The sequence below is a fragment of the Mesorhizobium sp. M0239 genome, from assembly GCF_040321815.1.
Taxonomy (GTDB): domain Bacteria; phylum Pseudomonadota; class Alphaproteobacteria; order Rhizobiales; family Rhizobiaceae; genus Mesorhizobium.
The window spans coordinates 1-54,565 of record NZ_JAMYSG010000024.1; the positions used below are offsets into that span (position 1 = coordinate 1).

Annotated in this window: 57 protein-coding genes, 1 tRNA gene and 2 pseudogenes (1 of these 60 cut by a window edge); 33 read left to right on the forward strand and 27 right to left on the reverse strand. The window is 62.0% G+C overall.

Annotated elements, in window-relative coordinates:
* A partial coding sequence (locus tag NKI99_RS23490) for a hypothetical protein (RefSeq protein WP_352612207.1) occupies positions 1–200 on the reverse strand: 200 nt, incomplete at its 3' end.
* 573 nt (positions 201–773) lie between these two features.
* Between NKI99_RS23490 and ku the strand changes: the two genes are divergently transcribed.
* Complete coding sequence (gene ku / locus NKI99_RS23495) at positions 774–1,598, forward strand: non-homologous end joining protein Ku (RefSeq protein WP_352612209.1); 825 nt, start codon at positions 774–776, stop codon at positions 1,596–1,598.
* Between the two features lie 707 nt (positions 1,599–2,305).
* Here the strand turns inward: ku and NKI99_RS23500 are convergent.
* A pseudogene (locus NKI99_RS23500) lies at positions 2,306–2,704 on the reverse strand (isochorismatase family protein); the annotation flags it as partial.
* A gap of 33 nt (positions 2,705–2,737) precedes the next feature.
* Between NKI99_RS23500 and NKI99_RS23505 the strand changes: the two are divergent.
* The 6 genes from NKI99_RS23505 (at position 2,738) to NKI99_RS23530 (ending at position 7,863) form a co-directional block, all read left to right on the forward strand.
* Positions 2,738–3,151, forward strand: coding sequence for a sterol desaturase family protein (locus NKI99_RS23505; RefSeq protein WP_502905559.1), 414 nt, complete (start codon positions 2,738–2,740; stop codon positions 3,149–3,151).
* A gap of 52 nt (positions 3,152–3,203) precedes the next feature.
* Positions 3,204–3,902 (forward strand): DUF2161 domain-containing phosphodiesterase, encoded by a 699-nt coding sequence (locus tag NKI99_RS23510; protein ID WP_128305837.1) that lies wholly within the window; start codon positions 3,204–3,206, stop codon positions 3,900–3,902.
* 55 nt (positions 3,903–3,957) lie between these two features.
* Entirely contained in the window at positions 3,958–4,365 is a 408-nt protein-coding gene (locus NKI99_RS23515) for a DUF930 domain-containing protein (RefSeq protein WP_032909322.1), read from the forward strand.
* Positions 4,366–4,544: 179 nt separating this feature from the next.
* Positions 4,545–5,207: a TerC family protein gene (locus NKI99_RS23520; protein WP_023811892.1), complete on the forward strand. Its 663-nt coding sequence runs from the start codon at positions 4,545–4,547 to the stop codon at positions 5,205–5,207.
* Positions 5,208–5,343: 136 nt separating this feature from the next.
* Positions 5,344–6,657: a 30S ribosomal protein S12 methylthiotransferase RimO gene (gene rimO, locus NKI99_RS23525; RefSeq protein WP_352612211.1), complete on the forward strand. Its 1,314-nt coding sequence runs from the start codon at positions 5,344–5,346 to the stop codon at positions 6,655–6,657.
* Positions 6,658–6,756: 99 nt separating this feature from the next.
* Positions 6,757–7,863: an acyltransferase family protein gene (locus tag NKI99_RS23530; RefSeq protein WP_352612213.1), complete on the forward strand. Its 1,107-nt coding sequence runs from the start codon at positions 6,757–6,759 to the stop codon at positions 7,861–7,863.
* 45 nt (positions 7,864–7,908) lie between these two features.
* Here the strand turns inward: NKI99_RS23530 and NKI99_RS23535 are convergent, their stop codons facing one another.
* From NKI99_RS23535 to NKI99_RS23570, 8 genes are all read right to left on the reverse strand, one after another.
* Entirely contained in the window at positions 7,909–8,976 is a 1,068-nt protein-coding gene (locus tag NKI99_RS23535) for a BMP family ABC transporter substrate-binding protein (RefSeq protein WP_023811889.1), read from the reverse strand.
* Positions 8,977–9,026: 50 nt separating this feature from the next.
* Entirely contained in the window at positions 9,027–9,947 is a 921-nt protein-coding gene (locus NKI99_RS23540) for an ABC transporter permease (protein ID WP_031213469.1), read from the reverse strand.
* Entirely contained in the window at positions 9,947–11,077 is a 1,131-nt protein-coding gene (locus NKI99_RS23545; RefSeq protein ID WP_352443144.1) for an ABC transporter permease, read from the reverse strand. Before NKI99_RS23545 ends, NKI99_RS23540 begins: the two co-directional genes overlap by 1 nt.
* Complete coding sequence (locus NKI99_RS23550; RefSeq protein WP_352612214.1) at positions 11,074–12,651, reverse strand: ABC transporter ATP-binding protein; 1,578 nt, start codon at positions 12,649–12,651, stop codon at positions 11,074–11,076. Before NKI99_RS23550 ends, NKI99_RS23545 begins: the two co-directional genes overlap by 4 nt.
* A 133-nt stretch (positions 12,652–12,784) precedes the next feature.
* Positions 12,785–13,762, reverse strand: a complete 978-nt coding sequence (locus NKI99_RS23555; protein WP_352612216.1) for a quinone oxidoreductase family protein — start codon at positions 13,760–13,762, stop codon at positions 12,785–12,787.
* A 44-nt stretch (positions 13,763–13,806) separates the two neighbouring features.
* A complete protein-coding gene (gene pcsA / locus NKI99_RS23560; RefSeq protein WP_023811884.1) occupies positions 13,807–14,625 on the reverse strand; it encodes a phosphatidylcholine synthase in 819 nt (272 codons plus the stop codon).
* The gene (locus NKI99_RS23565) at positions 14,622–15,236 is read right to left on the reverse strand and encodes a DUF1326 domain-containing protein (protein ID WP_023811883.1); all 615 of its coding nucleotides are present in this window, start codon (positions 15,234–15,236) and stop codon (positions 14,622–14,624) included. The genes pcsA and NKI99_RS23565 overlap by 4 nt, the downstream gene beginning before the upstream one ends.
* 14 nt (positions 15,237–15,250) lie before the next feature.
* Positions 15,251–16,189 carry a DUF2182 domain-containing protein gene (locus NKI99_RS23570; protein ID WP_352612218.1) on the reverse strand — a complete coding sequence of 313 codons (939 nt, stop codon included), beginning with the start codon at positions 16,187–16,189 and terminating at the stop codon, positions 15,251–15,253.
* Between the two features lie 71 nt (positions 16,190–16,260).
* Between NKI99_RS23570 and NKI99_RS23575 the strand changes: the two genes are divergently transcribed.
* Positions 16,261–17,472: a UbiH/UbiF family hydroxylase gene (locus NKI99_RS23575; protein WP_352612220.1), complete on the forward strand. Its 1,212-nt coding sequence runs from the start codon at positions 16,261–16,263 to the stop codon at positions 17,470–17,472.
* On the opposite strand, the gene NKI99_RS23580 is transcribed toward NKI99_RS23575, so the two are convergent.
* Positions 17,449–18,411 carry an AEC family transporter gene (locus NKI99_RS23580; RefSeq protein WP_352612222.1) on the reverse strand — a complete coding sequence of 321 codons (963 nt, stop codon included), beginning with the start codon at positions 18,409–18,411 and terminating at the stop codon, positions 17,449–17,451. The genes NKI99_RS23575 and NKI99_RS23580 overlap by 24 nt on opposite strands.
* Positions 18,412–18,536: 125 nt before the next feature.
* Here NKI99_RS23580 and hspQ point away from each other — a divergent pair, with 125 nt between their 5' ends.
* Positions 18,537–18,860: a heat shock protein HspQ gene (hspQ, locus tag NKI99_RS23585; protein WP_023811879.1), complete on the forward strand. Its 324-nt coding sequence runs from the start codon at positions 18,537–18,539 to the stop codon at positions 18,858–18,860.
* Between the two features lie 72 nt (positions 18,861–18,932).
* Here the strand turns inward: hspQ and NKI99_RS23590 are convergent, their stop codons facing one another.
* Positions 18,933–19,562, reverse strand: a complete 630-nt coding sequence (locus NKI99_RS23590) for an invasion associated locus B family protein (RefSeq protein ID WP_027036590.1) — start codon at positions 19,560–19,562, stop codon at positions 18,933–18,935.
* A 232-nt stretch (positions 19,563–19,794) separates the two neighbouring features.
* Here NKI99_RS23590 and NKI99_RS23595 point away from each other — a divergent pair, with 232 nt between their 5' ends.
* Positions 19,795–21,615, forward strand: a complete 1,821-nt coding sequence (locus NKI99_RS23595; RefSeq protein WP_352612223.1) for an extracellular solute-binding protein — start codon at positions 19,795–19,797, stop codon at positions 21,613–21,615.
* Between the two features lie 18 nt (positions 21,616–21,633).
* Positions 21,634–22,314: a DsbA family oxidoreductase gene (locus NKI99_RS23600; RefSeq protein ID WP_352612224.1), complete on the forward strand. Its 681-nt coding sequence runs from the start codon at positions 21,634–21,636 to the stop codon at positions 22,312–22,314.
* A 37-nt stretch (positions 22,315–22,351) separates the two neighbouring features.
* Here NKI99_RS23600 and NKI99_RS23605 read toward each other — a convergent pair whose 3' ends face one another.
* Complete coding sequence (locus NKI99_RS23605) at positions 22,352–22,789, reverse strand: hypothetical protein (protein ID WP_352612226.1); 438 nt, start codon at positions 22,787–22,789, stop codon at positions 22,352–22,354.
* A gap of 599 nt (positions 22,790–23,388) precedes the next feature.
* On the opposite strand from NKI99_RS23605, the gene NKI99_RS23610 reads away from it, so the two are divergent.
* Both NKI99_RS23610 and mgtE read left to right on the forward strand, forming a co-directional pair.
* Positions 23,389–25,287 carry an ABC transporter ATP-binding protein/permease gene (locus NKI99_RS23610; RefSeq protein ID WP_352612227.1) on the forward strand — a complete coding sequence of 633 codons (1,899 nt, stop codon included), beginning with the start codon at positions 23,389–23,391 and terminating at the stop codon, positions 25,285–25,287.
* A gap of 273 nt (positions 25,288–25,560) precedes the next feature.
* Positions 25,561–26,925 carry a magnesium transporter gene (gene mgtE, locus NKI99_RS23615; RefSeq protein WP_352612229.1) on the forward strand — a complete coding sequence of 455 codons (1,365 nt, stop codon included), beginning with the start codon at positions 25,561–25,563 and terminating at the stop codon, positions 26,923–26,925.
* Positions 26,926–26,991: 66 nt separating this feature from the next.
* On the opposite strand, the gene gor is transcribed toward mgtE, so the two are convergent.
* From gor to rpiA, 3 genes are all read right to left on the reverse strand, one after another.
* Entirely contained in the window at positions 26,992–28,383 is a 1,392-nt protein-coding gene (gor, locus tag NKI99_RS23620; RefSeq protein ID WP_352612231.1) for a glutathione-disulfide reductase, read from the reverse strand.
* 116 nt (positions 28,384–28,499) lie between these two features.
* Positions 28,500–29,102 carry a DUF2059 domain-containing protein gene (locus tag NKI99_RS23625; protein WP_352442439.1) on the reverse strand — a complete coding sequence of 201 codons (603 nt, stop codon included), beginning with the start codon at positions 29,100–29,102 and terminating at the stop codon, positions 28,500–28,502.
* Positions 29,089–29,820, reverse strand: coding sequence for a ribose-5-phosphate isomerase RpiA (gene rpiA, locus NKI99_RS23630; RefSeq protein WP_023813970.1), 732 nt, complete (start codon positions 29,818–29,820; stop codon positions 29,089–29,091). The genes NKI99_RS23625 and rpiA overlap by 14 nt, the downstream gene beginning before the upstream one ends.
* Positions 29,821–30,140: 320 nt before the next feature.
* Here rpiA and NKI99_RS23635 point away from each other — a divergent pair, with 320 nt between their 5' ends.
* Together NKI99_RS23635 and NKI99_RS23640 are read left to right on the forward strand one after the other, a co-directional pair.
* Positions 30,141–30,824, forward strand: coding sequence for a phosphoglycolate phosphatase (locus NKI99_RS23635; protein WP_352612233.1), 684 nt, complete (start codon positions 30,141–30,143; stop codon positions 30,822–30,824).
* A 358-nt stretch (positions 30,825–31,182) separates the two neighbouring features.
* Positions 31,183–31,257 (forward strand) — tRNA-Val (locus NKI99_RS23640).
* 49 nt (positions 31,258–31,306) lie between these two features.
* Here NKI99_RS23640 and NKI99_RS23645 read toward each other — a convergent pair.
* On the reverse strand, positions 31,307–31,660 hold the full coding sequence (locus NKI99_RS23645) for a hypothetical protein (RefSeq protein ID WP_031213807.1): 354 nt from the start codon (positions 31,658–31,660) through the stop codon (positions 31,307–31,309).
* A gap of 673 nt (positions 31,661–32,333) precedes the next feature.
* Between NKI99_RS23645 and NKI99_RS23655 the strand changes: the two genes are divergently transcribed.
* Together NKI99_RS23655 and NKI99_RS23660 are read left to right on the forward strand one after the other, a co-directional pair.
* A complete protein-coding gene (locus NKI99_RS23655) occupies positions 32,334–32,591 on the forward strand; it encodes a PepSY domain-containing protein (protein ID WP_023813967.1) in 258 nt (85 codons plus the stop codon).
* Positions 32,592–32,810: 219 nt separating this feature from the next.
* On the forward strand, positions 32,811–33,296 hold the full coding sequence (locus tag NKI99_RS23660; RefSeq protein ID WP_032909546.1) for a hypothetical protein: 486 nt from the start codon (positions 32,811–32,813) through the stop codon (positions 33,294–33,296).
* Between the two features lie 153 nt (positions 33,297–33,449).
* On the opposite strand, the pseudogene NKI99_RS23665 reads toward NKI99_RS23660, so the two are convergent.
* The 3 genes and pseudogenes from NKI99_RS23665 to NKI99_RS23675 all read right to left on the reverse strand — a co-directional run bounded on the left by NKI99_RS23665 (position 33,450) and on the right by NKI99_RS23675 (position 37,568).
* Positions 33,450–34,339 (reverse strand): annotated as a pseudogene (locus NKI99_RS23665) (arginase family protein).
* Between the two features lie 383 nt (positions 34,340–34,722).
* Positions 34,723–36,612, reverse strand: coding sequence for a L,D-transpeptidase family protein (locus tag NKI99_RS23670; RefSeq protein WP_352612235.1), 1,890 nt, complete (start codon positions 36,610–36,612; stop codon positions 34,723–34,725).
* Between the two features lie 209 nt (positions 36,613–36,821).
* Positions 36,822–37,568 (reverse strand): 3-oxoacyl-ACP reductase family protein, encoded by a 747-nt coding sequence (locus tag NKI99_RS23675; RefSeq protein WP_352612237.1) that lies wholly within the window; start codon positions 37,566–37,568, stop codon positions 36,822–36,824.
* Between the two features lie 98 nt (positions 37,569–37,666).
* On the opposite strand from NKI99_RS23675, the gene NKI99_RS23680 reads away from it, so the two are divergent.
* Both NKI99_RS23680 and NKI99_RS23685 read left to right on the forward strand, forming a co-directional pair.
* Positions 37,667–38,281, forward strand: a complete 615-nt coding sequence (locus NKI99_RS23680) for a TetR/AcrR family transcriptional regulator (RefSeq protein ID WP_352612239.1) — start codon at positions 37,667–37,669, stop codon at positions 38,279–38,281.
* 55 nt (positions 38,282–38,336) lie between these two features.
* On the forward strand, positions 38,337–38,732 hold the full coding sequence (locus tag NKI99_RS23685) for a rhodanese-like domain-containing protein (protein ID WP_056587731.1): 396 nt from the start codon (positions 38,337–38,339) through the stop codon (positions 38,730–38,732).
* 13 nt (positions 38,733–38,745) lie between these two features.
* On the opposite strand, the gene NKI99_RS23690 is transcribed toward NKI99_RS23685, so the two are convergent.
* Positions 38,746–39,654 (reverse strand): alpha/beta hydrolase, encoded by a 909-nt coding sequence (locus tag NKI99_RS23690; RefSeq protein WP_352612241.1) that lies wholly within the window; start codon positions 39,652–39,654, stop codon positions 38,746–38,748.
* 47 nt (positions 39,655–39,701) lie between these two features.
* On the opposite strand from NKI99_RS23690, the gene NKI99_RS23695 reads away from it, so the two are divergent.
* Positions 39,702–40,154, forward strand: a complete 453-nt coding sequence (locus NKI99_RS23695; RefSeq protein ID WP_352612243.1) for a MarR family winged helix-turn-helix transcriptional regulator — start codon at positions 39,702–39,704, stop codon at positions 40,152–40,154.
* 19 nt (positions 40,155–40,173) lie between these two features.
* On the opposite strand, the gene NKI99_RS23700 is transcribed toward NKI99_RS23695, so the two are convergent.
* Positions 40,174–40,785, reverse strand: coding sequence for a pyridoxamine 5'-phosphate oxidase family protein (locus NKI99_RS23700; protein WP_352612245.1), 612 nt, complete (start codon positions 40,783–40,785; stop codon positions 40,174–40,176).
* Between the two features lie 73 nt (positions 40,786–40,858).
* Positions 40,859–41,212, reverse strand: coding sequence for a gamma-butyrobetaine hydroxylase family protein (locus tag NKI99_RS23705; RefSeq protein WP_127327406.1), 354 nt, complete (start codon positions 41,210–41,212; stop codon positions 40,859–40,861).
* Positions 41,213–41,408: 196 nt separating this feature from the next.
* Here NKI99_RS23705 and moaA point away from each other — a divergent pair, with 196 nt between their 5' ends.
* The 12 genes from moaA to NKI99_RS23765 all read left to right on the forward strand — a co-directional run bounded on the left by moaA (position 41,409) and on the right by NKI99_RS23765 (position 50,701).
* The gene (gene moaA, locus NKI99_RS23710; protein WP_031213805.1) at positions 41,409–42,404 is read left to right on the forward strand and encodes a GTP 3',8-cyclase MoaA; all 996 of its coding nucleotides are present in this window, start codon (positions 41,409–41,411) and stop codon (positions 42,402–42,404) included.
* A gap of 56 nt (positions 42,405–42,460) precedes the next feature.
* The gene (locus NKI99_RS23715; protein ID WP_352612247.1) at positions 42,461–42,934 is read left to right on the forward strand and encodes a hypothetical protein; all 474 of its coding nucleotides are present in this window, start codon (positions 42,461–42,463) and stop codon (positions 42,932–42,934) included.
* Positions 42,935–43,054: 120 nt separating this feature from the next.
* A complete protein-coding gene (locus NKI99_RS23720) occupies positions 43,055–43,414 on the forward strand; it encodes a hypothetical protein (RefSeq protein ID WP_023813955.1) in 360 nt (119 codons plus the stop codon).
* Positions 43,415–43,639: 225 nt separating this feature from the next.
* Positions 43,640–44,560: a DMT family transporter gene (locus NKI99_RS23725; RefSeq protein ID WP_128303655.1), complete on the forward strand. Its 921-nt coding sequence runs from the start codon at positions 43,640–43,642 to the stop codon at positions 44,558–44,560.
* Positions 44,561–44,615: 55 nt separating this feature from the next.
* The gene (gene mobA / locus NKI99_RS23730) at positions 44,616–45,242 is read left to right on the forward strand and encodes a molybdenum cofactor guanylyltransferase MobA (RefSeq protein WP_352612249.1); all 627 of its coding nucleotides are present in this window, start codon (positions 44,616–44,618) and stop codon (positions 45,240–45,242) included.
* Positions 45,239–45,748, forward strand: coding sequence for a molybdopterin-guanine dinucleotide biosynthesis protein B (gene mobB, locus NKI99_RS23735; RefSeq protein WP_352612251.1), 510 nt, complete (start codon positions 45,239–45,241; stop codon positions 45,746–45,748). The genes mobA and mobB overlap by 4 nt, the downstream gene beginning before the upstream one ends.
* Before the next feature lie 157 nt (positions 45,749–45,905).
* On the forward strand, positions 45,906–46,691 hold the full coding sequence (locus NKI99_RS23740) for an ABC transporter substrate-binding protein (protein ID WP_027036615.1): 786 nt from the start codon (positions 45,906–45,908) through the stop codon (positions 46,689–46,691).
* A 79-nt stretch (positions 46,692–46,770) separates the two neighbouring features.
* The gene (locus tag NKI99_RS23745) at positions 46,771–47,490 is read left to right on the forward strand and encodes an ABC transporter permease (protein WP_128303653.1); all 720 of its coding nucleotides are present in this window, start codon (positions 46,771–46,773) and stop codon (positions 47,488–47,490) included.
* Positions 47,487–48,308 carry an ABC transporter permease gene (locus tag NKI99_RS23750; RefSeq protein WP_128303652.1) on the forward strand — a complete coding sequence of 274 codons (822 nt, stop codon included), beginning with the start codon at positions 47,487–47,489 and terminating at the stop codon, positions 48,306–48,308. The genes NKI99_RS23745 and NKI99_RS23750 overlap by 4 nt, the downstream gene beginning before the upstream one ends.
* A 106-nt stretch (positions 48,309–48,414) precedes the next feature.
* Entirely contained in the window at positions 48,415–49,284 is an 870-nt protein-coding gene (locus NKI99_RS23755) for an NAD(P)-dependent oxidoreductase (RefSeq protein ID WP_352552222.1), read from the forward strand.
* 9 nt (positions 49,285–49,293) lie between these two features.
* Positions 49,294–49,998 carry a DNA alkylation repair protein gene (locus NKI99_RS23760; protein WP_352442422.1) on the forward strand — a complete coding sequence of 235 codons (705 nt, stop codon included), beginning with the start codon at positions 49,294–49,296 and terminating at the stop codon, positions 49,996–49,998.
* Positions 49,999–50,131: 133 nt separating this feature from the next.
* The gene (locus tag NKI99_RS23765; RefSeq protein ID WP_023813946.1) at positions 50,132–50,701 is read left to right on the forward strand and encodes a DUF3299 domain-containing protein; all 570 of its coding nucleotides are present in this window, start codon (positions 50,132–50,134) and stop codon (positions 50,699–50,701) included.
* Positions 50,702–50,721: 20 nt separating this feature from the next.
* Here NKI99_RS23765 and NKI99_RS23770 read toward each other — a convergent pair whose 3' ends face one another.
* The 4 genes from NKI99_RS23770 to NKI99_RS23785 form a co-directional block, all read right to left on the reverse strand.
* Positions 50,722–51,213, reverse strand: a complete 492-nt coding sequence (locus NKI99_RS23770; protein WP_006205209.1) for an Lrp/AsnC family transcriptional regulator — start codon at positions 51,211–51,213, stop codon at positions 50,722–50,724.
* Positions 51,214–51,322: 109 nt separating this feature from the next.
* Positions 51,323–52,003, reverse strand: coding sequence for a uracil-DNA glycosylase family protein (locus NKI99_RS23775; protein WP_352612298.1), 681 nt, complete (start codon positions 52,001–52,003; stop codon positions 51,323–51,325).
* Positions 51,943–52,554, reverse strand: coding sequence for a glutathione S-transferase (locus tag NKI99_RS23780; protein WP_352442421.1), 612 nt, complete (start codon positions 52,552–52,554; stop codon positions 51,943–51,945). Before NKI99_RS23780 ends, NKI99_RS23775 begins: the two co-directional genes overlap by 61 nt.
* 43 nt (positions 52,555–52,597) lie before the next feature.
* On the reverse strand, positions 52,598–53,218 hold the full coding sequence (locus tag NKI99_RS23785) for a thermonuclease family protein (protein WP_127297290.1): 621 nt from the start codon (positions 53,216–53,218) through the stop codon (positions 52,598–52,600).
* A gap of 75 nt (positions 53,219–53,293) precedes the next feature.
* Between NKI99_RS23785 and NKI99_RS23790 the strand changes: the two genes are divergently transcribed.
* Positions 53,294–54,565: the 5' portion of a sensor histidine kinase gene (locus tag NKI99_RS23790; protein WP_352442420.1), read on the forward strand. Its footprint extends 249 nt past the window's final position; only the first 1,272 of its 1,521 coding nucleotides appear in the window; its start codon is at positions 53,294–53,296; its stop codon lies beyond the right edge, outside the window.

Sequence of the window (54,565 nt, forward strand, 5' to 3'; positions counted from 1 at the left end):
CGAAGTCCCTTCCCCACAAAAACTATCGCGCGCCTACGCACTGACAAGAGCCGGTAAGGCGGCCACTTGCCCGACATGGATTGCGAAATGACAAAAACAGCGCATTGCTCCGCCGGCGCGCGAAACGATATCTCATCCCAAATCAGACCGAAGCCGTTCAGAACGAACAGCTCGCCACCCGCCCACAACAAGAATTTCAATTAGTAATGCCTTATGGAACTTTGGGCTGGCGTTTCATTTCATAGGCATGGAGGCCACTGTAATCCAGTGAATTGGATCTCGAGACAGTTCCGGCACAAGGCCGACAAGGCGTCCCTTTCACGTAGCTTGAGCCAACCAAAAGAAAGACCTGCTTCGCGGTTCGGCGCGTCCGCCATTTCTGACAAAATCGATGTCCGCTTCCAGGCCGGCAAACACACAACCCAAACGACAGGAATGAGGGCGCTTTGCGGACATTCGCATAAGCCCAAAACTGGACCTACATCGAGCCGGCCTATCAACCTGCTGCTGGGCATATTCAACAGCCTTTCGGAGCGCGTGCAGGGCAAGATCGGCGTCCCGTGCCGAAGGGCTTAAAGAAAGACAAGGCCGAGAGAATCAAGCCAGGCTTGGTCGGCCGGGTCAAGTTTTTCTGAAGGGCGAAGAAAAACTGCGCCATGCAAAGCTGCTGGACTACCGTGAAGAATAACTAACATTGGCGAGGGTACTGCCAACGTTGAGGAACAGAACCGTGTGCCTGACGTTGTGCCGGATCGACGTCTAGGAGAAACGGCATGGTGGCGCCACGCGCGGTCTGGAAGGGCTTTCTGAGGGTTGGTTCCGTGTCATGCGGGGTGAAGATAGTTGGTGCCACAAGCGAGGCATCCAAGATCCACTTCAAGATTTTGAACCGCAAAGACGGTTTACCCGTCAAGAGCGCTTATGTCGATGAAGAGACCGGCGATGTTGTCGAAGCCGAGGATCAGATTAAAGGCTATGAGGCGGACAAGGACGATTTCATCCACGTCGAGCCGGACGAGATCAAGAAACTGAAGCTTACGTCGCAGCATACACTTGACGTCGATTCCTTCGTTCCGGTTGCCGAGATCGACACACGTTATCTGGAGAAACCATACTACTTGATCCCGGCAGACGGTGCCTCCCTGGAGGCCTTTGCCGTCCTGCGCGATGCGATGGCCAAGAAGCGCGTTGCGGCACGCTCCTGCGTCGTACTCTATCAGCGCGGGCGCGAAGTGTTGATACAGCCGCTTGAAAAAGGGATGTTGCTGACCGAGCTACGGACCCACAATGAGATGACATCGGAAGACACCGTCTTCGACGATGTGAAGAGCGCAAAATATGATTCGGATTTGCTCGAAATCGCGGGGCTCCTCATCGACAAGAAGGTGACGAAGTTCGATCCTTCGAAATTCGAGGACACCTACGAGGACGCGTTGATTGCCATGATTGACGCCAAGCGCAAGGGCAAAAAACCCCCGAAACCGGTACCGAAACCCAAGGAGAACGTGGTCGACTTGGCCTCAGTTCTTCGAAAGAGCCTCGCCAAGGAAGGGCTCGGCCAAGATCGGCCAAAGGCCAATAGCCGCAAATCAGCTTAGGTGCTGGAACCGGCACTCGTTCGTTGCTCATCCATATCGCTTGCCGAGAAGCGGAGCCTTGAGCGCGTCTAGCTGATCCTGAAGGCGGCCTTTCTCCACGATCATTCCCTCAGGGCCTTCGCAAACGGCACCGTGCACTGCTCCGTTGCCTCGCTAGACAGATTCACCACTAGCATTTTCGGGAAGAGCCGCGCTCGTGTCCGCACCGTCTGACTGGCGCGTAACATGCTGTGTAACAATCGATTCTTAGATTTCTTGATTTGCTTGGATCGGAGGCAAGAATCGAATCCCACTTTCTCCGCCAGACGTCGAATTGTCCAGCCCGGAGACATGGGTAGCAGTTTGTACCTAAGACACGATGACAACCTCGTGCTCGGTTGCAAAGTCCTCTGTTCCAAGTCGATATATCCGAACTGCGAGTCATCGCCTCGATCACGAGCGCCCGGTTGCGTCAGGCTGACTTTGAAGTTCGGATGGATGACGGTCATTTCCTCTCGGGAGCGCTCCGCCGAACATCTCCATGGTCCTTTCAATGAGGCGATAGATAGCCAGGCTGCGCCGACTGTAGTCGCGGCCAATGGATGGAGGAAGTGATCGTTGATGACGGCCGGCCGCCCTGCATTCAGGCGGCTCGTCTTGTGGGCGGGGGTGACCCGGCTCAGCATGTTGGCGCTGGATCGCTCAACGCTTTCGTCACCCCGCCCAGTTCAGCCGGCGGTGCTCGGCACAGGCGTGTTAAGAAGTTGCTGCTCCCAGAGGTACGCGATGCCGCTGCCAGCGGCGTGCTGCTTGAGCACTTCCGTCTCGCCGACGTGCTCGGTACGCGCCCAGTCGCGTTGCCACTCCGATGCCAGCGCCAGCCAGGTCATCATGTTTGCGCCGGCCGCGATCATGCGTTGGATGGCGACCTCGTGCGCTTCGACCGACGTGCCGCCCGAGGCGTCGGCGATGACCGTGACGTCCCAGCCTTCGCCCAACGCCTGGATAACCGGCATGGCGACGCAGATCTCGGTCCACAGGCCGGCGATGATGAGCTGCTTGCGGCCGGTCGCCTTGACCGCGTTCACGACCTTCCTGTCTTCCCAGGTGTTGATGAACGTCCGGTCGCCATCGTCACAAAGGCGATATCGCTGACGCCGATCTTTTTCCTCGGCTTCTCGGAAGCGTCGATCGCCGTCTTTTCGACTATCTACCTTGGACATACGCTGCTTGTGCATTCAAACGTGCGGATTCCGTTCGGCCCCTTGAAGTGGCTGATCGCCAGCCCGCAGTTCCATCGCTGGCACCATCCCAACCAGCGCGAAGCCTATGACAAGAACTTCGCCGGGCAGTTGCCTTTCCTCGACATGCTGTTCGGCACCTACAATCCCACCGGTGACAAGGTGCCGGACAAGTACGGCGTCGACGATCCGATCCCTTCCACCTATTTCGGTCAGATCGGCTATCCGCCCCTGCGCCGTAGGAAGCTGCCGAACCGGGCAGGTGCCGAACACCGAAGCCTGACAGCTGGCCCGACGGTGCGGTATCCACCCCGATCCGCTTTCGGGCCGTAGAACGCCGAACCACAGGAAGGCTTTTCGCGTCGAATCGGCTAAACCCTGCGGCATGAACGAGACGTCTCTCTATGCGCCGGTGAAGCGGTTCCTCGAAAGCCTCGACTTCGTCGTCAAAGGCGAGATCGACGGCTGCGATGTTGTTGCATTGCGCGAGGGGGAGCCGCCGGTTGTCGTCATCTGCGAGTTGAAGCTGCAGTTCAATCTTGAACTGGTGCTGCAAGGTGTCGATCGCGCGGCGGCCTGCGACGAGGTGTGGCTGGCCGCGCGCATGTCGGCCCGCGGCAAGGGCCGCGAAAGCGACGCCAGATTCCGCAATCTCTGCCGCCGGCTTGGCTTCGGCCTGCTTGGCGTGACCGCGACGGACCGGGTCGAGGTGCTTCTCAGCCCGATCGCGCTGGCGCCGCGCAAGAATGCCCGCCGGCGCTCTCGCCTGGTCGACGAGCACCAGCGCCGTCGCGGCGATCCCGTTGTGGGAGGAGGATCGCGCAATCCGATCATGACGGCCTATCGCCAAAGCGCCCTCGCCTGCGCTGCGGCCATGGTGGACGGACCCAGGCGGCCGCGAGATCTGAAGGCGGTGACGCCGATGGCGCCGAAAATCCTGCAGCACAATGTTTATGGCTGGTTCGCGCGCGTCGACCGCGGCCTTTACGATCTCACCGATGCCGGCCGTGCCTCTTTGGTCCGTTGGCCGCAGGCGTCGCACGACGAATCCCGACACGCAATTTTGAACGCACCGGCCATATGATTGAAGATTCCGGCGGCGCTCGCGGCGGCCTCTCGGTTGATTTCTCCGACAAAATATGTTGCTTGTCCCGCCCATGAAGAAGCTCTGCATGACCGCCTTGGCGTCAGTGACACTGAGTTTTCCAGCCAGCGCAATGGACAATGCATTGCGCGCCGGTCTGATGAAACTCGATCCCCAAACCCGTCTTGAACAGCGTTGCGATGCCGAAGTGCTCGACCGCATCACCCATGACGACCGCAAGTTCAAAGCCGATCGCGTCGTCGCCTACGCCTTCGCGACGCCCGAGATGGGTGCCGATGCCATCAAGAGCCCGGGTGCTGCGTTTCGCAGCAAGGGGCAGTGGTACCGGCTGAAATTCAAGTGCCAGACCGCACCGGACCATATGGAAGTTTTGCAGCTCCGCTACCGGATCGGGGACGAGATTCCAGAAGCCGACTGGGCAAAGTACAATCTCTACGATTGATTTGTGATCTGCCATGGTTTGCCTGGCTGTCGCGAGTGCCGCGAAGCCGTGATCCGGCTTGACGCAATGCTGCTTCGGTGATGCAGCCACGCGTGATCCCTTGACGCCAGGGGACCACCAAGTTAGGGCCTCTGGATAATCGACGAACACTCGGCAAAATCAGCAAGGGCTTCCTGTCGATGGACATTTTTTTCAGCGCTGCCAGTCTGACCGCCCTGCTGCAGGTCATCGCCATCGACCTCGTGCTGGCCGGCGACAATGCGATCGTCATCGGCCTCGCCGCGGCCGGCTTGCCCGCCGAACAACGCAAGAAGGCGATTCTTCTCGGCGTGGTGGCGGCAACGGTGCTGCGCATCGGGTTTGCCGCAATTACCGTCAAGCTGCTGGCGATCGTCGGCCTGCTGCTCGCCGGCGGCATCCTGCTGCTGTGGGTCTGCTGGAAGATGTACCGCGAGTTGCGTACGTCGCATGCCGATGAATTGGAAGCGACCGAGGCACTGTCGAATTCGGACCTCAACAGCGACCAGGCGGTCGCCGGCAAGACCAAGCGCAAGACCCTTGGCCAGGCTGCCTTGCAGATTGTCGTCGCCGACGTGTCGATGTCGCTCGACAACGTGCTGGCGGTGGCTGGAGCGGCGCGCGATCATTTTCCGGTGCTGGTCATCGGCCTTGTGTTGTCGATCGCCCTGATGGGGCTGGCCGCGACTTTCATTGCCAAGCTGCTGCATCGCCACCGCTGGATTGCCTATGTCGGCCTGCTGATCATTTTCTATGTGGCTGTGGACATGGTCTATCGTGGCGCGGTGGAGGTCTGGCCGCATGTAAACGGTGCGGTCGGCTGAGGCTGGCGGACATCGGCATCTTCACTCAGTGGAAGCAAGACCGCCGTGCGTTTTGCCGCATCGCGGGTCTGCCCATACCAATGCCGCAATAAGTGTGGTACTGCGCCGGCAATCCTGAAAAGCCCGGAAACGCTCTATGTCCGCTCCACGCGTGAGTTTTGTCAGTCTTGGATGCCCGAAGGCCCTTGTGGATTCGGAGCGCATCATCACGCGCCTGCGCGCCGAAGGTTACGAAATCGCCCGCAAGCATGACGGCGCCGACCTTGTCGTCGTCAACACTTGCGGCTTTCTCGATTCCGCTCGCGACGAGTCGCTCAACGCCATCGGCTCCGCGCTTTCGGAAAACGGCCGGGTGATCGTCACCGGTTGCCTGGGTGCCGAGCCGGACGTCATTCGCGAAAAGCACCCCAATGTGCTGGCGATCACCGGGCCGCAGGCCTATGAGAGCGTGATGGCTGCCGTGCATGAGGCTGCGCCGCCTTCGCACGACCCTTATGTCGATCTTTTGCCGCCGCAGGGTGTCAAGCTGACGCCGCGCCACTACGCCTATCTGAAAATTTCCGAAGGCTGCAACAACCGCTGTACCTTCTGCATCATTCCGGCACTGCGTGGCGACCTCGTCTCGCGGCCGGCGGCCGATGTGCTGCGCGAGGCCGAGAAACTGGCCAAGGCCGGGGTCAAGGAACTTCTGGTCATCTCGCAGGACACCAGCGCCTACGGCATCGACATCAAGTACCAGACGTCGATGTTCGGCGACCGTGAGGTGCGCGCAAAATTCCTCGATCTGTCCGAGGAACTGGGCAAGCTCGGCATCTGGGTGCGCATGCACTATGTCTACCCCTACCCGCATGTCGCCGACGTCATCCCGCTGATGGCAGAGGGCAAGATCCTCCCTTACCTGGATATCCCCTTCCAGCACGCTTCGCCGCAGGTGTTGAAGAACATGCGCCGGCCGGCACACGGCGAAAAGACGCTCGAGCGCATTCGCGGCTGGCGTGAGGTCTGCCCGGATCTGGCCATCCGCTCGTCCTTGATCGTCGGCTTCCCCGGCGAGACGGACGACGATTTCGAGATGCTGCTCGACTGGCTCGACGAGGCCAAGATCGATCGCGCCGGCTGCTTCAAATACGAGCCGGTCCGGGGCGCCCGCTCCAACGATCTCGGTCTCGAACAGGTTCCCCAAGAGATCAAGGAGGCGCGCTGGCACCGCTTCATGCAGCGCCAGCAGAAGATTTCGGCAACGCAGCTGGCCAGGAAGGTCGGCAAGCGCCTGCCGGTGCTGATCGACGAGGCGCACGGCACGTCGGCAAAGGGCCGCACCAAATACGACGCGCCCGAGATCGACGGCTCGGTGCACATCCAGTCGCGCCGCCCGCTGCGCCAAGGCGACATCGTCACCGTCAAGATCGACCGTGCCGATGCGTATGACCTCTATGGTTCGGCGGTCTGACGGTCCGTATTTACTACATCTGGCGATAATTCAGCCGTCTTAACCCGCGCAGCCGCGATCCGCTCTATGGTTTGTGGACCGTAGATGCGGGAAATGCGGATGAACACCAGACCTGCGGAACAAAATTACATCGCGACGCTGGACCTGCTCAGGCTGGCGGCAGCACTTGCCGTCGTGTTCTTCCACTATTTCTTTCGCGGCGCTGCCGCCGAAGGCTACCTTGCGCAAGGCTATCCGCTTGCCGCACCATTCGCCCTCTACGGCTATCTCGGCGTCAACCTGTTCTTCCTGATCAGCGGTTTCGTCATTGCCTGGTCGGCGGAAAACCGGAGCTGGGATCAGTTTGCGATCGCGCGGTTCGTTCGCCTCTATCCGGGTTTTCTGTTCTGCATGACGACCACCTTCGCGATTGTCTTCCTTGTCGGGTCGCCGCTGCTTTCGGCCTCTTTCGTTCAGTATGCCGCCAATCTGTCGATGTTCGCGCCGGCCTTCGGCCAGCCCTTCATGGACGGCGTCTACTGGTCGATCGTGCTTGAACTGGTGTTCTACGGATGGATCACGCTGGCCCTGTTCACCGGGCTCTTCCAGAAACGCAAGCTGGAGCTGATCTTCATCTGGCTGGCGATCTCGGCCTTGAACGAGTTCTTCATCGGCAGCGGCGGAGCCAGGCTGCTGTTCCTCACCGAGTTCGGCCCGTTCTTCGCCGCCGGCGTGCTGGTCCACCAAATCCATTCGCATGGCCGTTCTGTGCCGGCCCTGCTGCTGCTTGCCGCCGCGTTCCTGATCTCCTGCGGAACGCTATCGGTGACGCAGCACTGGATGCTTGGCCACTACGGCATTGCCGTTGCCTCGGCCAATCTCGTCGTCGCCAACGTCGTCATGCACGCGGCCTTGATCGGCGCGGTGCTGCTGCGCGACCGTGTCAGGGCATCGGGGCTCACTCTGGCGCTGGGCGGGCTGACCTATCCGCTCTATTTGCTGCACCAGGAGATCGGCTATCTCGCCATCAATGCGGCAACGCCCCTTGTCGGCAAATGGATTGCCGCTCTTGGTTGCGTCGTGCTCATGCTTTTCATTTCGTGGGCGATCTGGCGCACCTGCGAACAACCGGTACAGCGGTTGCTCAGGTTTTGGCTCGGCCGCGCGGTCGATGCCGGACGAACGCGGTTTCGTCGCCCCTCTGCCGGCGCACAGCCCGCCGAATGAAGAAGGGCGCCTCGCGGCGCCCCTCCGTCTCATGTCTCGCGCTGCTTATTTCGGCAGCTTGTCGTCGACGCCTTTCACATAAAAATTCATGCCGAGCAGCGTGCCGTCGTCGGCGACTTCACCATCCTTCAGCCACGGCGTGCCGTCCTGCTTGGCAACCGGTCCGGTGAAGGGATTCCAGCCGCCGGCGATCTTCTTTTCGGTGGCTTCGGCCATCGCCTTCACGTCGTCGGGCATGTTGGTGTAGGCCGACATCTTGACGGCGCCGTCCTTGATGCCGAGCCAGACATTGTCCGGCTTCCAGGTGCCGTCGAGCGCGGCCTGGACGCGGCTGATGTAATAGGGACCCCATTCGTCGGTGAGCGAGGTCAACTGCGCGTTCGGCGCGAACTTGATCATGTCGGAGGACTGGCCGAAGCCTTTCAGCTTGCGCTCCTCGGCCACCTGCAGGGCAGCGGTGGAATCGGTGTGCTGGACGATGATGTCGGCGCCCTGGTCGAACAGCGCCTTGGCAGCGTCGGCTTCCTTGCCCGGATCGAACCAGGAGTTCACCCAGACGATCTTGGCCTTGAAATTCGGGTTGATCGACTGCGCGCCGAGCATGAAGGAGTTGATGCCCATCACCACTTCGGGGATCGGGAAGGAAACGATATAGCCGGCGACCCCTGCCTTCGATTCCTTGGCGGCGATCTGGCCAAGAATGTAGCGGCCTTCGTAGAAGCGCGCATTGTAGATGCCGAGATTGTCAGCGGTCTTGTAACCGGTGGCGTGCTCGAACATCACTTTCGGGAATTTCTTGGCGACCTTCACTTCCGGGTCCATGAAGCCGAAGGAGGTGCCGAAGATGATCTTGCAGCCTTCGCGTGCCAGGCGCTCGAAAGCACGGTCGGCATCGGGGCCTTCCGAGACGTTTTCGAGATAGGCGGTCTCGACCTTGTCACCGAGCGCCTTCTCCACCTCGAGACGGCCCTGGTCGTGCTGGTAGGAGTAGCCGAAGTCGCCGATCGGGCCGGTGTAGACCCAGCAGGCCTTCAGCTTGTCCGCGGCCTCGGCCGTCGCTGCCAGCGACATGGCGGCGGTCGTGGTCATCAGGGCAATAAGCAGTTTTTTCATCGTGTTACCTCTCTGAGTTAAGCCTTGGAGCTTCCCGTTTGTTTTTATTGTCAACGATCCGGAACGAATGGCTGCCCCAAGGAAGCCGGCGTGTTCATCATCGTCAGACGCTTGTTGCGCGAGATTAGAACGAGAACCACGACGGTTGCCAGATAGGGCAGCGAAGAAAGGAACTGCGAGGGCACTGGAATGCCAAAAGCCTGTGCATGAAGCTGGCCGATCCACACCGCGCCGAAGATGTAGGCGCCGGCCAGCACCCGCCATGGCCGCCAGGAGGCGAACACGACCAGCGCCAGCGCGATCCAGCCGCGGCCGGCACTCATGTTCTCCACCCATTGCGGCGTGTAGACCAGTGAGAGATGGCCGCCGGCGAGACCGGCACAGGCGCCGCCGAAGATGACCGCGAGGTAGCGATAGCGGATCACCTTGATGCCAAGCGCATGCGCCGAGGTGTGGCTGTCGCCGATCGAACGCAGCGTCAGTCCGGTCCGGGTCTTGAACAGGAACCACATGACGGCCGCGGTGAGCGCAATCGAGATGTAGAAGATCGGATCCTGCCCGAACAGCAGCCTGCCGACCACAGGGATTTCCGTCAGGCCGGGAATGTAGAGGTTGGGCAGCCTTTCGCCGGGCTGGCCGACGAAGCTGGTGCCCATCATGCCGGACAGGCCGAGGCCGAGCAGCGTCAGCGACAGGCCGGTCGCCACCTGGTTGGTGGCCAGCGACAGCGTCATGACGGCAAACAGCAGCGAGAATACCGCGCCCATGGCGATTGCCGCCAAAAGGCCGATCCAGGGCGAACCGGTGAGATAGGTCGCGCCGAAGCCGCCGACGGCGCCCATGATCATCATGCCTTCGACGCCGAGATTGAGCACGCCGGAGCGCTCGACCACCAGTTCGCCGATTGCCGCGATCAGCAGCGGCGTTGCCGCGGTGGCGATGGTCAGAAGGATGTTTACGGTGATGTCCATCAACGGGCTTCCTTCAGCTTCGGTGCGGCTTCGAGTTTGGCCACGCCTTCCGGTTTGGTCAGCGCCAGGCCGATCACGCGGATGCGGTAGTGGATGAGCGTGTCGCAGCCGAGCACGAAGAACAGCAGCATGCCCTGGAACACCCGCGCCACCTTGTCGGAGATGCCGAGCGCGCTTTGCACCGCTTCGCCGCCGAGATAGGTCAGCGCCAGCACCAGTCCGGCGGCAACGATGCCGAGCGGGTTGAGACGGCCGAGGAACGCCACGATGATGGCGGTGAAGCCGTAGCCGGGCGAGATGACGGGCTGCAACTGGCCGATGGCGCCCGAGACCTCGGAGATGCCGGCGAGTCCCGCCAGCGCGCCTGACAGCAGGAAAGCAAAAAAGACCATGCGGTTGAGGCCGAAGCCGGCGAAGCGCCCTGCCCGCGGGCTTGAGCCCAGCACGCGCACCTCAAAACCTTTCAGCATGCGGCTCATCAGGATCCAGACCAGCACCGCGGCGATCAGCGCGAAGACAAAACCCCAGTTTGCCCGCCCGGCATCCGGCATCAGCTCCGGCAACACGGCCGAATCGTTGAACTGGATGGTCTGCGGGAAACCATGACCCTGCGGATCGCGCCAGGGTCCGCGCACCAGCCAGTCGAGGAAGAGCTGCGCGACATAGACCAGCATCAGGCTGGTCAGTATCTCGTTGGTGCCGAAGCGAGTCTTGAGCAGAGCAGGGATCGCCGCATAGGCCGCGCCGCCGACCATGCCGAGCAAAAGCATCAGCGGTAGCACCAGCGGACCTTCGAACTGCGGAAACAGCACCGGAATCATCGAACCGGCAATGCCGCCGAGGATGAACTGGCCTTCGGCGCCGATGTTCCAAATGTTGGCCTTGTAGCAGACCGACAGGCCGACAGCGATCAGGATGAGCGGCGCTGCCTTGATCGCCAGCTCATGCAACTGCCAGACCTGGCTGATTGGCTCGATGAAATAGATATTGAACGCGGTCAGCGGATTGACGCCGAGCAGCGCGAACATGACGGCGCCGGCAATGATGGTCAGCGCGAAGGCGATGAACGGCGACAGGGCCGAAAACAGCATGGAACGCTGCGGGCGTTTGACGAGTTCGAGGCGCATCATGCCGTCTCCAGCGAGTGTTCGGCGTGGCCTGGTTCGGCGCCGCCCATCAGCAAACCTACCTTTTCGAAGGTTGCCTCGGCGATCGGCATCGGCTTCGACAGCTCGCCATTGTGCATGACCGCGATCGCATCCGATATCTCGAACAGCTCGTCGAGATCCTGGCTGATCACCAGCACCGCCGATCCGCTGCGCGACAGCTCGATCAAGGCCTGGCGGATGTGGACGGCAGCGCCCGCGTCGACGCCCCAGGTCGGCTGGTTCACCACCATGACGCTTGGCCGGCGGTCGAGTTCACGGGCGACGATGAATTTCTGCAGATTGCCACCCGAAAGGGCCGCAGCCTCCGGATCCGGCGCACTCTTGCGCACATCCATCGCCTCGATGATGCGCTGGGAGGCGGCTTGGATGGCACCGCTCTTCACCATCCCGCCGGAACCGACGAACGCCTTGCCGTCGGTGGCATGGCGCGACAGCAGCAGGTTTTCAGAAAGCTTCATGCGCGGTGCCGCACCGTGGCCGAGGCGCTCCTCCGGCACGAAGGCGGCGCCCAGCAGTCGGCGTCCGGTGATGCTAAGGCCTCCCGCATCCTTGCCACGAATGCGCACCGAGGCGGCATTCTGCTGCAGCACTTCGCCTGAAACGGATTCGAAGAACTCGCCCTGGCCGTTGCCGGCGACGCCGGCGATGCCGATCACCTCGCCAGCGCGGACGTTCAGGTTGATGCCCTTGAGCGGTATCGAGAACGGTGTTGCCGGTTTGCGATTGAGATTGCGGATTTCGAGCAGCGGTGGCGCCTTGTCGATGCCCTCGACCGGCGCGCGCACCACGGCCTGCACCTCGTTGCCGACCATCATGCGAGCCAGCGAAGACGCGGTTTCCTCGCGCGGATTGCAGTGGCCGACGACCTTGCCGTGGCGCAGCACGGTGGCGCGGTCGCAGATGCGTTTGACCTCTTCGAGCCGGTGCGAGATGTAGAGGATGGATTTGCCTTCCGAACGCAGGCGCTCCAGCGTCTCGAACAGCTTGTCGGCTTCCTGCGGCGTCAGCACCGAGGTCGGCTCGTCCAGGATGATGAGCTGCGGGGTCTGCAGCAGGCAGCGGATGATCTCGATGCGCTGGCGTTCCCCCACCGACAGGTCGCCGACCAGCGATTCAGGATCGAGCGGCAGGCCGTAGCTGAAGGAAAGCGCCCTCGCCTTCGCAGCGATGCTGTTGATCGGCGAGCCGTCGTCCAGCGACAGGGCAATGTTTTCGGCCGCGGTCAGCGCCTCGAACAGCGAGAAGTGCTGGAATACCATACCGATACCGAGTTTTTTGGCGACGCCGGGGCTGGAAATCCTGACGGCCTGTCCGTTCCAGAAGATCTCGCCGGCATTGGGCTCCAGCGAACCGAACAGCATCTTGACCAGCGTCGACTTGCCGGCGCCGTTTTCGCCGAGCAAAGCGTGGATTTCACCTCTGGCGATGTCGAGATCGATGTGATCGCACGCCGTCAGCGTGCCGAATATCTTGGTGAGGCCACGCACCTCGAGCAGGTTCGTGCCGTCCTGATTTGCACTCACAGTGCCTCCCATCTGGTTAGCCAGACATGTTCTGTGTTCCCGCAGGCATGGTAGGCGCGGCCGGCTCTCATCGGAAAGCGGCACGCGTCTTGAAAGAGCTTCAAGAATTTCAGCGGAAATTCAAGGGATAGCAAGGCAGAACGAACTAAGGGATGAGAATGGTCGTCCCTGTGGTCCTGCGGCCCTCGAGATCGGAATGCGCCTTGCCGGCGTCTTTGAGCGCATAGCGCTGGTTGATCTTGATCTTGACGGCGCCACTGAGCACGACTTCGAACAGGGCAGCGGCGGAGGCCTCGAGGTCTTCGCGCTTTGCGTTGTAGACGAACAGCGTCGGCCTTGTAGCGAACAACGAGCCCTTCTGAGCCAGCAATGACATGCTGAACGGCGGTATAGGTCCGGAGGACTGGCCGAAGCAGACGAACATGCCGAGCGGCCTCAGGCAGTCGAGCGAAGCCGGAAACGTGTCGTTGCCAACCGAATCGTAGACGACATCGCACTTCCTGCCGCCGGTGATGGCAGCAACCCCGGCGACGAAATCCTGTTCCTTGTAGTTGATGACATGGTCGAAACCATGCGCCCTCGCGAGCTCGATCTTGTCGGACGAGCTGGCGGTGCCGATGACGGTCGCGCCGAGGTGTTTTGCCCATTGGCCGAGGATCAGCCCGACGCCGCCGGCCGCGGCGTGGAACAGGATCGTGTCGCCTGCCTTCACCTTGAACGTCCGGCGCAGCAGATATTCCGCCGTCATGCCCTTCAGCATCATCGCGGCGGCCTGTTCGTCGCTGATGCCATCCGGAACCTTGACGACCCGGCTGGCATCGATGACGCGCTCTTGCGCATAAGCCCCCGTCGTCACCGCATAGGCGATGCGATCGCCCGGATTCAGCCAGTCGACGCCCTGGCCGACCTCCAGCACCACGCCGGCGGCTTCGCTGCCTGGCACGAGCGGGAAGCCGCCGGGCGGCGGATAGAGGCCAGAGCGATGATAGACATCGATGAAATTGAGGCCGATCGCGGTGTGCCGGACCAGGATCTGCCCGGATCCCGGCTGACCGAGGTCGGCGTCCTCGTAGGTCAGGACTTCCGGGCCGCCGTTGGCGTGAATGCGGATCGCTTTGGACATTGCTAGGCTTCCTGTGGGGCTAGGCTCTCTGTGGGAGTGGCTGATCAGGCCTTTTTGGCACCGAGATTGGGAAAGAACTGCATGATGCCACCGATGCAGGCAAGGTAAAGCCCGGTGATGGTGATGCCGATCTTGGTGAAGGTGCTGACCTGCTCGCCCAGCACGCCGATCTGATCGTAGAAGGCAGCGAGTGCCGCCTGGGCCAGGGCAAGCGCGCCGAAAGCGCACCACAAGAGAGTCATCCCAAGGTTGATGCGCCGCAGCCGCACCACCCGCACCGGGTGGATGAAGTTGATCGGTACGAAAGTCAGGACGCCGGCCACCACTACCACCGCAAACGAAACCCATTGTCCGGGCTCGATGACGAACAGGGTGAACACCACCATGTTCCAGACCACGGGGAACCCTTTGAAGAAATTCTCCTTCGTCTTCATGCCGGTGTCGGCATAGTAGATGGCGCTGGAGACGACGATGATCGCCGCAGACAGGAATGACAGGCCCTCGCCCATGAAGCCGCGCTGATAGAGCGCGAAGGCCGGGATCAGCACGTAGGTCACGTAGTCGATGATGTTGTCGAGCAGTTCGCCCGACCAAGTCGGCAGGATTTCCTTGACCTCGAGCTTCCGCGCGATCGGCCCATCGATGCCGTCGACGAACAATGCCAGCCCGAGCCACCAGAACATCGCCGTCCAGCGCTCTTCGCTTGCCGCTACCAGCGACAGGAAGGCCAGGAACGACCCCGAGGCGGTCAAGAGGTGGACGGAGAACGCCCTCGCCTGTGGCCAGGTGACCTTCTTTTTCGGGCGCGGAATCCGGTCCGTGATCTTTTTGGCGGCTTTTCGGGCCGTTGTGTTCTTGCTCACGGGCCCCGCCAATCCAGCTTGCAGATTTCGGCCGAACGGCCGGCGAAATTCCAGTTGCGGCCGAAAGCCCGCATCTTGCTCTTGTCGGACCTTGCCACGATGATCTCAGGCGCGATCCAGTATTCCGAATTGCTGATCACCGTATCCTTGTCGCGATCCTTGCCGGGGATGGGTGTCACCGCCCCGTCGATGATCCTCGGTATCTGGAAGATACGCGTCTTGTCACGCGTCTCATAGGTGATCGGCACTTGTTCGACGCCGAGGAATTTGCCGACGAGGATGGAGAGCAGCGATGTGGTTCCGCCTGCCTTGCCGGTGAAGATCTTGGTCAGCGCCTTGACCGCGTAGACAGAGGCGCGGCTGTCGATGAACAGGCCCGCGGTCCAGTTGCCGCGGCTCATGTAGCCGGGAATTTCCATGACCAGCCCGAGATTGAGGCCGGACAGATCTACTTCACCGAAATGGCCGGCATCGATGCGAAATCCCGCCCAGGTCTGGCAGTAGCCTTCGGTCGGCGGATGATTGCCAAGCGACAGCACGCAGGGGCAAAAAACCGTGCAATTGCAGGAGAGTACGAGCTCTCCCTTCATCGCCCAGCTCTGGTCTGCCATCGATTTTCCCCCACTCACAGCGAGACTACTAGCAGCGCGGCTGCCCAGACAAGCAGTATCGCACCGGCCAGCCGGGTTGGAACCCTGCTGGCGGTTTGTTTTTCGATCAGGGTGAACAGCCCGATCAACGCCATCCAGAAAATGTTCATGACGCCAACGGCGAACATCACCAGCATCAAGGCCCAGCAGCAGCCGAGACACCACAGACCTTGCGCGACACCGAGCCGAAAGATGTTAAGGGGCCTCGCGCTCCAGTTCGAAAACAGGACCGAGAACGGGTTCTTGCATTTCTTCAGGCAAGCCTCCTTCAGGCCGCTGAACTGGTAGAGGCCGGCAATCAGGAGAGCGATCGCACCGGCAACGCCGACGACCGGATCGAGCATCCCGGCTGACGAGGCGAATGCATGGACGGCCAGGGTCAGCGCCGCGAACATAATTGAAGCGGCGAGCCAGACGCTGAGGTAGCCGGCGACCAGCACCAGCGGGTGAACGACCGGTTCGCCCTTGATGCGAGCCGTGTCAGTGATTTCGCAATAGGTGCGGATCATCGGCGCCGCCGAAGGCAGCATCGTCGCGATCGCCATCAGGAACCACATGAAAACGAGCGCGCCGGCCTGCAAGCCGAGACTTGCGTCCAAAGGCACCGGTGAGAGGCACAGCACAAAGAACCGTTCCAGGAAATCGGGCAGCGGCAGTTGCGGCAGGCTGCGCAGGATCGTGTCGCCGGGGGCGCTGAAGCCTGCAATCCCGCCTTCGGCGCCGCGGATTGCCATCGCGGCAAGGGTCAGCCAGGCAAGCAGGATGCAAGCGCCGACAACGACGTTTACCGTGACGCGAGGATTGCGCGCGATGCCGGCCATGGCGCGGCCGGCGCGGTCGAGATGCCTGAAATCGTCCTGCTGGCCGGTCATGACATCCGAATGGGCCGAATCGCCGCGTTGATCAAGCGGCATGATCTGACCTATATGCTCATCGAACGGCAGGTCGGGTGGACCCGCCTCGCCTTGCAAGCCGGAAGCCGATCTTGGAGCATCAGCAAACTGCGCGGATACTGGTTGCCGGCACGGGGCCGGCAGGACTGATCGCGGCGCTCGGTTTTGCCGCCGAGGGTTTCCCGGTGACACTGGTCGGGCCGGAGGGCACCGCCCCCGATGGCCGCACGACGGCCCTGATGAATCCTGCCTTGAAAGTGCTCGACCGGCTTGGCGTGCTCGAAGCCGTCAAATCCAAGGCGGCGCCTTTGAAAGTGATGCGCATCGTCGACGCCACCAGCCGGCTGATCCGCAGCCCGGTCGTCACCTTCCGTGCCAGCGAGATCGACGAGGACCAGTTCGGGCTGAACCTTCCCAACAGCGTCCTCAACCCGGCACTCGCCAGCGCCGTTGCCGCGCATGCCGGCATCGACTGGCTGATGTCGATGGTGGCGAACTGGCATCTCGATGCCGAGCACGTCCATGCCGTCCTGGCCGACGGCAGCACGGTCGACGCATCACTGGCGGTCGCAGCCGACGGACGGCTGTCGCCGGCGCGCCAGGCCGCCGGCATCTCGACCTCGGCCCGGTCCTACCCGCAGGCAGCTCTCGTCCTCAATTTCGGCCATAGCGCCGACCATGCCTTCACCTCGACCGAATTCCACACCGAGACCGGTCCATTCACGCAGGTCCCGCTACCCGGCAATCGCTCCAGCCTGGTCTGGGTGGTCAAGCCCGAGACCGCGACCGACCTCGCCGCACTGGACGATGCGACGCTTTCTGAGCGGGTCGAACAGCAGATGCAGTCGATGCTGGGCCGGGTGACGGTCGAGCCGGGCAGGCAGATCTATCCGCTTTCGGCGGTGACGCCACTGCGTTTCGCCCGAGATCGGGTGGCGCTGGTCGGCGAAGCCGCCCATGTGTTTCCCCCGATTGGTGCGCAAGGCCTCAATCTCGGCATCAGGGACGTCGACGATCTAATTGGAATCGCTCGTGAAAATAGAGCCGATCCAGGTGCAGCCAAGGCGCTTGCAGCCTACGATTTCGAGCGCCGCCCCGATATTCTGGCGCGCAGCAGCGCGGTCAACCTGCTCAACATGTCGCTGCTTTCCGACATGCTGCCGGCGCAGATGGCCCGCGTTGCCGGGCTCGGTGTGCTCGGAGGCTTCGCGCCGCTTCGGGCTTTTTTCATGCGCGAGGGACTTCGTCCCGGCAGCGGTTTTGCCGCGCTTGCTGGCGGGTTAGGGAAACAGGTCCGGCGCTAGGATATTGTGCCGGATCAGGTAGAGCAGCCCGGTGACGGTCACGACCGACAGGCAGGTTGTGATCAGCACACTGGCCGACGCGCGCTGTACCCAGACGCCATACTGCTGGGCGATGACGAAGACGTTGGTGGCGGTCGGCAATGCCGCCAGAAGCACCGCCGAGAAGACCCATGTCTCAGAAAAATGGCCGATCCAGCTCAGCACGACATAGCAGAGCAACGGGTGCAGGATCAGTTTCAGCGCCGCAATCGGAACCATCTCATGCGGGACGCGATTGAGCGGCCTGAGCGCCAGGGTGACGCCCATGGCAAACAGCGCGCAAGGTGCGGCCGCCCGGGAAAGATATTCCAGAAGTCGCTCCACCGGCACGGGCGGTCGAAAGCCGATATAGGCGGCGCCGACACCCAGGGCGGTTGCGATGATGAACGGGTGCAGCACGATCTTGCGCACGACACCCAGCGCAAGCCGGAGAGGAGTGGTCTTCTCGTCGCCCGACAGCGCCATCATCATGGGCGCGATGGCGAAATGCATGATGTTCTCGAAACAGAAGATCAGGGCGACCGGCACAGCCGCCTCCTCGCCGAAGGCCAGCAATGCCAGCCCCGGTCCCATATAGCCGATATTGCCATAGGCGGCCGCGAGCGCCTTGATGGTCGATTGCGCTATCTCGCCGCGCGAGGTCAGCACCGACCCCATGAACATCAAGGAAAATATCATGAAGGTGGAGACGACCGAACCGAAGATGAAGCGCCATTCCGTCAGGTCTTCGAACGGCGTCCTGGCAAGCAGTTGGAAGAAAAGGGCCGGCAGCGCGACATAGACGATGAACGTGTTCATCCAGCCGAGCGCCTCCAGCGGCTGCCTGGTGATGCGCGCCACCAGAAACCCGACAAAAATCAAGCCGAAGAACGGAAGAACAAGACCGATGACGTCAGACATTTTTATGCTGGTCCGAAACCCTGGCGCCGGGCTAGCCCGTTGCTTGATAGGGCGTCAAGCGCCTCGGGATTGAATTGATGCGCGGTCTGCGCCAAATAAGCCCAAGGAATTCAGTGGTGAGTACGATGAAAACAGCCAAATTCGCAATCGGACAGGTGGTTCGCCACCGGCTGTTTCCATTCAGGGGCATTATTTTCGACGTCGACCCGCAATTCGCCAACACCGACGAATGGTACGAAGCCATCCCCGCCGACGTTCGACCGCGCAAGGATCAGCCTTTCTATCATCTGCTCGCCGAGAATTCGGAGACCGAATACATCGCCTACGTCTCCGAGCAGAATCTGCTTGAGGATCAGTCGGGTGAGCCGGTCCGGCATCCGCAGATCAAGGAGATGTTCGACAAGAGGCCGGACGGCGGCTACCAGCCGAAACGGCAGTCAAGGCACTAACCCGCGGAGAGACGGGCACAAAAAAAGCGGGGCATGACCCCGCTTCTTTGTTGGCCGGACGATATCGGCCGATCAGTTGGCGGTCTTCGCCTTGTCCTGCTCTTCCTTGAGCTTCTTGGCGAAATCCTGGTTGTTCTTGGCGACGAAGTCCTGAAGCTTCTTCTGCCGGTCCTCGATGTCCGACTGCTGCAACGCCGGGCCGTCATAGGCGCCGCTGAAGCCCTGCAGGGCGATCTTGATCGGATTGGGCTGGTTCTGGAAATTGACGGAAGTCAGCGTGATCGCCTGACCCTTCTTGAATGCCGCGACGAGCTGGTCGGTCAGCGGCACTTCGGCCACGCAACGATCCGGGAAGCAGATCACATAATCGAGCTTCTGCGCTTTGCCGGTGTCGATCTGCAGGCCGATGCCGGGAGGCACCAGACGGCCGGTCGGAACCGTCACCTGGAACACCTTGCGGTTCACCTTGCCCTTGAGCTCGATCAGGCTGACGCCGGTGACCAGCTGGCCGTTGCCGGCGGTGGTGATGTTCTGGACGTTGCAGATGTCGACGTCTTCCTGCTTGGTGCAGGCCTTGAACCAGCCTTGCGGAATCTGCTGTTGCTGCTGTGCGGAAGCGGCGGGGAGTCCTGCGCCCAGAAAGCCGATCACGCCAGCGGCCATGACCGACAGGCGGTACGCGTTGCTGTTCAGGCTCGTCATGTCGTGCACTTCCTCTCAAATGATCCCGGGACCGGCTTCTTCGTGCCGTGTGGTCCAGCTACCTGTTGCCGAAATGAGGCAACAGAATGACTTCGGAGGGCGTGTTACACTGCAAGCGAGGCCGAATCCAGCCCGGCGTCAGCAATTGTTGAGCGCGCGGTTGGCCGGCGCGCAGCCGCCTCATGCTAGGGTGCGCACCGAATCATCAAGCCGACCTGTTAAGGAGACGGTCATGGGCCGCGTTGTTGTTTGGCTGATCACCGCGATGTCGTTTCTCGCACTTTCGCATCAGCCGGCCGCATCGGAGCCGAAGCACGCGATCGCCATGCAGGGCGAACCCGCGCTGCCGCCCGGCTATACGCATTTCGACTACGTCAATCCCGATGCGCCGAAGGGTGGCTCGATCACCTATTGCGTCGGCGGCAGCTTCGACAACCTCAACCCTTTCATCCTCAAGAGCCTGCGCACGACGGCGCGCGGCATGATGGATACGATCTTCGGCAATCTGGTCTTCGAGCCGTTGATGCAGCGCAATGCCGACGAGGCTTTCACGCTTTACGGTTTGTTGGCCGACAGCGCCGACATGGACCCGGAGCGCAAGAGCATCGAATTCCATCTCAACCCGAAGGCCAAATGGTCGGACGGCCAGCCAGTGACGCCGGAAGATGTGCTGTTCAGCTACGATGTCTACACCGAGAAAGGGCGACCGCCCTACAGCGACCGCATGGCCAGGGTCGCCAAGCTCGAAAAGACCGGCGATCACAGCGTGCGCTTCACCTTCAACGACAAGGCCGATCGCGAATTCCCGCTGATCATCGCGCTGACCCCGATCATCCCGAAGCATGCCTTCGACAAGGAGACTTTCGACAGGACGACGCTCAAGCCGGTGATCGGCAGTGGCCCCTATACGATCGCGCAGGTGCAGCCCGGCCAGCGCATCGTGTTCAAGCGCAACCCGGATTACTGGGGCAAGGACGTCCCGGCCAAGCGCGGTTTCGACAATTACGACCAGATCACCATCGAGTATTTCCTCAACGCCAACGCCAAGCTCGAAGCGTTCAAGAAAGGCCTTTGCGCCATCGACGACGACAGTGATCCGGTGAAGCGCGAGCGCGATCTCGATTTTCCGGCCTTCCACAAGGGCGATGTGGTCGCGCAGACCTTCGACACCGGCATTCCGCCCGTGGTGACTGGTTTCCTGTTCAACACGCGGTTGCCGAAATTAGCCAACCCGGTCGTGCGGCGCGCGCTCGGTATGCTTTATGACTTCGAATGGGCCAACAAGAACCTGTTCGGCGGCAAGTACGCGCGGACAATGAGCTATTGGCAAAACTCCGAGCTTTCCGCGCTCGGCCATCCAGCGGACGACAAGGAGAAAGCGCTTCTGGCGCCCTACCCCGGCCGCGTGCCGGCCGATGTCATGGACGGTACATGGCGGCCGCCGGTGACCGACGGATCGGGCCAGGACCGCCGCGTGCTGAAGGCAGCCTTCGATCTTTTGAAAAGTGTCGGCTACCACGTGCAGAATGGAACGATGCTCGATCCCGAAGGCAAACCCTTCAGCTTCGAAATCCTGACCGCGTCGCAGGACGAGGAGCGCCTTGCCGGCATCTACCAGCGCACGCTGGAGAAGATCGGCATCGATCTCGCCATTCGCAGCCTCGACGGCGATCAGATCCAGTCGCGCAAGCAGCGCTTCGACTTCGAGGTCCTGGTCGGATCGAGCGGCTTCAACAATTCGTTGTCGCCCGGCATCGAGCAGAGCGGGCGCTGGAGTTCCGCCGCGGCCAGGACGGAAGGCTCGTTCAATCTCGCCGGCGTCGCCGATCCGGCTGTGGACGCGGCGATCGAGGCGATGCTGCGCGCCCGCTCCAAGGAGGATTATGTTGCCGCCGTTCGCGTTCTCGACCGGCTGCTGATCTCCGGCAACTACATGGTGCCGATGCAGCACAACACGCAGCAATGGATCGCCTACTGGAACTACCTGGAACATCCGCAAAAGACGCCCATATTCGGGTATCAACTGCCAACATGGTGGCGCAAGCCCAACTGAGGGATCAGGGAGATCGAGATGAGCGAATTGAACGCCATCACCGTCGATGTGGTATCCGATGTCGTCTGCCCCTGGTGCTTCATCGGCCAGAAGCGGCTCGACAGGGCAATCGCCGCCGTCAGCGATGTCGACGTGCATGTCCGCTGGCGGCCGTTCCAGCTCGATCCGACCATTCCGCCCGAAGGCAAGGACCGCCGCGAATACATGCTGGCAAAATTCGGCAGCGACGAGCGCATCCGCGAGATTCACGCCCGCATCGAGCCGCTGGGCGAAGTCGAAGGCATCTCGTTCGCCTTCGACGCCATCAAGGTGGCGCCGAACACGCTGGATGCGCACCGGCTGATCCGCTGGGCAGGTGCCGCCGGCGAAGCCATTCAGAACAGGCTTGTACGCCGGCTGTTCCAACTGAATTTCGGGGAAGGCGCCAACATTGGCGATCATGCCGTCCTGGTCGAGGCGGCACGCGAGGCCGGCATGGATGCATCCGTGGTCGCCACGCTTTTGCCAACCGAGGCCGATGTCGAGGCGGTGCGCACCGAGATCGCCACCGCGTCGCGCATGGGCATTTCTGGCGTACCGTGCTTCCTGCTCGAGGAAAAATACGCGGTCATGGGCGCACAGGATGCCGATACGCTGGCCGATGCCATTCGCCAGGTGGCGGCCGCCAAGGCGCGTGGCGAACTGGAAAAGGCCGGCTGAGGCCGACGCCCTCTCCTCTCCACGACAACAGCAAGCGTTACTTCACCGTCGCCTTGGCCTTGCTGATGAAAAATCCATGGCCGTTCGTGGCCGTGCAGGTCAGTCCCTTGCTTGACGACTGGCACGAGAACGGCCCGGCGCTCCAGCTGTTGCCGTAGCCAAGCTTGTCGACATCGCTGCAGCAGCCCTGCTCGCCTGGGTTCTTGATCAGCGTGGCTGGCCCCTTCGGACCCAGGATAATCGTGACGTAGCTTGGCTCGACGCGCGAGCAGCTCAGCTCCGGGCCACCATCCCTTGGTTCATAGGTGCCGGTGCCGCCTTTGGGCGTGTAGATGCAGCCGATGTTGCCGGACGGCGTGTTGAACTCGATCTGGCCTTCGGCGCTGGCCGGGATGCTCTGCTCGCCGGCATGCGCCAAAGGTACGAGGGGCAGCCAGGCGAAGAGGGACAGGATTGCGGCCGCGCGTGCAAGCATTGGGAGCTTCCTTGTTGGAGAACCGAACATGCATGAGTGTCGACGATGCCAGGCAAGGTTCAATCCCAAGCGGATGAATTGTCAAACACAGTCCCTCAGCCGATCCGACAAGGAAGCGCCGCTCGGCCGATTCTCCGGTCACCTCCTGCCTCCGGTAAGGACGACAACGGCACGCCCGGCGAGGTCGCGAACGGCAAATTTTCGGGTGTTCGGGTCAACCTGCTTTGAGAAAAGCGCTCGGTCCGGACGATTTTGAGTTCACAAAACCGTGTGAAAACCTTCCCTAAGGGAAGCCGCGCTAACGTCACGCCCCTATGTATCAGGCATTTGAAATCAAAAGCAATATTCGGATTTTTGCCTATCGTTGTCGCTATATTTCAGCATGTAATCTGTTGCCTCACGGCCACGGCTGCCGGCGCAATCCGGTCGGCCCGGTTTTAAATTAATGGAAAATGATCAATTGGTGTTACCATCCGTAACAAAAGAAAAAAGGTTTGGGCGGGATCGTGATTCGGGTCGGTAGACCATCGCAAGAGTCAGTACCGGAAAAAACACCTCGCGATGCCGCAGGGCGATCGCTTCTGACGCCGGTGTCGTCGATGCGCAGCTTCTGGGGCCTGATGCGGGCCTACTGGGTTTCCGACCGCTGGAAGGAAGCCTGGACGCTGACGCTGGTGATCGCACTGCTCACGGCGCTGTCCAGCAAGGCCGGTGTTTGGTTCGCCGAAGCCTCCGGCGAACTGGTCAACTCGATCGCCTTCTTCCATGACGCCGCCAACACCACGCCGCTTCGCTCGCTGCTGGTCAATGCCGGCGTCCTGGTGCTGCTGGTCGTGCTCAAGGACGCCGGCTTCACCGGCATCCGCAGCCTCGTGTCAGCGACATTGCACCGCAAATGGCGCGGCTGGCTGGACAGCCGCTTCAACGAAGCGCTGCTCGACACCAATCATACGCATTTCCACGCCCAGCATGGTTCGTCCGGCAATGCCGCTCCCGACAACATCGATCAGCGCGTCCAGGAATCCATCAAGGACATGACCGGCGGAGCCATCGGCCTCGCCATGGGCGTCCTGGGTGTTGCCACATCGCTTTATTTCGTCGGCCAGAAATTGCTTGAAAACTCGGCGGAAGTGAAAGGGCTGGAATTTCTCGGCAGCTACGGCAGCGCGGTTTTGGCTTTCCTGGCGGTCGCCACCTACGTGCCGCTGAACACTTGGATCGCGGTCAAACTGGGTCGTCTGCTGGAACGGCTCAACGTCAGGATGCAGCAATCCGAAGGCAGCTATCGCGGCGAGTTGACCACTTTTCTGCGTCGCAGCTTCCATGTCGCGGCCTCGCAAGGCGAGGATGTGCAGAAGACGATGCACAATCGACTTTATGTCGACATCGACCGCACTTGGGCGCGGCTGAATATCGTCAACACAGGCTACAATTCGTTCGAGCTGATCTACAATTTCATTGGCGCCCGCATTGTCGCCTATGGACCTGGCCTGGTGCCGTTCATCCACAACGGTTTCGATCTCAAGGGCTACATAACCGGCTCCGAGCTGGTCAATTCGCTGATCAGTCAATGCTCCTGGTTCATCCACGTCATGCCGAACATCGCAACGTTGCGCGCCAACAGCCAGCGCGTCATCGAATTGGCGCAGGCGATCGAGAATGTCCAGCATCCGCAGGAATTCTACAGCCAGACCGGCCGCTCCGATTTCCACTACACCAGCCAGAACCCGGTTTTTGGCCTGACCATCCAGAAGCTCGAACTGGCGCATCAAGGCGAGGATGCGACGCCCTTCCTCAGCGCCGCCAATCTGCGCTTCCGGCGCGGCGAATGGACTTTCCTGAAGGGCGAGTCCGGCTGCGGCAAGACTTCGCTGATCAAGGCGATCAACGGCCTGTGGGCCTATGGCCGCGGCACCATCGTCTTCCCCGAGGGCGTCAAGAGTTTCTATGCCGCCCAGGAGGTCAAGCTGCAGCAGGTGACGCTGAAGCAACTGGTCTGCCTTCCGGGCTCCGAGCGCGACCATGGCGACGCGCAGGTCGCGTCGGCGCTGCACAAGGCGGGGCTCGGCGACTTTATCGAGCACATGGCTGACGAAAGCCGCGAAGGCAAAAGCTGGGACCAGGTGCTGTCGGGCGGCCAGAAACAGAAGCTGGTGGTGGCCCGCATCGTGCTGCAGCAGCCGGGGCTGCTGTTCCTCGACGAGGCGACCGGCGCGCTCGACCCCGACGGCAAGGTAGCCTTCCACCAGGCCATCAAGGACAACTGCCCCGATGTCACGGTGATCAGCGTCATGCACGAGGCGGTGGCGCCGAGATCGATGACGGGCAGCGAATTCTATCACAGCATCGTCGCGATCGCCGACGGCGTCGCCACCAAGAAGCCGCTGGTTCCGACCTTGCCCGTCGAGCTCACCACCATTCTGGTGCAGCCAAGGCCGGTCCCGCGGCCGGTCGAAGACAAATGGCTGCGCTTCTCGCGCCGGCTGAAGCAGAAATAACGGTTAATCCACCCCGGTCTGCCTGGTCGAACGGCGGCCGGCAATCACAGTCTCGCGATCTCGGCCGCTCGTCGGCATTTTCCCTCCTCACCGCGATTGACACGGCAAGGCGCGCTCCTATGTTGCGCCCGCTTGCAGATAGTAAAAACGCGAACCCGCAAGCGGAAAGGTCACCGCGCCATGCCTGGCGACAGTCACAGTCGAACGCAACAGCCGTCCGCCCTGACGTGACCTCACATGGTTCATGTCCTGCCGGACGGCAAGGAGTGAGCCATGAACGAATTTACCGCCGTAGCCAGCGACGAGGCCGTCGCGATTGCCCGTATCCTAGCCAACGATCACGTCGCCGACATTGTCGAGGCCCTGAACAGGGAGCCTCGAGAGACCGCGACGGAACTGCTTTGTGAAGTGACGTTCGAGCGTCTGGTCGAGATCTTCGACCAGCCGGAACTCGACGGCGCGTCCGAGCTCATGGAGGCGCTGCCGCGCGCCAAGGCGGGCAAGCTGCTCACCGCCATGTCGGTCGACCGTGCCGCCGACATCCTGCGCGAGCTGGAAGAGCCGGCCCGATCCGAGCTGCTTGGCGGGCTTGCGCCGCCGCTGCGCGCAACGCTGCTCTCCATCCTCGGCTATCCCGAAGGCAGCGCCGCATCGATCATGACCACGGAGTTCGTCAGCGTGCCCTCGGACTGGACCGTCGGGCAAACGCTCGACTACATCCGCAAGGTGGAGCGGACGCGCGAAACCGTGTACGCGATCTATATCGTCGATCCGCAGACGCACCTGCTCGTGCGCTCGACCGGCCTGCGCCGGCTGATCACCGGGGAGCCCGACGATTCGATCATGACGGTGGCGCCGGATCATCTTCCGGTGACGGTCGGACCGCTGACCGATCGCGAAACCCTGGCGCAGACGATCTCCAAATACGATCTGCTCGCCGTTCCGGTCGTCGACCACGGCAAGATCCTCGGCATCGTCACCATCGACGACATCATCGACACGATGATCGCGGAGACGACCGAGGATGTGCACCGTTTCGGCGGCATGGAGGCGCTGGACGAGCCGTACATGAAGATGAGCTTCCTCGCCATGATCAAGAAACGTGGCGGCTGGCTGTGCGCGCTGTTCATCTCGGAGATGCTGACGGCCAACGCGATGCAGAGCTATGAGGGCGAGCTGGAGAAGGCGATCGTGCTGACGCTGTTCATCCCGCTGATCATGAGCTCGGGCGGCAATTCCGGCTCGCAGGCGACCTCGCTGGTCATCCGCGCGCTGGCGCTGCGCGAGATCGGTCTTGGCGACTGGTGGCGGGTGGCGCTGCGCGAGCTGCCCACCGGTCTCGTGCTGGGCGCCATGCTCGGCGTGGTCGGCGTCTGCCGCATTGCGCTGTGGCAATATATGGGCTTCTACGACTATGGCCCGCACTGGCCGCTGATCGCCACGACGGTGGGCGCGGCCCTCGTCGGCATCGTCACCTTCGGTTCGCTGTCGGGGTCGATGCTGCCGTTCGCCTTGAAACGTATCGGCTTCGACCCTGCCAGCGCATCGGCGCCGTTCGTCGCCACGCTGGTCGATGTCACCGGGCTGGTGATCTACTTCTCGGTGGCGCTGGTGATCCTGCGCGGCACGCTGCTGTAGCCGCTTCCTTATCTCCGCCGTGGCAAATACCTTGCTGCGGCGGAGTCCCGCGGTCCGGCTTTGCCGTCAATCCACCCGCGCGCCGTCCTTCACGCGATAGGTCGGCTTGTACATGGTGACCAGTTCTTCCGCCGCTGTCGGATGCACGGCCATTGTGCGGTCGAAATCGTCCTTGGTCAGGCCGGCCTTCAGCGGGATGCCGAGCAGCTGCGCCATCTCGCCGGCGTCCGGCCCCAATATGTGGGCGCCAAGCACTTTCTTCGACGCGCCGTTGACCACCAGCTTTATCAGCATCTTCTCATCCCGCCCGGACAGGGTGTGCCGCATCGGCCGGAATGTCGCGCGGTAGATCTCGATGTCGGGGAAGCGTTTGACGGCGTCGTCCTCCGACACGCCGACAGTGCCGATCTCCGGCTGTGAAAAGACGGCGGTCGCGATCGTCTCGTGATCGGGCGCGGTTGGATTTCCCTTGAAGGCGGTTTCAATAAAACACATCGCCTCGTGGATCGCCACCGGCGTCAGTTGCACGCGGTTGGTGACGTCGCCGATCGCCCAGATGCTGTCGATGTTGGTGCGGGAATATTGGTCGACGGCGATGGCGCCGGTCTTGGTCATGTCCAGTCCGATTCCTTCCAGGCCCATATTCTCGGTGTTGGGAATGCGGCCGATGGCCAGCATCACCTGGTCGACGGTCAGCACCTCGCCGCCGCTGACGAGCGCGTCGAGCCGGCCGTCCGGCCGCTTGCGGATCCATTCGGACACGGAATGGCAGAGGATTCTTATCCCCTTCTTTTCCATCGTTTCGTGCAGCATGCGCCGCAGGTCCATGTCGAACCGGCTGAGGATCTCCTTGCCGCGATAGACCAGCGTGGTGTCGACGCCGAGACCGTGAAAAATGTTGGCGAACTCGACAGCGATGTAGCCGCCGCCCTCGATCATGATCGCCTTGGGCAATTCCTTGAGGTCGAAAGCCTCGTTGGAAAAGATGCAATGTTCATGGCCGGGCAGCGCCGGATGCGGCGCCGGGCGGCCGCCCGTGGCAATCAGGATCTGGTCTGCTGTGACGGTGCGATCCTCACCCAGGAGATGCACGACATGCGGATCGACGATCATGGCGCGCGAGTGGAAGGTCTCGCCGCCGGCGCCCTCGACGTTCCTGACGTAGATCGCCTCCAGCCGGCTGATCTCGCGATCCTTGTTGGCGACCAGCGTCTGCCAGTCGAAACTGGCTTCCGGCACCGTCCAGCCATAGCCGGCGGCGTCGGCAAAGTGCTCGGGAAATTGCGAGGCATAGACATAGAGCTTTTTCGGCACGCAGCCGCGGATGACGCAGGTGCCCCCATAGCGGTATTCCTCGGCGATGCCGACACGCTTGCCGAGAGCCGCGGCGACACGCGCCGCCCTGACCCCGCCCGAACCGCCGCCGATGACGAAAAGATCGTAGTCGTAACCGGCCATGACGCGGCTCCCAAGCTTCAGAAATGTGTCAGACAGGTAGGCCGCAAACCGTCAAAAGAAAAGCCCGGACAGGCCGGGCTTTCGCGGGAGGCCGCAAGGCCATTTGAAATGCGGGATCAGTTATTGTCCGCGGGGGCCGCGCCATCGGCGGGCGCTGCGCCATCGGCCGGAGCGGCGGCTCCGTCGGCGGGCGCGGCAGGTGCTGCCTGCGCCTTTGCCTTGGCGGCGGCGGCCAGCGTTTCGCCAACCTGCTGGGCGAGATCGCGGCCGAGGCCGTTCTGCCAGATGTCGGCTGCCTTGACCAGTTCGCGGGTCACCGTCGGGCCGCTATCGAGCAGCTTCTTGCCCGAATCGGAATTGTAGAAGGCGGCGATGTCGGCCAGTTCCTTTTCGGAGAACACTTTCGCGTAGGCGAGTGCTGCTTCCTTCTCGAGGTCGGCGCGGCGCGAGGCCAGCGCCAGCGCCTTCTCGCTGATCGTCTTGCCGATCAGTTCCTGCATGTCCGGGTTCTTCTGGATCAGCTGCGATTCGAGCGCCGCGGCTGCCTGCGGCAGGATGTTGTCGAACGGGTCGGTCGCGTGGATCGCAGCGACCGCCGCGCGGGCGGCCTTCAGGTGCGAATCCGTGACATCCTGCGAAAACGCCGGCGAAGAGAAGGCGAAAACGGCCGAGGCCGCCAGAAGGACGGAAAGGCTGCGAACCCGGTTATGCAACGTCATGATCGGTAGAACTCCCTGGTTTTCGGGCGGCATGGACGGTTTGGATACCGTCGCCGCCGGCGATGATGGCCGCTGAAGCCAGCCCGATGAAAAGACCATGCTCGACCACGCCCGGAATGGCGTGGAGAGCATTCGAAAGCGCTCTTGTATCCGGAATGCGGCCAAAAGATGCATCGAGGATAAAATGGCCGCCGTCTGTAACAAAAGCCTGCCCCCCCGTCATCCTCAATGTGACCGGCCCGGAAAGACCGAGCTTTTCAGCCGCTGTGGCAACCGCGATTTCAGTGGCGCGCAGGCCGAACGGATTGACCTCGATCGGCAGCGGAAAACGACCGAGCGTCTCGACCATCTTGGAGCGGTCGGCGATGACGATCATGCTCTGGGACGCCGCGGCGACGATCTTCTCGCGCAGCAGCGCGCCGCCGCCGCCCTTGATCAACGTCAGTTCCGGGTCGACTTCGTCGGCGCCGTCGACGGTGAGATCGAGCTCTGGCGTTTCCTCCAGCGTCGACAGCGGCACGCCAAGCTCGCGGCAGAGCAACGCGGTGCGCTCCGAAGTCGGCACGCCGATGATGGTCATGCCGGTGGCGACCTTTTCGGCAAGCAGCCGCACGAACTCTTCGGCCGTGGTGCCGGTGCCGATGCCGAGCCGCATGCCGTCGCCCACATGGGCAAGTGCGGCGCGCGCGGCTTCGACCTTCAATTGCCTTGCATCCATGTCGGTAATTGCCCCGGAAACTCGCTGCCGGGCTCGTAGCATTTTTGCCGGTCCGGTCAAAGCCCTGGACGGCGCTTCTCCAGGTGATGCCTGTGTAGGAATTATTTCCTTGATCGGTGAGGGCAGCTATGCTACATTTTTGTCCATGGTGCTGATTTGCGCCACAACCCGCCGTCGAGGCGGGTTTTTTCATATCGGACGGCCCGCCGCGAATGCCCGGCCTGATGGGCAGGCCCTGCCTGAACGAACTGGCCCCGCGCTTGCCTTGACGCGCCGCAGCCGCTATCGCCTGCCCATTGCACACCTGCCCAGGACAGACCATGACCCGACCGATCATCGTGTTCGACCTCGACGGTACGCTGATCGACACAGCGCCGGACCTGCTCGACAGCCTGAACCACAGCCTGGCCGCCAGCGAGATCGCGGCGGTCGACGAAGCCGGCTTCAGGCGTTTTGTCGGCCACGGTGGCCGGGTGATGATCGAGCGGGCGCACGCCGCCCATCAGCGATCGCTTGCCGTCGAGGAGCACGACCGGCTGCTGGAACTTTTCCTCGATCACTACACGCTCAACATCCCCGGCAAATCGCGCCCATACCCCGGTGTCGTCGAGGCGATCGCGCGCTTCGAGGAGGCCGGCTATACCCTCGCCATCTGCACCAACAAATACGAAGCCAACTCGCTGGCGCTGATCGAGGCGCTCGGCCTGACCCAGCATTTCGCGGCCATCGCCGGCCAGGACACGTTCGCCTTCCGCAAGCCCGACCCGCGCCATCTGATCGAGACCATCAAGCTGGCCGGCGGCGACCCGCACCGCGCGCTGATGGTTGGCGATTCGCAAACCGATATCGACACGGCGAAGGCCGCCGGCATCCCGGTGGTGGCGGTCGATTTCGGCTACACCGACCGCCATGTCCGCGAATTCGAACCCTCGGCGGTCATCTCGCATTTCGACGCCCTGACGCTCGATCTGGCGCAAAAGCTGATTGCCGCCGCCGGAAACTGACGGGGAGCGGCGCAGGAAATCGCATATGGGCAAAGGCTTGCGCCCTACGAATACCCCCACTCCTAACCCCTCCCCACAAAGGGGGAGGAGATTCCGTCGGCGCTGATATCAGCAGATTTCCAACGTTCTCGACGCAAAAGGCGAGAGCGCGGCAGCTTCCCTCCCCTTGTGGGGAGGGCTAGGGTGGGGGTCCTCTTCGCAAGAACCTATATTCGATTGCCTTTGGAAGCGGCCACGTCTCGTCGAGACAAGGCCGGATAGGCCGACAATCCGATCCTGTCGGAACGCCGAACACCGCCTTGACTTCCCGCACCCGCCTCCCTTATATCGCGGCTCGCTTGGCCTTTGGGCAACGAGCGGGCGATTAGCTCAGCGGGAGAGCACACCCTTCACACGGGTGGGGTCGCAGGTTCAATCCCTGCATCGCCCACCAAAATCCTTACGGCAGTTGGCGATGTCTGGTGGAGATGCACCAGCCGCGATCAGCGCTTCATCGAGTGCAGGATGGCCTGCATGTGCTCTTCCAGGTCGAGTTCACCCCGAGCCTCGGCGGTCAACAGGTAATCGGCCTTGGCCCGGCGATCGCCTCGGCTGATCGCAGGATAGGAGCAGATGGCCAGCAGTGCTTCCTGTTCAATCCGGTCTGCCCTCTTGCGTTCGTGGCTGCTACTGCCCGCTTGATGAACAACCCTGTGAAGCCCGACATAGGTGGCTTCATGGGCTCCGATCAGCGCCCGCAATCCGGGTGAGGCCCCTTCCCCTTCAGCAAATGTCGGTTCAATGACTGAGGCCACGGCGGTGAACGCAAGAAGTGTACGGCGGGTGACTTCGGGCATGGCTCATATCCCTGCTGCCTGATCATGCAGGCACACCATAGCACCGGCGAAGCGGTTCGCAGAGATGCTCGGGGACGCGACCACACTTCTGCTGACAGATGTATTCGCTTCCGTAGCCCGCCCGCCCAGCAGCTGGTGTGGCCTTAAGTCGCAATGATTGACTTCCGAAATGCAGGGTTTCGGGCTTCATTGACGCTGCGACCAACACCATATGGTGATCCACAGCCCTCCAAAACGAGAGAAGCTCGCCTTGACACGGTCGCTTTGCGGCCATCGGCCGGCAATGGCTATGAACCAGGAACCTGAAAAACCATGCCTGAAAATATCAGACCGATTTCGAAAGACGTCCCCCTCATTCAGCTAGGCGTCTATCAGTGCCGCTTCCCGGTGAGCGAAGACCGGTCAGTGCCCGGCGGTTATCGTTTCTGTGCTGGGCCAACTTCGGCGGATCGCGTCTATTGCGATCACCACCACAGCATCGTGACCGCCGTCGACCCTCGTCGAACCCGTTCAGGTCTCCACCCCGCTCAACGACGCGCTGCGTAAGTCAAGCGGGCGGCGGCCCATTATTCGGGCAGCTGCAAACCTGTGGACTGAATCGGCACGCATTCCGGCTGCGGAACAAACCGGCACGCCAGCGAGTTTCTCTCCGACGAAAACTTGAGGGAAAGCCATGTCCAGATTTCTGCCGGCGACCAGCGTCGCCGTTCTTCTCGCCGGCGCGCCGGCCTTGGCCGCGGACGACAAGCCGCTGCCGCCGCCCAATGCCAAGAAGCTGTCCGAGATCATCGCCAAGGTCGAGCAGCGCGACGGCTTTCGCTATGTGGACGAGGTCGACTGGGACAGCGGCGCCTACACCGTCACCTATTACACGGCGGACAAGGCGAAGGTCGAAATCACCTACGATCCTGTGACGGCGGAGCCGAAATAGGGTTCGCCGGCAGACATTTCGTTCCCGGCCGTGTCAGCGGCCATTCCCGGCGCGGGCGCCTCCCCTTGCGTCAGCGTCGCTTTGATGGCTGACTGTGCGCCAGAGCAGTTCACCGCTTCATGGAAACGGTGAACCGCTCTAACTCTTTGTTTTGGCGCAATTCCGGACGGAAACCGTTTCACACTTTTCCTGGAATTGCTCTGGGCGCCGCATTGGGGGATGGGGATGGCGACGGCAAAGCACGTGATGAAGCGCATATTGATGATGTTGGCCGGCTACTTCGTGTCGGTGCTGGTCGGCCTGATCGCCATCGCGGTGATCTATGGCGTGCTCAGCTCCTTGCCCAACGCGCCCAGCTATTTCGACGTCATGGGCGTTTCGCCGATCGCGGTGCTGCTGGTGCCGCCGCTCGGCATGTTCGTCTATTTCCTGACCATCGTGGTGACCGCGCTGCAGACGCTGATCTTCGCGCTGATCGCCGAGTTCTTCTCGTTGCGCAATGTCCTGCTGCACATGGTTTTCGGCGCCGGCGCCGCGGTCGGCGGTTTCGCCCTGATCTGGCCGAGTGCACCGGAGGATATGGACCCGGAGCGTTGGGTCGACATCGGCATCATTGCCGCTGCCGGACTTGTCGCCGGGTTGCTCTATTGGCTGATCGCCGGGCGCGACGCCGGCTTCCGGCGGCCATTGTTCCAGCGCTACTAGCTTGCAGGCTCACAATCGCGAGCCCGGCATATCGGCTCATGCCGAGCCTGAAAGAAACAGATTCCGCCGCATTATGAAAGCCGCCAGTCGGAAAACGATCTCAAATCGGTCGCTCAGTGCGCCTTGCTGCCTGAGAGCAGCCATAGCTCGTCGTCATGGCGCTGCTGTTCCGAGCGCAGCGGCCAGTACGTCGGCGAGGCCGCGTCCGGCGCTGCCGTCCTCATCAAGGCGCGGATTGTAGATGGTGATCTCGAGGCCGACTGCCTTGCCGCTCGCCGAGGCAAGCCGGAGCGCAGCCGTCAGCTCGTCCCACGACAACCCGCCTAGCACGCGAAAATCGACAGCTGGCATGATGACGTCGTCGAGACAGTCGGCGTCGAGATGGATGAAGAAGCCGTCCAATTCAGCTCTCGTCAGGTGATCGATCGCTTCGCGTGCGGCGGCCTCGATGCCCGTGGCGCGCACAGCGGGAAGGTCAAGCACCTTGAGCTCTTCGGGGAGCGGCTGGCTTCCGTACTCCTCCTGATCCTTGTGATCGCGATACGCGAAGGCGACAGCGTCTTCAGGGCGGACCAGAGGACCGCGACCTTCGATGTCGGTCAGGAGCGATGGACCGTAGCCGGTGACGAAGGCGAGGTCCATCGAGGCGCCCTCACCATTGGGTTCCGCCTCTGGCTGGAAGAAATCGGCGTTGCCGTCAATGAAGAGCAAGCCGTAGCGGCCGCGTCGTCGAAACGCGAGCGCCGAGCCCAGCACGATCGTGCAATCGCCGCCCAGCACCACTGGAAACCCGCCTGCGTCAAGCACCGCTTCCACGGCGTCGGCGAGCTTGGGCGACCACTGCGCAATTGCCCTGGCGTTCAGGGTGCCGGTCTCGGGATCGGGCGTCGGGTCCTTCGCAGGCACAGCCAGCCGCCCGGCCCGGCGCGCCTGGATGCGCTCCGCAAGGCAAGGTCCAGGAGCCGGTCAGGCAAGCGCTCCACACCGTCGGTCGCCAGGCCCAGCGTGGAGGGGGCTTCGAGAATCGCATAATGGCTCGACATCGGCGCCTCCGTTAGTGACCATTTCGCGGAGTAGGTCAGGGCCTCTGTTTTGTGGCCGTGTGATCGCGAATGAAGGCCCGAAGTCGTTGGCATCGTATGGTGTCGTGCCAACGGTTGCGCGTCTTCCATCTGAACGCGAAACGTGCCCACTTCCGTAGCTTGGTCCACCTTCGTCAGCCATCGGCAGAATGCCGACGATGGCAAAACACCGTCGCAGAATCGCTTCGAGCGCTCAACATCGTTCGTCCCTACCGAAACAGGATCACAGTTGCGTTTTGAGCTTGTTCGATAACGGTAGCCGCCGCTCCTCGTTCCCTCTCAGCCGCCTTTCCGCTTTCGGTCATTCCGTATTTATGAGTTAACGGCCTACCGAAAGTCCTGGATCAACTCGAAGGCGAGCGAACCGCCTCCGTAGCGTCCAGAGCCTGCTTGAGGCGCGAGTCGCGGTCGTAGACGTCGCCGAAATACTCGACCTTGCCGGACAGATCAGGCCAGGCGGTGAAATAGGCGACATAGACCGGGATCGTGCGCGTCACATTCTCGGTCGCATGGCCGTGCTTCAGCTTCTCGGCGATATAGTCCACGGAGGTGCCAAGCACCGCCGCTGCCATGCCGCGCGGGTCCTGCAGCCGCACGCAGCCATGGCTGAGCGCGCGCATATCCCGCTGGAAGAATGATTTCTGCGGGGTGTCGTGCATGTAGATCGCGTGCTTGTTGGGGAACAGGATCTTCAACTCGCCCAGCGCGTTGGCCTCGCTCGGCTGCTGGCGAACGCTGTAGGGGATGTTGGAGCCATAGGCGCCCCAATTGACCGCCGACGAAGGAATGCGCTTGCCGCGCGAATCCGTCACCTCGTAGCCGGCCCGGTCGAGATAGCCCGGATCGTTGCGCAATCTCGGCAGCATCTCGTTGACGATGATCGACTGCGGCACGCCCCAATAGGGATGGAAATCGACCTGCTTGATCTGGTCGTAGAAGAAAGAGGTCTGGTTGGTGGTCCGGCCAACGACGACACGCGTCTTGAGCTTTTCCTCGCCATTGTCGATGTAGCTTGCGGTAAAGGCCGGCTGGTTGATGAAGACGCGCGGACTGCCAAGATCGGAGGGCAGCCAGCGCAGTTCCTCCAGCGCCACTTCCACCTTCAGCAGCTTGTCGGCCTTGGATGTTCCGGCCAGCGTCGCCACAGTGCGCGGGCCGATGACGCCGTCGCCCTTCATGCCTGCCTTCTGCTGCACGGCCTTGATGACCGGGACCAGTTCCGGAACGTAGACGTCGCTGGTGGCCAGCCTGGACAGGATCTCGCCATAGGCGCCGCCCATCTCGTCATCGAGATTGCGCGCGATCAAGGTCAGGAGCTTCGGCAGTTCGGGACTGGTTTCGCCCGGCTTCAGCAACAGTTTGGGGTCGACGACGATTTCGTTTTCCGCACTGGCCTGCAGCGATTCCAGCTCGACGCGCAGTGCCTGGTATTCCGCATTCTGCGGATGCCGCGATTCGAGATAGGTGCGCACTTGCTGGGTATGCGCCAGCGTCCTCAGCACGCCTTGCAAGTCGAGCGGCTTGGCCGGGAAATCATAGTAGCCGGTCATGCGGTTGGGATCGACGCGGCCGTTCTGGGCGTCGTGGGCATAGCGCAGCACACGCGCGGAAAGCGCCATCTCGAAACGGACGAGCTCTTTCAGTTGCGCATTGGCATCGGCCGACGATGCGCCGGCAGCGGGCACTTCGACCGTATAGTCGGCGGGCGTGAGGCCATAGCTTGAAGCCTCGCCAAGCACCCGCACCGCATCCTGCGCGCGGCTGTTGAGGCTGGTTCCGCTTATCCAGATGAAATCCGGATTGGCCGAGTAATACGCGATCAGCGCCTTGGCGATGTCGGGCTCGGCTAAGAGTTCGTAGTCACCCAAGCTGGCAACCGCATCACGGAACGCAGCGCCCGTTGCCGACGGCACGAAGGCGGCGTCCTGCGGTGTCGCCGGCTGCGGCGTCGCGGCCAATGCCGAGAAGTCGACGCGAACCAGCCGGTCGGCCTTGTAGGTGTAGTAGGATGGGCTGCTGATCTTCACATTGCCGCCGCCACCACCGGACACTTTCGGCTTTGGCTTGTTCTTCGGCGGCGGGGGCGGAAACTCGCCTTTCGGCGCATGCTTGACGCCGCCGCCGAAAAGCATGTCGAAGAGCCCCTGCGCGCCTGCCTGGGGTACACCGAAAGCCAGCGTTGCCGTGATCGCCATCAGCGGCATCACGGTTGCTTTGTTTCCGAGGAATTTCATGAATCACCCGCTCCGGCCGCAACCGGTTCCCGTTCCGCACGCTAGATCGTCCCGCTCACCGCATGGCGGATGTAAGGCGCGACTATACTGATTCATACCGATTTCGTTAAGCTTTCATAAATTTTGGAAAGCCTGTTGCAGAACGGTTTCACAAGATCGTGACGGCTGGAGCGGAGGGTTGTTCCGCCCCAGCCGGAAATCTCTCGGGATCAGGCGTTGGCGCCGCCATCGATGGTCAGGGCAGCGCCGGTGACGAAGCGGCCTTCAGGGCCTGCAAGCCAGACGACCATACCGGCAATGTCATCGGCCTTGCCGAAACGCGGTGTTGCCATCTTCCGGCGCTGATGCTCGGCGTGCGGGCCGTCGGCCGGGTTCATGTCGGTGTCGGTCGAACCGGGGTGGACGACGTTGGCGGTGATGCCGCGCGGGCCGAGGTCGCGCGCCAGCGCCTTGGTCAGGCCGACCAGCGCCGCCTTGCTGGCTGAATAGGCCGTGAGGCTGCCGTCGGTCGCCCTCTCGGCAAGGTTGCTGCCAATCGAGATGATCCTGCCGCCCTCACCCATATGCACGGCCGCCGCCTTCGAGGCGATGAATGGAGCCCGGAGATTGACCTCCATGGTCTCGTCGAAATCTGCGAGCGACAGCGTGTCGATGGGGGCGGCCCGCCAGATGCCGGCGCTGTTGACCAGGATGTCGAGCCGGCCGAAGGCGGTCACTGCGTCGTCGACGGCCTTGTCTATGGCGACCGCATCGCGGTTGTCGGCCCTGATCGCGATGGCGCGGCCGCCCTTGGCCTCGATTTCGGCGACAACCGAGCGAGCCTGCTCCTCGCCATGCACATAAGTCAGCGCGACACTGGCGCCGTCGGCCGCGAGCCGTCGCGCAATCGCCGCACCGATGCCGCGACTGCCGCCGGTGACGAGCGCGGCCTTGCCGCCCAGTTGCTTGAATGACATCGATTTCTCCTTTTGTAACGATCGATACATAAATATCTGTCAGCCTTGCCCACCGGCGTCAACTTAATTATGTATCGATCAACACAGAAAAGAGCATCATGCCGGAACGAGGCCGCCCCCGCACCTTCGATCGAACCGCAGCCCTGCGACGCGCGATGCAGGTGTTCTGGGCGCGTGGCTACGAAGGCGCATCGATGAGCGAGCTGACCGCCGCCATGGGCATCAACTCGCCCAGCCTCTACGCCGCCTTCGGCAGCAAGGAGGCACTGTTCCTGGAGGCGATGGATTTCTATTCGCACACCGAGGGTGCCGACATCTGGCTGGCATTGGACGAGGCTCCGACCGCGCGGCAGGCGATCGAACAATTCCTGAGCCTGACGGCGAAGGCCTATGCGCAGAGCGATCGCCCGCAGGGCTGCCTGATCACGCTCGGCGCGCTGCATCAGGATTCGAGCCGAGGCGCCATCTGCGACGATCTGCGCCGTCGTCGTGCCGAAAACCACACCGCCCTGCAGAAGCGTCTCGAGCGCGGCGTTGCCGAAGGCGAATTGCCGGCGGATTTCGACTCTAGTGCCGCCGCGACTTTCTTCGCCACGGTCCAGCACGGCATGTCGATCCAGGCACGCGACGGAGCCTCGCACGATGCCCTGCTGGCGACGGTGGCCGGTGCCATGGCTGCCTGGACGACAATGGCCGGCACCGACGCGGCGTGACAAACGCCGGCTGGTGTGATCGAAATTCGCCAGCAAGGCCGGGAGGGACGAGAGCGTGAAAAAGGGTTATCGCGAGCTGCTGGACGAGGCGAACGCCGAGATCGAAGTGGTTTCGCCGGAGGAGGCAGCCGGACTGCTCGACGATGAAGACACCATCTTCGTCGATCTGCGCGATCCGCGCGAAGTGGAACGAGACGGCAGGATTCCCGGCGCCAAGCATGTCACCCGCGGCATGCTGGAGTTCTGGATCGACCCCGAAAGCCCTTACCACAAGCCGTTCTTCGCCTCGGGAAAGAGCTTCGTGTTCTTCTGCGCCGGCGGCTGGCGCTCGGCGCTGGCCACAAAGACGGCGCAGGACATGGGGCTTTCGCCGGTCAAGCACATCCTTGGCGGCTACACCGCCTGGAAGGCCGCCGGACTGCCGGTCGAACCCGGCGAGAAGAAGAAATAATCTCGACCGCCGCTCAGTGCAGCAGCAATGGCTCGCGATGCGTCACGAAGCCGACCGCGCGTTCGACCACGCCCTTGTCGGCGAGAATACGGCGGTGGCCGAGCCCGTCGGCCCAGTAGAGCCGCACATGGCCGCCGGCGCCGGCATAGCGCCTTGCATGATCGGCCGACACTTCGCGATCGTCCTGCGCATGGATGACCAGGGTCGGCACCGGCGCCTGGGCGAGCTGACGGTCGCCGGTGAATTCGTGCAGCGGCCGGCCGGAAAGATGCTCGACCCGGTCCGCCATGGCGGCTTGCGAGCGCGGGCCGACATTTAACATATGACTGAAGTCGGCAAAGATCGCCGGCAGGGAACTTGGCGCCGCGATCAGCACCAGGCGTCCGGCCGCCAGCGGCGGAATGTTCTTGACCGAACCGGCGATGGCATTGGCGGCGACGGCGCCGCCGAAGGAATGGCCGACGGCTGCCACGAAGGGACCGAACCATTCGCCGGCAACCCGCACCGCATCCACCGCATTGACCATGTTGAGGCGCCGGCCCTGCGACTGGCCGTGGCCGGGCAGGTCAAGCGAAACGACCCTGTAGCCGGCGGCGCGATAGCCTTCGATCAAGGCGCGCATATATTCGGTGCGCGAGCGCCAGCCATGGACGACGAGCACCGTGCCGACGGCCGCCCTGCCGGGCTCCGGCCGGAACTCGTGCACCATGACGCAGCCGGTCGCGGTCTTCAGCCGGTGATGACGCGCCTCGGTCATGAACCCGGACGCACGCTCGACAGCGCGGCGCTCGCCATCGCTGAGCGCCTTGACATTCGGGGTGCGGCAGAACAATTCGAACGCCGCGCGTCCGCTAAGCCGCGGCGCGACACGCTCTGCCGCACCGAACACGCCCCGGATGACCTTCAGCCCGAATGATGCCATAGTGAAAATCCATCCATACGTTCAAGCATGAACATAATAGTTCAAAGATGAACAATAAACAAGAGCTGCCTTGGGACAACCCGCGTTTCCGCAACTGGGTCGCGGTGGCGCGCGCATGCCATGTGCTGGAGCGCACGCTCGCGGTGAAGCTTGCACCGCTCGATTTGAAACCGGCGCAGCTCGACGTGCTGATGAACCTCTATCGCCACCCCGGCATGTCGCAGCACGATCTTGCCCGCAAGCTGCTCGTCGGCCGCTCCAACATCACCATGCTTTTGCCGCAGCTGGAAGTGCGCGGCCTGCTGCGCCGCGAAGGCGACGAAAAGGACAAGCGCATCCTGCGGCTCGCGCTCACCGAGGCCGGCGAGGCGCTGCTGATGCAAGCGCTGAAAGTGCATATGGCGCTGATCGAGAAGGCGATGAGCCAGTCGACGCCGGAACAATGCGACATGATCGGCGAGCAGATGCGCAAGATCTATGATGTGCTGAAAGAGGTGTGACGGCCCTTTCAGCCCAAACCTACCACATCGTCTTCTTCGCCCGTTCCGGCCATTCCTTGTCGTAGGTCTCGCCGTCGATGTTCCTGCGGCTGGTGATTTCCAGGATCTGTCCGGGCGTCGGCAGCGACTTCGGGTCGACGTGCCTTGCCGGGTTCCAAAGCTCGGAGCGGAGGATGGCGCGGGCGCACTGGAAGTAGACCGAATCGATATCGACGACGGTTACCGATCGCGCCGCCTTGCCATCCACCGTGAATGACGCGCACAGCGCTGTATCCGTGGTGATATGAGCGCGGCCGTTGACGCGCAGCGTCGTGCCGGAGCCAGGCACCAGGAACAGCAGGCCGACGCGCGGGTCGCGGATGATGTTTCTTAGCGAATCGGCGCGGTTGTTGCCGCGACGGTCCGGCATCATCAGCGTTTTCGGATCGTGGATGCGCACGAAGCCGGCGAGATCGCCGCGCGGCGAGCAGTCCAGCCCCTCCGGCCCGCTGGTTGCCAGCGCGACAAAGGGCGAGGCTTCGATGAAGGCGGCATATTCGGGAATGATTTGGTCGAGTTCCTTGACCAGTGAGGCCTCGCCTGGAACGCCATAGAGCGCCTCGAGCTGTTCGACCGTGGTGATGACGGACATTTTTCTCGCCTCCAAACCTTTGCCGGCGCTACGCCATCTCGATGACGTTTTGACGACAGCGAGCGGAATCAATCTAGTGGTCCCGGCTCAGGCCCTTTTCCGCAAGCTCCGCGAGATAGGCTTCCCAGCGCGCATCCTTCTCGTGGCCAAGCGTGTGCAGGTAATTCCAGGTGAAGATGCCGGTGTCGTGGAAATCGTCGAAGGTGATGCGCACAGCATAGTTTCCGACCGGCTCGATCTTCAGGATCGCCACATTGCGCTTGCCAGGAACCGTCACCCGCTGATCCGGCGAATGGCCCTGCACCTCGGCCGATGGCGAGGCGACACGCAGCAGTTCCGCCGGCAGTTCGAACGGCCGATGGTCGGGAAAGGTTACGGACAGAAGTTTGCGGTCCTTCGAGACCCGGAGTTCTTTCGGTGCGGTCATGCTGTTCGATCCCGTATCACCCGCCCTTCCCTACGCCGCTTCGCCAAACGGGAAAAGGCCTGATGAGACCGACCGACATGCGATGTCGGCTGAGAGATGTTACCAAAGATCGAGAGGCGGTATCTTGAATGAATGGCCGGATCGTATCACATAGCGGTATATAACGAAGCCGTTCACGGCCACGGGAAGCGCTTGCATGGACATGATTGATCCTTTCGGCCGCACGATCAGCTATCTCCGCGTGTCGGTCACCGACCGCTGCGATTTCCGCTGCACCTATTGCATGGCCGAGGACATGGCCTTCCTGCCGAAGAAAGACCTGCTGTCGCTGGAAGAACTCGATCGGCTGTGCACGGTTTTCATCGAAAAGGGCGTAAGGAGATTGCGCCTGACCGGCGGTGAACCGCTGGTGCGCAAGAATATCATGCATCTGGTGCGCCAGCTGTCGCGGCATCTCGCCAGCGGCGCGCTGGAAGAACTGACGCTGACCACCAACGGCTCGCAGCTGTCGCGCTTTGCCGCCGAACTCGCCGATTGCGGCGTGAAGCGCATCAACGTGTCGCTCGATACGCTCGATGCCGACAAGTTCCACAAGATCACCCGCTGGGGCCATCTCGACAAGGTCATGCAAGGCATCGATGCCGCGCAGGCGGCGGGGCTGAAGGTCAAGCTCAACGCGGTGGCGCTGAAGGATTTCAACGACGCCGAGCTGCCCGAGATGATGCGCTGGGCGCATGGCCGCGGCATGGACCTGACGGTCATCGAAACCATGCCGATGGGCGAGATCGATGCCGACCGCACCGACCAGTATTTGCCGCTGTCGCTGCTGCGCGCGTCGCTGGAACGCCAGTTCACGCTGACCGACATTCCCTTCAAGACCGGCGGCCCGGCCCGCTACGTCCAGGTCGCCGAGACCGGCGGACGGCTCGGCTTCATCACGCCGATGACGCATAATTTCTGCGAAAGCTGCAACCGCGTCCGGCTGACCTGCACCGGCACCCTCTATATGTGCCTGGGCCAGGAAGATGCCGCTGACCTGCGCGCGCCCTTGCGCGCCTCCGAAGGCAACGAGCTGGTCGCCGAAGCGATAGACGAAGCGATCGGCCGCAAGCCGAAAGGCCATGACTTCATCATCGACCGCCGCACCAGCCGCCCATCGGTATCGCGCCATATGAGCGTCACCGGCGGCTGATCTTCCCGCCGATCTGTGCAAGAATTGCCGTGCGGTCATCGACTTCGGGGCAAGACATGCGGCGGTTCTTTTCATTCAGGACGTTTTTCGCTGCGATCGCGGCGAGCACGGCAATTGCCGCGCCGTTCACCTATGTGAACGAGCGCTTCGGCACCGTCTGCACCTTTCCCGAGGAAATCTTCACCGAGCACCAGCCCGAGCCCGACAATGGCGACGGGCAGCAATGGCTGAGTGCCGATGGTGCCAGCCTGATCTGCTCGGGCATCCTCAACATCGACGACGATACGCCGAAAGGCTTTGTCGCGGCGCAGAAGGCGAGCAACGAGCCGGGCTACAAGGTGACCTACAGCAGGGCCGGAAAGGACTGGGCAGTGCTGTCGGGCTTGAAGGAAGGAAAGATCTTTTACGAGCGGCGCCTGTTTGGTGGAGATGGCGTCATCCGCACGGTCTGGGTCGACTACCCTCCGGCCCTGAAGTCGAAATACGACCCGCTGGTCGGCGCCATTGCCGGCAGTCTCAAGGGACCATGAACGTTTCGGACCACACCCCAGAAAAAGTCTTGTTCGCGAACCGCAGCCGGATTTACGGCCAGTCTGTTCCAGCCTAGCCTTTCTCTGGAAGCGGCTCTTCGCTCACAGGGGGAATACATCATGCGCAAACTCATTCTTTCTCTCGCCTTGCTCGGTCTCGCGGCCGCGCCCGCCGCGGCGCAGTCGATCGGCGGCACCTATACGGTCGCCGGCACCAACTTCGACGGTTCGGCCTATGGCGGCGAAGCCACCATCACGCTGACCAGCGGGACGACCTGCGCGATCCATTGGGAAACCGGTGGCTCATCTTCCGACGGCATCTGCATGCGCAACGATGACGCCTTCTCCGCCGGCTATGTCATGGGCAAGGATATCGGCCTCGTCGTCTACAAGATGACGGACGACGGCTCGCTGCATGGTCTGTGGACCATCGCCGGCAAGGAAGGCAATGGCACCGAGGTGCTGACGCCGAAGAAGTAAGTTCTGCCGCCATTGCAGGTGATCTTCTGGGCCACAAACAAGGCTGTGGCCCAGCCCTTTGCTATTGCTGTTTCATGCCCGGCTGTTACAGGCTTGCTGCCTAAAGCGCGTCGCGTTTGAACGGATTCAGGTGACGCGCTTTAGGTCTTTGTTTCTTATGCATGCCGTTTCCCAAAAATCGAGGTCACTTTTGGGCGACATGCATTAGCAGAACCGGTAGCCGTCTTGCCCCTGTCACCAAATATTCGCGGCGCGTTGTTCATGATGGTGGCGATGGCCGGCTTCTGCCTCAACGACGCCATCACCAAATACTCGTCACAATCGATGAACATGGCGCAGGTCATGTTGATCCGTGGGGCTTTCGCTTCGCTTTTCGTTGGCTTGCTCGCCTGGCAGCGCGGCGCGCTCGCCCGCCCGGGCTCGATGCTGCACCCTTTGGTGGCCCTGCGCGTGATCAGCGAGGCCGGTGCCACGGTGAGTTTTCTCGTCGCCCTCGCCCATTTGCCGATCGCCAATGTTTCGGCGGTGCTGCAGGCGCTGCCACTGGCGGTGACGATGGGGGCCGCGCTCGTCTTTGGCGAGGCTGTCGGCTGGCGGCGCTGGCTGGCCATCGCCATCGGATTTGCCGGCGTGCTGATCATCGTGCGGCCTGGCTTCGAAGGGTTCAGCATCTACTCGCTGGCGGCGCTGGCCAGCGTTGCCTGTTGTGCGGTGCGCGATCTCGCCACCAAGCAAATTCCCAAGGCCATTCCGACATTGCTGGTGTCGACGGCAACCGCGCTTGCCATGACCATCGTCGGTGCGGCGCTGTTGCCGGCAATGGGCGGCTGGACGCCGATGACGGGGGACAGCACAGCCCTGCTGGCCCTGGCGGCGGTGCTGGTACTGATCGGCTACCAGTTCATCATCATGGCGATGCGGGCGGGCGACATCTCCTTCATCGCGCCGTTCCGCTATACGGCCCTGATCTGGTCGATCCTGCTTGGCCTGTTCATCTTCGCCGATATCCCCGATCCGCCGATGATCGTCGGCGCCACCATCATCATCGGCTCGGGCCTCTATGCGCTCTACCGCGAGCGGGTCGCCGGCCGGCGCAAGATCGTCGCCGAAAGCACGGGGCCGAGCATGGTTCCGGACGGAATCTAGCCAGATCATTGAAGGTTCTTGTGATTTCCGACGGCTGGCGTACAGGCTTCGTGGCATGAAGCGAGACATTGCGGGGATCATCCTGGCCGGTGGCCAGTCGAGACGGATGGGCGGCGGCGACAAGGGCCTGTTGCCGTTTGGCGATGGCTGCCTGCTTGACCAGGTCGTGTCGCGCTTCACTCCGCAGATCGAATCGCTGGCGCTCAGCGCCAATGGCGATCCTGCACGATTCCTGCGCTTTGGACTGCCGGTGCTTGCCGACAGCGTGCCCGGCTTTGCCGGGCCGCTCGCCGGAATCCTGACCGGCCTCGAATGGGCCGCGGCCAACCCGGGCTGCAAGGCGATCGTCAGCGCTGCCGGCGACACGCCTTTCCTGCCGTTGGACCTTGTCGAGCGTCTGGCTGCGGCCGCCGATCAAAGTCCCGGTTCGATTGCCGTTGCCCGCTCGGCCGGCAAGCGGCACCCGACCTTCGCGCTCTGGCCGACGGGCTGCCGCGATGCCTTGCGGCACTTTCTGGTCGATGAGGACAACAGGCGGGTTTCGGCTTTCATCGACCGGCATGGTTTTGTCGAGGTGGAGTTCCCGGTTCCGCAATCGGCGGGGGTCGACCCTTTCTTCAACATCAACGATCCGGACGATCTTGTGTCTGCCGAGCGTCTGTTGCAGAGCATCAAGCCATGAACAGACGCGTCTTCGGCATCACCGGCTGGAAGAATTCCGGCAAGACGACTTTGACCGAAAGGCTGGTCACCGAACTTGTCCGGCGCGGCTGGAAGGTATCGACAGTGAAACACGCCCATCATGATTTCGACATCGACAAACCGGGCGCCGATAGTTTCCGCCACCGGCAGGCCGGTGCCAGCGAAGTCGCGATCGTCTCCGGCGTTCGCTGGGCACTGATGCACGAACTGCGCGGCGAGGATGAGCCGACATTGGAGACTGTCCTGTCGCGGCTTGCCCCTTGCGACCTTGTGCTGGTCGAGGGCTACAAGCGCGAAGCCCATGACAAGATCGAAACCCGCCGGCTGGATGCGAAGGACCGCACGCCGCTTTCGGCGGAGGATCCCAACATCGTCGCTGTCGCCGCCGATTTTGCGATTGAAGGCGAGCTGCTGCCGGTATTCGATCTCGACGATGCAAAATCGATAGCCGACTTCATCGAACGCACCACTGGGCTCGTTGCTTGAGCGCTGACGCAACGGCAGAATAGCCTTGCCCATTTTTACGGTTTTGCAGTTGCTTTTTTCTTGGAAAGAGTGGGAGTATCGCGCCAGCGGGCGGTCAAAAGCACCGCCCCACAGAGCCGTTCGGAACGACGGCCGGGACCATAAAGAGAGGACCATCATGCGTATTTCACTGCGTATCGCGCTTGCCGCATCGGCCGCGCTGCTGACGCTCGGCGTCGCCCAGGCCCAGGAAAAGACCCTGAGGATCGGCACCGAAGGCGCCTACCCACCATTCAACAATCTCACGGCCGATGGCCAGCTCGTGGGCTTCGACATCGACATCGCCAAGGCGCTTTGTGACGAGATGAAGGTCAAGTGCACCTTCGTCGCCCAGGATTGGGACGGCATCATTCCCGCCCTTCAGGCCGGCAAGTTCGACGCCATCGTCGCCTCGATGTCGATCACGCCGGAGCGGATGGAAAAGGTCGACTTCTCGCACAAATACTACAACACGCCGTCGGCTCTCGCCGTGCCGAAGGACAGCACGCTGAAAGGCGTGACCAAGGAAGATCTCGCCGGCAAGACCATCGGCGTCGCCACCACCACGACGCATTTCAACTATGCCTCGAAGACCTACACCGACAGCACCGTGAAGGGCTATCCGAGCAGCCCCGAGGAGCAGGCAGATCTTGCCAATGGCCGTCTCGACGCCATCGAGGACGATATTGTCGTGCTGCAGCAGTTTCTGGATTCGCCTGACGGCGCCTGCTGCAAGATCCTCGGCCAACCTTCGCCGCAGCCGGTCGAGATCTTCGGGCCTGGCGCCGGTATTGCCGTGCGCAAGGGCGAAACCGACCTGGTCAACAAGCTCAACTCGGCCATCGACGCCATTCGCGCCAATGGAAAATACAAGGAAATCAACGACAAGTACTTCAAGTTCGACGTCTACGGCGCCGAGTCCTGATAAATACGGTCAAGACGGCGGGGAATTCCCCCGCCGTCTTCTGTTCATCTTGGGAATGCCGTGGGGATAAGACCGATCGATGCCAGCCCAGAGCATATGGACACTTCTCAGTTGGGGACCCGAAGGCTGGCTTGACGATATTGCCTATGGCGCACTGATCACCATTGCGCTTGCGCTTGCCACGCTGCCCATCGGATTGACGATCGGCTTTTTCATTGCACTCGCCAAGCAGTCCGAAGAACCCTCGTTGCGCCTTGCCGCCAACATCTACACCACCGTCTTTCGCGGTCTGCCGGAATTGGTGACGCTTTTCCTGTTCTTCTTCGGCATGCCGATCCTGCTGCAGCATCTCGTCAGGTATTTCCGGCCGGACACCACCATCGACGTCAACAGCTTCGTCGCCGGCATGATCGTGCTTGCGCTGATCTTCTCGTCCTATGCCAGCGAGGTTTTTCTTTCCGCCTTCCGCGCCATTCCCAAAGGCCAATACGAGGGCGGCTATGCCATCGGTCTTTCGAACTGGCTGACCATGCGCAAGGTGATCGTGCCGCAGCTGCTGCGCATCGCGTTCCCCGGCCTGGAGAATTGCTGGCTCAGCCTGCTCAAGGACACGTCGCTGGTGTCGGTCGTCGGCCTGGCCGAGACGCTGCGCAATGCCAGCATTGCCGCCCGTGTCACCAAGCACGCTTTCCTGTTCTTCGGCGTCGCCTCCCTGGTCTTTCTTGCCCTGGCCGTCCTGTCGTCCTTCGCCACCAGCGCTATTCTGCGCTCGCTTGGTCGGCAGGAGGCGCAGCGATGAGCGCCACGGCCACAATGGTCGAACGGCCGCCGCCACGGGCGCGCGGCTGGCCGCGCAGGCGTATCGCCGGTTACGCGCTGGTCTGCCTATGGATTTTGTTCGGCATTGGCATCGTCAGCTATCTCTTCCTTGCCTGGAATCCCGATTTCTTCGCCAAATATGCGCCGGCTTATTTGAGCGGGCTTGGGGTTACGCTCGCGCTGGTTTCCATATCGATGGTGCTCGGCGCGATTCTGTCGGTGCCCGTCGCTTACGGGCGCATGTCCAAGAACCGGATCCTGTCCGGCCTCGCCTATTGCTACGTCTATTTCTTCCGCGGCACGCCGCTGCTGGTCCAGACTTATCTCGTCTATTACGGACTGGGCTCATTCAGGATCGAACTCCAGTCGATCGGCCTCTGGGACTTTTTCAAGGACGCGTTCAATTGCGGCGTCTTTGCCTTTGCGCTCAACACCGCCGCCTATCAGGCCGAGATTCTGCGCGGCGCCATCGAGAGCGTGCCTCGTGGGCAGTGGGAAGGCGCTGCCTCGCTTGGCCTGCACAAATTGCAGACGTTGCGCAAGATCATCCTGCCGCAAGCACTGATCGTCGCCTTGCGGCCCTATGGCAACGAACTGATCCTGATGGTCAAGGCGTCCGCCATCGTCGCCATCATCACGGTCTATGATCTGATGGGCAATGCAAAGCTCGCCTTCGCCAACTCGTTCGACATCCAGGCCTATATCTGGGTCGCGCTCGTCTATCTGGTGATGGTCGAGATATTGCGCCATGGCGTCGAATGGATCGAGCGCCGGATCACCGTTCACCTGAAACGCTGACTATTTCAATTCAGCTGCACCAGCCGATCCTGCCCTACGCGTCTTGACGAATTGAGCGCAGAGCCTAGAGCTTTCGCAGCAAATTCCGTTTCTGAAGGGCAAGCTCATGGCATCTGTTGCATTTCTCGGTCTTGGCGTGATGGGCTATCCGATGGCCGGGCACTTGAAGAACAAGGGTGGCCATGATGTCACCGTCTACAACCGCACCAAGGCCAAGGCCGAGCAATGGGTTGGCCAGCATGGCGGTAGCCTTGCGGCGACGCCAGCACAGGCCGCCGAGGGCAAGGATTTTGTCTTCTCCTGTGTCGGCAATGACGACGATCTGCGTTCGGTGACGACCGGTCCGGAAGGCGCCTTCAAATCGATGAAGAAGGGTTCGGTCTTCATCGACAACACCACGGCCTCGGCCGAGGTCGCTCGCGAGCTAGCTGCGGCGGCGGAAGCCGGCGGGTTTTCGTTTCTCGATGCGCCTGTCTCGGGCGGCCAGGCCGGCGCCGAGAACGGCGTGCTGACCGTCATGGTCGGCGGCGAGCAGGACGCTTTCGACAGAGCGAAGCCTGTTATCGACGCTTTTGCCCGCATGGTCGGCTTGATGGGGTCGGCCGGTGCCGGCCAGCTCACCAAGATGATCAACCAGATCACCATAGCCGGCCTCGTCCAAGGCCTGGCCGAAGGCATCCATTTCGGCAAGAAGGCCGGACTCGACATCGAGAAGGTGATCGAGGTGATTTCCAAGGGTGCCGCCGGCTCCTGGCAGATGGAGAACCGCCACAAGACAATGAATGCCGGCAAATATGATTTCGGCTTCGCCGTCGACTGGATGCGCAAGGATCTCGGCATCTGTCTGGCCGAGGCCGATCGCAATGGCGCCAGACTGCCGGTGACAGCACTTGTCGACCAGTTCTACAAGGATGTGCAGGCGATGGGCGGCAAGCGCTGGGACACGTCCTCGCTGCTGGCGCGCCTGGAGAAGTAGGTTTCCGCCGTGGCAGAGCTCTCACCTCAATCCACAGCCGCGGAAATCGTCGCCCATCTTCGCGCTATCGGGTCGGAGGAGAACCGCCTCGGCATGTTGCGCTACGGCATCAAGATCGACCGTGCGCTTGGTATCTCGCACGGCATGCAGCGGCAGATCGCCAGGAAGATCAGACGCAACCACGAGCGCGCCTTCGAGCTATGGGACACCGGCATCATGGAGGCGCAGTTCATCGCCTCCGTCACGGCTGACCCGAAACGGTTTTCTGCTGAAGATGCAAGACGATGGGCGGCCAGCTTCGACTCCTGGGACATCGTCGACGGCGTCTCCGACCTCTTTGTCGACACGGACGCCTGGAAAGAACTGATCGCCGAGTTCGCGGCGGACGAGCGGGAATTCGTTCGGCGCACGGCCTTTGCCATGATGGCCTGGTCTGTCGTCCACCGGAAGAAGGAGCCGGAGACGACCTTCCTCGCCTTCCTGCCGATCATCGAAACGCATGCCAACGACAGCCGCAATTTCGTGAAGAAAGCCGTGAACTGGGCGCTTCGGTCGATCGGCAAACGATCAATGGACATGCACGGCGCTGCCCTGGCTGTCGCCGAACGATTGGCGCAGTCGGCAGACAAGACGGCGCGCTGGATCGGCAAGGACGCCGTAAGGGAGCTGTCCAATGCCAAGACGCTCGCGCGGATCGTCGCCAGGAAAGGCTGACGGCGCGGGATTTCGCTTTCCGGCATGTCTGGATCTCGCCGATATGTGATGCGGCTACCGACATGTGATGCGGCGGGAGCGTTGACGTCGTTGACAGCGGCGTCTTTACTTGAGCTTCAAATGGACGCGGCCAATGAGCAATCCTCCCAAATCAATCCTGGCCTTCGCAGCGGCATTGTTTGTGTCCGCGGCCACCGATGCCTCGGCCGAGACCGCGCACATATTCTGGAAGGATCTGCGTCCGGCTACGCAATCCGCCGCCGAAAACGTCGGGCTGCCGATGATCGCGGCAAAATTGCCCGACCATGGCGAGACGCTGTCCCTCAACCTGCAGGACAAAAGCATTCAGCTAGCCGGCTACGCATTGCCGGTCGATCGCGACGGCGATCTTGTCTATCAGTTCCTGCTGGTGCCGTGGACGGGTGCGTGCAGCCACATGCCAACGCCGCCCCCCAACCAGATCGTGCTGGTCACGCCGGCACGTCCCTACAAAATCTCCGAGGCCTATCAGCCGGTCGCGGTCACCGGCGCGCTGAAGCCGGACATGGAGAAGAGCCAGCTGTTCATCCTCGACGGCGTCAGCGTCATCCAGTCTGGCTACAGCGTCCGCAAGGCAGACGTGGTCGCCGTCGGCAGCGTACCGGACACCGTCACCCTGCCGGTCAATTCGCCCTGGAGTTTCCTCAACAAAAAGAAGAACTAAGCAGGACAACCTGCTGCAGCTCAGGCGGCGTTGGCACCCGATTCCTTGTCCAGCACCATGTAGTCGAGCGGGATTTCGGTCGTGTACTTGATCTGCTCCATGGCGAAGGACGACGACACGTCACGGATTTCGATCTTGGCGATCAGCCGCTTGTAGAAGGCGTCATAGGCGGCGATGTCGGGAACCACGACCCGCAGCAGATAATCGACGTCACCGCTCATGCGGTAGAACTCGACCACCTCGGGAAACTCCTGGATGACTTCCGAGAAACGCCGCAGCCATTCATGGCTGTGCGAATTGGTGCGGATCGACACGAAGACGGTGACGCGCACATTGACCTTTTCATGGTCGAGAATGGCAACGCGCCGCTTGATGACGCCTTCCTCCTCGAGCTTCTGGATGCGCCGCCAGCAAGGTGTTGTCGACAGCCCGACTTTCTTGGCGACGTCGGCGACCGCTAGTGTCGCGTCCTCCTGCAAAAGGCGGAGAATTTTTCTATCGAGGCGGTCCATATTTTGCTCCCCAGGGGAATAGATTGGCTATACTCCCCCTTATTCCGACCTTTCACAAGAAAGAAATTCTGCCAATTGACGGAAAAGCGAGTGATTTCTTGCTGTAAGGTCAGCCGAGGCGATATCGGATTTCCGAACGCAGAAAAGGCAGCAAATCCATTTCAAACCATGGATTCTTCTTCAGCCAGCCGGTGTTGCGCCACGAGGGATGCGGCAGCGGCAGCACTTTCGGACCGACGGAATTCTCCCAGATGGAGCGCCAATCCATGACCGTTTCGGTCAGGGAGGGCCGGCGCGCCGCACCCATGTGCCAGGACTGCGCATAGATGCCGATCGTCAGCACCAGATCGATCCGTGGCATCGAGGCCATCAAAGGCGCGCGCCAGGCCGCCGCGCATTCGCGCCTCGGCGGCAGATCTCCCCCCTTGGCATCCTGGCCGGGAAAGCAGAAGCCCATCGGGACGATGGCGAATTTTTCGATGTCGTAGAATTCGTCGCTCGTCACGCCAAGCCAACTGCGCAGGCGGTCGCCGGAGGCGTCGGTGAACGGCATGCCAGACAGATGTACCTTGGTGCCGGGCGCCTGGCTGGCGATCAGGATACGGGCGCTGGACGAAGGGCGCAGCACTGGTCGTGGCTCATGCGGCAACGGCTTGCCGGCCGAATTTTCCACGCAGATACGGCAGGCGCGGACCCTGGCGACGAGGTTTTCGAGTTCAACAGTCATTCTCAGGCTGATGCGCTCGGCCGGCTGGAGACGGCCTGATGCCAGCGCAACACATTCGCGCAGTCATCCGGCACCTTGATGCGTGCCGGCTTCATGAAGTCGACGGCGATCAGGCCGGTGATGTCGGCGATCGAATAGCTGTCACCGGCGATGAACTCCCGGCTGCCCAGTTCGCCGTCCAGAAGCCTGAGGAACGCCACGGCCTTCGGCTTATTGGCCTCACCCCATTCGGGGACCTGCGGGATTTCCCATTCCTTCATGGCCGGATGGATGTGCCGGAAAGCCTGCGTGACGCAACTGAGCAAATTGAATTCCATCCGTCGCTGCCACATCTCGACCTGCGCCTTGCCGAGTGCGCCGCGCCCGAACAGGGCCGGTTCGGGATGCAGTTCCTCGAAATAACGGCAGATGGCGACGGATTCCGTGATGACGGTGCCGTCGTCGAGTTCCAGCACCGGCAGGCGTTGCAAGGGATTGCGCGAGCTGACCGCCTGTTGCCTGTGTTCGAGCGCCCCCATGTCGATGGGCACCTGCGGAACCTCGATGCCTTTCTCGGCCAGGAAAACGCGGACCCGCCGTGGATTGGGCGCCCGGCCCCCGTCGAAGAGTTTCATTCCATCCTCCTGTTCGTTCTCGGTTCCAGTTCCAGGACGCGTATCACCAGAAGCGAAAAATCTCGCGCACGGCATCGCCGATCGAGGCCAGCGTGCCGTGCTTCTTCTCGACGACTTCCCCGTGATGGCTGTCTCGCCAGTTCTGCGGCTGATCGAACGTTCCCGCCCAGATGCCGGCCTTTCCCGCCCGGGCGACGGCCTCCTCGCTCTCGAAGTCGCCATAGGCAACCGCCCAGCCGGCCTCGACCTGCGCGCGGTTGAGATTCTTGCCGCCGGCGGTGCAGTCGCCGAGCAGCCGGCCATAACGATCACGCTGCCAGCCGGTACAAGAGACGGGCTTGCCGGCGATCAGGCGAACGAGCGACTGACGCGCAAGCGTGCCGCAGGAATAGTCCGCGCCGTTCTTGCGGCAGGTCTGCGTATATTCTGGAGCATCGATGCCGCGCATGCGGATACGCTCGGTGCCAAGCGTGATCGAATCGCCGTCGTTGATGATTGCCACGCCTTGCGTCTTGCGTGTCTCCACCCGGTCGAGGCGGGCCGCCAGCAGGATCAGCAGTCCGAGGATGATGACGGCAAGCCCGTAATCCACCAGCCGGCGCCACAGGCTTCTGGGGCGCGCAACGTATCGCCGGCGCGGTCTTGGCGACCATGAGCGGCTCATATGGCAAACGGTTGGTTAATCATTCGAACGTAGCTTAACACTTGGAAACCGCTGCTCGCATAAATTGAAGTTTTGATGCCCTTGCAACGCTCGAACACAGCGGACAAGTTCATTGTGGACCGCAGGAAACCTCATCGCAACAGCGATGTGGCGCGCGCGGTGCGCAAGACGCGTGACCGTCTTTCGCAGCAGGCCGGCAATCCCGATTTCGATCGCGAACTGTTGAAGCTGCATGCCCGCGCGATGACCAGCGGCGCCATCGCCATCCCGCTTCTTGTCCTGTCGATCGCGGCGGCCGGCCGGCTGGCCGGAATCGGCAACGAGATCGGGCTCTGGGCGCTGTTCGCCCTGACCTGCTACACCATCGTTGCCTTCATGGCGCGGCGCATCGAGCGCACGGAAGCTTCCGACCTCAACCCTTCGCAAGCACGACGGGAATTCCTGATCGGCCATTTCCTTTGCGGTCTCGGCTGGGCATGGTTTGTGTGGCTTGGCTGCAGCGTCTGCGAGGTCGATCCGTTCCACATCGTCAAGGCCGTGGTGCTGTTGTTCGCCATGGCGGCGACCGCGGTGATGACCTCGTCTCTGCGCGGGGCGCTGTTGGCCACCTTTGCCGTTCCCGTGGCGCTCTACGCTTATGCCGGCGCCAAGCTATGGATGCCGGTCGAGGCGATCATGGCCGCGCTGCTGGTCATGTCGCTGCCGTTCTTCGCCTATGTGGCCCGGCATCTCAACCACTCGTCCCTGATGATGTTGTCGTTCCGCTCCGAAAAGGATGCGCTGATCGCCGAACTGGAGACGGCGAAATCGATGTCGGACGAGGCGCGGCGGCGGGCCGAAGACGCCAATCTGGCGAAATCGCGGTTCCTCGCTTCGATGAGCCACGAATTGCGCACACCGCTCAACGCCATTCTCGGTTTTTCCGAGGTGATGTCGAACGAGGTGCTGGGGCCGATGAGCAATCCCACCTATCGCGACTACGCCCATGACGTGCACGAATCCGGCCAGCATCTGCTCGACCTGATCAACGAGATCCTCGACCTCTCGCGCATCGAGGCCGGCCGCTACCAGCTCAACGAAGAGCCGGTGATGCTGCTTGGTATCGTCGAGGACTGCTGTCACATGATGGAGTTGAGGGCGCGCAACAAGGATATCCGGGTCGTCCAGGATTTCGAGCACGAACTGCCGCGCCTTTTCGCTGATGAGCGTGCGGTGCGACAGATCACGCTCAACCTTCTGTCGAATGCGATAAAATTCACCGCTACCGGCGGTGAAATCCGTGTCCGCGTTGGTTGGACGGCGGGCGGCGGACAATACATTTCGATCAAGGACAACGGTCCGGGCATA

Coding starts and splice junctions, on each gene's coding strand:
- NKI99_RS23520 (WP_023811892.1), top strand. CDS start 4,545: ATGGACATTTTTTTCAGCGCTGCCAGTCTGACCGCCCTGCTGCAGGTC.
- NKI99_RS23660 (WP_032909546.1), top strand. CDS start 32,811: ATGGGGATGGCGACGGCAAAGCACGTGATGAAGCGCATATTGATGATG.
- NKI99_RS23545 (WP_352443144.1), bottom strand. CDS start 11,077: ATGATGCGCCTCGAACTCGTCAAACGCCCGCAGCGTTCCATGCTGTTT.
- mobB (WP_352612251.1), top strand. CDS start 45,239: ATGAACAGACGCGTCTTCGGCATCACCGGCTGGAAGAATTCCGGCAAG.
- NKI99_RS23515 (WP_032909322.1), top strand. CDS start 3,958: ATGTTGCTTGTCCCGCCCATGAAGAAGCTCTGCATGACCGCCTTGGCG.
- NKI99_RS23530 (WP_352612213.1), top strand. CDS start 6,757: ATGAACACCAGACCTGCGGAACAAAATTACATCGCGACGCTGGACCTG.
- NKI99_RS23635 (WP_352612233.1), top strand. CDS start 30,141: ATGACCCGACCGATCATCGTGTTCGACCTCGACGGTACGCTGATCGAC.
- NKI99_RS23605 (WP_352612226.1), bottom strand. CDS start 22,789: ATGCTTGCACGCGCGGCCGCAATCCTGTCCCTCTTCGCCTGGCTGCCC.
- NKI99_RS23750 (WP_128303652.1), top strand. CDS start 47,487: ATGAGCGCCACGGCCACAATGGTCGAACGGCCGCCGCCACGGGCGCGC.
- NKI99_RS23550 (WP_352612214.1), bottom strand. CDS start 12,651: ATGGGAGGCACTGTGAGTGCAAATCAGGACGGCACGAACCTGCTCGAG.
- gor (WP_352612231.1), bottom strand. CDS start 28,383: ATGGCCGGTTACGACTACGATCTTTTCGTCATCGGCGGCGGTTCGGGC.
- mobA (WP_352612249.1), top strand. CDS start 44,616: ATGAAGCGAGACATTGCGGGGATCATCCTGGCCGGTGGCCAGTCGAGA.
- NKI99_RS23610 (WP_352612227.1), top strand. CDS start 23,389: ATGCGCAGCTTCTGGGGCCTGATGCGGGCCTACTGGGTTTCCGACCGC.
- NKI99_RS23655 (WP_023813967.1), top strand. CDS start 32,334: ATGTCCAGATTTCTGCCGGCGACCAGCGTCGCCGTTCTTCTCGCCGGC.
- NKI99_RS23600 (WP_352612224.1), top strand. CDS start 21,634: ATGAGCGAATTGAACGCCATCACCGTCGATGTGGTATCCGATGTCGTC.
- NKI99_RS23695 (WP_352612243.1), top strand. CDS start 39,702: ATGAACAATAAACAAGAGCTGCCTTGGGACAACCCGCGTTTCCGCAAC.
- NKI99_RS23745 (WP_128303653.1), top strand. CDS start 46,771: ATGCCAGCCCAGAGCATATGGACACTTCTCAGTTGGGGACCCGAAGGC.
- NKI99_RS23680 (WP_352612239.1), top strand. CDS start 37,667: ATGCCGGAACGAGGCCGCCCCCGCACCTTCGATCGAACCGCAGCCCTG.
- NKI99_RS23715 (WP_352612247.1), top strand. CDS start 42,461: ATGCGGCGGTTCTTTTCATTCAGGACGTTTTTCGCTGCGATCGCGGCG.
- NKI99_RS23765 (WP_023813946.1), top strand. CDS start 50,132: ATGAGCAATCCTCCCAAATCAATCCTGGCCTTCGCAGCGGCATTGTTT.
- rpiA (WP_023813970.1), bottom strand. CDS start 29,820: ATGGATGCAAGGCAATTGAAGGTCGAAGCCGCGCGCGCCGCACTTGCC.
- NKI99_RS23755 (WP_352552222.1), top strand. CDS start 48,415: ATGGCATCTGTTGCATTTCTCGGTCTTGGCGTGATGGGCTATCCGATG.
- NKI99_RS23625 (WP_352442439.1), bottom strand. CDS start 29,102: ATGACGTTGCATAACCGGGTTCGCAGCCTTTCCGTCCTTCTGGCGGCC.
- NKI99_RS23510 (WP_128305837.1), top strand. CDS start 3,204: ATGAACGAGACGTCTCTCTATGCGCCGGTGAAGCGGTTCCTCGAAAGC.
- NKI99_RS23570 (WP_352612218.1), bottom strand. CDS start 16,189: ATGCCGCTTGATCAACGCGGCGATTCGGCCCATTCGGATGTCATGACC.
- NKI99_RS23645 (WP_031213807.1), bottom strand. CDS start 31,660: ATGCCCGAAGTCACCCGCCGTACACTTCTTGCGTTCACCGCCGTGGCC.
- NKI99_RS23780 (WP_352442421.1), bottom strand. CDS start 52,554: ATGAAACTCTTCGACGGGGGCCGGGCGCCCAATCCACGGCGGGTCCGC.
- moaA (WP_031213805.1), top strand. CDS start 41,409: ATGGACATGATTGATCCTTTCGGCCGCACGATCAGCTATCTCCGCGTG.
- NKI99_RS23565 (WP_023811883.1), bottom strand. CDS start 15,236: ATGGCAGACCAGAGCTGGGCGATGAAGGGAGAGCTCGTACTCTCCTGC.
- NKI99_RS23590 (WP_027036590.1), bottom strand. CDS start 19,562: ATGACGAGCCTGAACAGCAACGCGTACCGCCTGTCGGTCATGGCCGCT.
- NKI99_RS23675 (WP_352612237.1), bottom strand. CDS start 37,568: ATGTCATTCAAGCAACTGGGCGGCAAGGCCGCGCTCGTCACCGGCGGC.
- NKI99_RS23540 (WP_031213469.1), bottom strand. CDS start 9,947: ATGGACATCACCGTAAACATCCTTCTGACCATCGCCACCGCGGCAACG.
- NKI99_RS23770 (WP_006205209.1), bottom strand. CDS start 51,213: ATGGACCGCCTCGATAGAAAAATTCTCCGCCTTTTGCAGGAGGACGCG.
- NKI99_RS23535 (WP_023811889.1), bottom strand. CDS start 8,976: ATGAAAAAACTGCTTATTGCCCTGATGACCACGACCGCCGCCATGTCG.
- ku (WP_352612209.1), top strand. CDS start 774: ATGGTGGCGCCACGCGCGGTCTGGAAGGGCTTTCTGAGGGTTGGTTCC.
- NKI99_RS23580 (WP_352612222.1), bottom strand. CDS start 18,411: ATGTCTGACGTCATCGGTCTTGTTCTTCCGTTCTTCGGCTTGATTTTT.
- NKI99_RS23740 (WP_027036615.1), top strand. CDS start 45,906: ATGCGTATTTCACTGCGTATCGCGCTTGCCGCATCGGCCGCGCTGCTG.
- NKI99_RS23785 (WP_127297290.1), bottom strand. CDS start 53,218: ATGAGCCGCTCATGGTCGCCAAGACCGCGCCGGCGATACGTTGCGCGC.
- NKI99_RS23705 (WP_127327406.1), bottom strand. CDS start 41,212: ATGACCGCACCGAAAGAACTCCGGGTCTCGAAGGACCGCAAACTTCTG.
- NKI99_RS23690 (WP_352612241.1), bottom strand. CDS start 39,654: ATGGCATCATTCGGGCTGAAGGTCATCCGGGGCGTGTTCGGTGCGGCA.
- NKI99_RS23555 (WP_352612216.1), bottom strand. CDS start 13,762: ATGTCCAAAGCGATCCGCATTCACGCCAACGGCGGCCCGGAAGTCCTG.
- rimO (WP_352612211.1), top strand. CDS start 5,344: ATGTCCGCTCCACGCGTGAGTTTTGTCAGTCTTGGATGCCCGAAGGCC.
- NKI99_RS23670 (WP_352612235.1), bottom strand. CDS start 36,612: ATGAAATTCCTCGGAAACAAAGCAACCGTGATGCCGCTGATGGCGATC.
- NKI99_RS23595 (WP_352612223.1), top strand. CDS start 19,795: ATGGGCCGCGTTGTTGTTTGGCTGATCACCGCGATGTCGTTTCTCGCA.
- hspQ (WP_023811879.1), top strand. CDS start 18,537: ATGAAAACAGCCAAATTCGCAATCGGACAGGTGGTTCGCCACCGGCTG.
- NKI99_RS23700 (WP_352612245.1), bottom strand. CDS start 40,785: ATGTCCGTCATCACCACGGTCGAACAGCTCGAGGCGCTCTATGGCGTT.
- NKI99_RS23720 (WP_023813955.1), top strand. CDS start 43,055: ATGCGCAAACTCATTCTTTCTCTCGCCTTGCTCGGTCTCGCGGCCGCG.
- mgtE (WP_352612229.1), top strand. CDS start 25,561: ATGAACGAATTTACCGCCGTAGCCAGCGACGAGGCCGTCGCGATTGCC.